This is a genomic window from Streptomyces sp. NPDC090127, from assembly GCF_044746945.1.
Taxonomy (GTDB): domain Bacteria; phylum Actinomycetota; class Actinomycetes; order Streptomycetales; family Streptomycetaceae; genus Streptomyces.
The window spans coordinates 1-45,483 of sequence record NZ_JBIVDE010000001.1; the positions used below are offsets into that span (position 1 = coordinate 1).

General features: G+C 71.5%; 34 protein-coding genes. 16 read left to right on the plus strand and 18 right to left on the minus strand.

Features of this window, described 5'->3' with window-relative positions:
• Positions 1-514: 514 nt before the first annotated feature.
• The 3 genes from ACIPPS_RS00005 to thyX form a co-directional block, all read right to left on the minus strand.
• A complete protein-coding gene (locus ACIPPS_RS00005; RefSeq protein WP_401424878.1) occupies positions 515-2,200 on the minus strand; it encodes a ribonuclease J in 1,686 nt (561 codons plus the stop codon).
• Positions 2,201-2,320: 120 nt separating this feature from the next.
• A complete protein-coding gene (gene dapA, locus ACIPPS_RS00010; protein WP_401424880.1) occupies positions 2,321-3,220 on the minus strand; it encodes a 4-hydroxy-tetrahydrodipicolinate synthase in 900 nt (299 codons plus the stop codon).
• Positions 3,221-3,398: 178 nt separating this feature from the next.
• Positions 3,399-4,157 (minus strand): FAD-dependent thymidylate synthase, encoded by a 759-nt coding sequence (thyX, locus tag ACIPPS_RS00015; RefSeq protein ID WP_401424883.1) that lies wholly within the window; start codon positions 4,155-4,157, stop codon positions 3,399-3,401.
• A 160-nt stretch (positions 4,158-4,317) separates the two neighbouring features.
• Here thyX and ACIPPS_RS00020 point away from each other — a divergent pair, with 160 nt between their 5' ends.
• Positions 4,318-4,557 (plus strand): hypothetical protein, encoded by a 240-nt coding sequence (locus ACIPPS_RS00020; RefSeq protein ID WP_401424885.1) that lies wholly within the window; start codon positions 4,318-4,320, stop codon positions 4,555-4,557.
• A gap of 95 nt (positions 4,558-4,652) precedes the next feature.
• Positions 4,653-5,243 carry a hypothetical protein gene (locus tag ACIPPS_RS00025; protein WP_401424887.1) on the plus strand — a complete coding sequence of 197 codons (591 nt, stop codon included), beginning with the start codon at positions 4,653-4,655 and terminating at the stop codon, positions 5,241-5,243.
• A gap of 4 nt (positions 5,244-5,247) precedes the next feature.
• On the opposite strand, the gene ACIPPS_RS00030 is transcribed toward ACIPPS_RS00025, so the two are convergent.
• The 6 genes from ACIPPS_RS00030 to eccD all read right to left on the minus strand — a co-directional run bounded on the left by ACIPPS_RS00030 (position 5,248) and on the right by eccD (position 12,316).
• On the minus strand, positions 5,248-5,700 hold the full coding sequence (locus ACIPPS_RS00030; protein WP_401424889.1) for a hypothetical protein: 453 nt from the start codon (positions 5,698-5,700) through the stop codon (positions 5,248-5,250).
• Between the two features lie 12 nt (positions 5,701-5,712).
• Entirely contained in the window at positions 5,713-6,465 is a 753-nt protein-coding gene (dapB, locus tag ACIPPS_RS00035; protein ID WP_401424891.1) for a 4-hydroxy-tetrahydrodipicolinate reductase, read from the minus strand.
• A gap of 18 nt (positions 6,466-6,483) precedes the next feature.
• The gene (locus ACIPPS_RS00040) at positions 6,484-7,863 is read right to left on the minus strand and encodes a M16 family metallopeptidase (RefSeq protein WP_401424893.1); all 1,380 of its coding nucleotides are present in this window, start codon (positions 7,861-7,863) and stop codon (positions 6,484-6,486) included.
• Entirely contained in the window at positions 7,860-10,085 is a 2,226-nt protein-coding gene (locus tag ACIPPS_RS00045; RefSeq protein ID WP_401424896.1) for a polyribonucleotide nucleotidyltransferase, read from the minus strand. Before ACIPPS_RS00045 ends, ACIPPS_RS00040 begins: the two co-directional genes overlap by 4 nt.
• Before the next feature lie 280 nt (positions 10,086-10,365).
• Entirely contained in the window at positions 10,366-10,656 is a 291-nt protein-coding gene (gene rpsO / locus ACIPPS_RS00050) for a 30S ribosomal protein S15 (protein ID WP_147979976.1), read from the minus strand.
• A 184-nt stretch (positions 10,657-10,840) separates the two neighbouring features.
• The gene (gene eccD / locus ACIPPS_RS00055; protein WP_401424900.1) at positions 10,841-12,316 is read right to left on the minus strand and encodes a type VII secretion integral membrane protein EccD; all 1,476 of its coding nucleotides are present in this window, start codon (positions 12,314-12,316) and stop codon (positions 10,841-10,843) included.
• A gap of 171 nt (positions 12,317-12,487) precedes the next feature.
• Between eccD and eccCa the strand changes: the two genes are divergently transcribed.
• The 6 genes from eccCa to ACIPPS_RS00085 all read left to right on the plus strand — a co-directional run bounded on the left by eccCa (position 12,488) and on the right by ACIPPS_RS00085 (position 20,951).
• Entirely contained in the window at positions 12,488-16,441 is a 3,954-nt protein-coding gene (eccCa, locus tag ACIPPS_RS00060; protein WP_401424903.1) for a type VII secretion protein EccCa, read from the plus strand.
• Positions 16,442-16,625: 184 nt separating this feature from the next.
• On the plus strand, positions 16,626-17,057 hold the full coding sequence (locus tag ACIPPS_RS00065; protein ID WP_401424905.1) for a hypothetical protein: 432 nt from the start codon (positions 16,626-16,628) through the stop codon (positions 17,055-17,057).
• 11 nt (positions 17,058-17,068) lie between these two features.
• A complete protein-coding gene (locus ACIPPS_RS00070; RefSeq protein WP_401424907.1) occupies positions 17,069-19,249 on the plus strand; it encodes a hypothetical protein in 2,181 nt (726 codons plus the stop codon).
• Positions 19,250-19,283: 34 nt separating this feature from the next.
• On the plus strand, positions 19,284-19,907 hold the full coding sequence (locus ACIPPS_RS00075; protein WP_401424909.1) for a hypothetical protein: 624 nt from the start codon (positions 19,284-19,286) through the stop codon (positions 19,905-19,907).
• Positions 19,907-20,569, plus strand: coding sequence for a hypothetical protein (locus ACIPPS_RS00080; RefSeq protein ID WP_401424912.1), 663 nt, complete (start codon positions 19,907-19,909; stop codon positions 20,567-20,569). The genes ACIPPS_RS00075 and ACIPPS_RS00080 overlap by 1 nt, the downstream gene beginning before the upstream one ends.
• A gap of 148 nt (positions 20,570-20,717) precedes the next feature.
• Complete coding sequence (locus ACIPPS_RS00085) at positions 20,718-20,951, plus strand: DUF397 domain-containing protein (RefSeq protein WP_352191445.1); 234 nt, start codon at positions 20,718-20,720, stop codon at positions 20,949-20,951.
• A gap of 69 nt (positions 20,952-21,020) precedes the next feature.
• Here the strand turns inward: ACIPPS_RS00085 and ACIPPS_RS00090 are convergent, their stop codons facing one another.
• The 7 genes from ACIPPS_RS00090 to eccB form a co-directional block, all read right to left on the minus strand.
• Positions 21,021-21,329, minus strand: coding sequence for a WXG100 family type VII secretion target (locus ACIPPS_RS00090; protein WP_401424914.1), 309 nt, complete (start codon positions 21,327-21,329; stop codon positions 21,021-21,023).
• Positions 21,330-21,345: 16 nt separating this feature from the next.
• Positions 21,346-21,672 (minus strand): WXG100 family type VII secretion target, encoded by a 327-nt coding sequence (locus ACIPPS_RS00095; RefSeq protein ID WP_361603457.1) that lies wholly within the window; start codon positions 21,670-21,672, stop codon positions 21,346-21,348.
• Between the two features lie 47 nt (positions 21,673-21,719).
• Positions 21,720-22,946: a S8 family peptidase gene (locus ACIPPS_RS00100; RefSeq protein WP_401424917.1), complete on the minus strand. Its 1,227-nt coding sequence runs from the start codon at positions 22,944-22,946 to the stop codon at positions 21,720-21,722.
• A 13-nt stretch (positions 22,947-22,959) separates the two neighbouring features.
• Positions 22,960-24,282: a hypothetical protein gene (locus tag ACIPPS_RS00105; protein ID WP_401424919.1), complete on the minus strand. Its 1,323-nt coding sequence runs from the start codon at positions 24,280-24,282 to the stop codon at positions 22,960-22,962.
• Positions 24,283-24,300: 18 nt separating this feature from the next.
• Positions 24,301-24,771, minus strand: a complete 471-nt coding sequence (locus tag ACIPPS_RS00110) for a hypothetical protein (RefSeq protein WP_401424921.1) — start codon at positions 24,769-24,771, stop codon at positions 24,301-24,303.
• A gap of 75 nt (positions 24,772-24,846) precedes the next feature.
• Positions 24,847-26,190: a type VII secretion-associated serine protease mycosin gene (mycP, locus tag ACIPPS_RS00115; RefSeq protein ID WP_401424924.1), complete on the minus strand. Its 1,344-nt coding sequence runs from the start codon at positions 26,188-26,190 to the stop codon at positions 24,847-24,849.
• A gap of 15 nt (positions 26,191-26,205) precedes the next feature.
• The gene (eccB, locus tag ACIPPS_RS00120; RefSeq protein ID WP_401424927.1) at positions 26,206-27,759 is read right to left on the minus strand and encodes a type VII secretion protein EccB; all 1,554 of its coding nucleotides are present in this window, start codon (positions 27,757-27,759) and stop codon (positions 26,206-26,208) included.
• Between the two features lie 192 nt (positions 27,760-27,951).
• Here eccB and eccE point away from each other — a divergent pair, with 192 nt between their 5' ends.
• From eccE to ACIPPS_RS00160, 8 genes are all read left to right on the plus strand, one after another.
• Complete coding sequence (gene eccE, locus ACIPPS_RS00125) at positions 27,952-29,274, plus strand: type VII secretion protein EccE (protein ID WP_401427109.1); 1,323 nt, start codon at positions 27,952-27,954, stop codon at positions 29,272-29,274.
• Complete coding sequence (locus ACIPPS_RS00130) at positions 29,274-30,035, plus strand: hypothetical protein (RefSeq protein WP_401424929.1); 762 nt, start codon at positions 29,274-29,276, stop codon at positions 30,033-30,035. The genes eccE and ACIPPS_RS00130 overlap by 1 nt, the downstream gene beginning before the upstream one ends.
• A gap of 225 nt (positions 30,036-30,260) precedes the next feature.
• Positions 30,261-33,968 (plus strand): SCO5717 family growth-regulating ATPase, encoded by a 3,708-nt coding sequence (locus tag ACIPPS_RS00135; protein WP_401424931.1) that lies wholly within the window; start codon positions 30,261-30,263, stop codon positions 33,966-33,968.
• 178 nt (positions 33,969-34,146) lie between these two features.
• Entirely contained in the window at positions 34,147-36,021 is a 1,875-nt protein-coding gene (locus ACIPPS_RS00140; protein WP_401427112.1) for an ABC transporter substrate-binding protein, read from the plus strand.
• 85 nt (positions 36,022-36,106) lie between these two features.
• Entirely contained in the window at positions 36,107-37,138 is a 1,032-nt protein-coding gene (locus ACIPPS_RS00145) for an ABC transporter permease (protein ID WP_401427114.1), read from the plus strand.
• Positions 37,135-38,034, plus strand: coding sequence for an ABC transporter permease (locus tag ACIPPS_RS00150; RefSeq protein ID WP_401424933.1), 900 nt, complete (start codon positions 37,135-37,137; stop codon positions 38,032-38,034). The genes ACIPPS_RS00145 and ACIPPS_RS00150 overlap by 4 nt, the downstream gene beginning before the upstream one ends.
• Positions 38,031-38,999 (plus strand): ABC transporter ATP-binding protein, encoded by a 969-nt coding sequence (locus tag ACIPPS_RS00155; RefSeq protein ID WP_401424936.1) that lies wholly within the window; start codon positions 38,031-38,033, stop codon positions 38,997-38,999. Before ACIPPS_RS00150 ends, ACIPPS_RS00155 begins: the two co-directional genes overlap by 4 nt.
• Complete coding sequence (locus tag ACIPPS_RS00160; RefSeq protein ID WP_401427117.1) at positions 38,894-40,039, plus strand: oligopeptide/dipeptide ABC transporter ATP-binding protein; 1,146 nt, start codon at positions 38,894-38,896, stop codon at positions 40,037-40,039. The genes ACIPPS_RS00155 and ACIPPS_RS00160 overlap by 106 nt, the downstream gene beginning before the upstream one ends.
• A gap of 205 nt (positions 40,040-40,244) precedes the next feature.
• Here ACIPPS_RS00160 and ACIPPS_RS00165 read toward each other — a convergent pair whose 3' ends face one another.
• Both ACIPPS_RS00165 and ACIPPS_RS00170 read right to left on the minus strand, forming a co-directional pair.
• Positions 40,245-41,201 (minus strand): bifunctional riboflavin kinase/FAD synthetase, encoded by a 957-nt coding sequence (locus ACIPPS_RS00165; RefSeq protein WP_401424938.1) that lies wholly within the window; start codon positions 41,199-41,201, stop codon positions 40,245-40,247.
• 31 nt (positions 41,202-41,232) lie between these two features.
• Entirely contained in the window at positions 41,233-45,231 is a 3,999-nt protein-coding gene (locus ACIPPS_RS00170; protein WP_401424941.1) for a trypsin-like peptidase domain-containing protein, read from the minus strand.
• Between the last annotated feature and the right edge of the window lie 252 nt (positions 45,232-45,483).

Here is a 45,483-nt window from a genome sequence, read left to right on the forward strand (position 1 = left end):
CCGGCTGAACACCACGAGAGCGGAACGACCGGTCGGAATAGGACCAGTCGTTCACAGCGTCCTCGCTGTGTGCCACCCCGGAGGGTGGACTTTTTCAAAGGAACCTCGACCATCCGAAGATGGACGGGGTATCAACTAATCTGGCGTTGATTTTTGGCACGCTGTTGAGTTCTCAAGGAACGGACGCTTCCTTCGTACTCACCCTCTCGGGCTTTCCTCCGGGCTTTTTCCCTTCGGTCTTGCGTTTCCGACTCTATCAGATCTTTCCGATCCGATTTCCTCGGTGCTTTCCGGCTTCTCGGTTTTCCCGATCTGCTTTCCGGCGTTGATCCGACTTTATCAGAAGTTCTGAGTCGAATTCCCCGCCCCATCCGGTCGACCCGTTCAGACACACCAAGGTGCCGGGCTTCCCTTGCTGGCGGAGCCGTAAACGTACTGGAGCGGGGCGCCCCGATGCAAATCGAGGCGCCCCGCTCTCAGTTGGCGCTGGTCAGGCCGTTGGGCCTGCCGGTGCTCAGACCTCCACGACCACCGGGAGGATCATCGGGCGCCGGCGGTAGGTGTCGGAGACCCATTTGCCGATCGAGCGGCGGATCAGCTGCTGGAGCTGGTGGGGCTCGACCACGCCGTCCTGGAACGACTTGTTCAGGGCCTGCTCGACCTTCGGGATCACCGCGTCGAACGCCGAGTCCTCGATGCCGGAGCCGCGGGCGTGGATGTTCGGTCCGCCCACGATCTTGCCGGTCGAGGAGTCCACGACCACGAAGACCGAGATGATGCCCTCGTCGCCCAGGATGCGGCGGTCCTTCAGATGGGCGTCGGTGACGTCGCCGACCGAGAGGCCGTCCACGTACACGTACCCCGCCTGGACCTTGCCCGTGATGCGGGCCTTGCCGTCGATCAGGTCGACGACCACGCCGTCCTCGGCGATGACGATGTGGTCCTTGGGGATACCCGTCATCGCGCCGAGCTCGGCGTTGGCGCGCAGGTGGCGCCATTCGCCGTGGACCGGCATCAGGTTCTTCGGGCGGCAGATGTTGTAGAAGTACAGCAGCTCGCCGGCCGAGGCATGGCCCGAGACGTGGACCTTGGCGTTGCCCTTGTGGACGACGTTGGCGCCCCAGCGGGTCAGGCCGTTGATCACGCGGTAGACCGCGTTCTCGTTGCCCGGGATGAGCGACGACGCCAGGATCACGGTGTCGCCCTGGACGATCCGGATCTGGTGGTCGCGGTTGGCCATCCGGGACAGGGCGGCCATCGGCTCGCCCTGGGAGCCCGTACAGACCAGCACGACCTCGTCGTCCGGGAGGTCGTCGAGGGTCTTCACGTCGACGACCAGGCCGGCCGGGACGCGGAGGTAGCCCAGATCGCGGGCGATGCCCATGTTGCGGACCATCGAGCGGCCGACGAAGGCCACGCGGCGGCCGTACTCGTGCGCCGCGTCGAGGATCTGCTGGATGCGGTGCACGTGGCTGGCGAAGCTGGCCACGATGATGCGCTTCTGGGCGTTCGCGAAGACGTTCCGCAGGACGTTGGAGATGTCCTTCTCCGGCGGGACGAAGCCCGGGACCTCGGCGTTCGTCGAGTCGGACAGCAGGAGGTCGATGCCCTCCTCGCTGAGCCGCGCGAAGGCGTGCAGGTCGGTCAGCCGGCCGTCCAGCGGCAGCTGGTCCATCTTGAAGTCGCCGGTCGCGACGGCCATGCCCGCGGGGGTGCGGATGGCGACCGCGAGCGCGTCCGGGATGGAGTGGTTGACCGCGACGAACTCGCAGTCGAAGGGCCCGAGCGCCTCCCGGTCGCCCTCCTTCACCTCAAGGGTGTAGGGGCGGATCCGGTGCTCCTGGAGCTTCGCCTCGATCAGCGCGAGGGTCAGCTTGGAGCCGATGAGCGGGATGTCCGGCTTCATCCGGAGCAGGTAGGGGACGCCGCCGATGTGGTCCTCGTGGCCGTGCGTCAGCACGATGCCCTCGACCTGGTCGAGGCGGTCCTTGATGGTGGTGAAGTCGGGCAGGATCAGGTCGACGCCCGGCTGCTCCTCCTCGGGGAAGAGGACGCCGCAGTCGACGACGAGCAGACGGCCGTCGAACTCGAAGACCGTCATGTTGCGGCCGATCTCACCGAGGCCACCGAGCGGGGTGACACGCAGGCCGCCCTTGGGCAGCTTCGGCGGGGCGCCGAGTTCAGGATGCGGATGACTCAAAAGACTCTCCTCACCACACGCGCCACGTACCGCTTGGGCACGTGGCGCGCATGACATTCGTGCACTTGCTGTTGTCGGTCGATCGTTTTCCGATCGGATATTCAGTTGTGAAGTCTGTACTTAGATCTCTACCCCGCCTGCGGCGAGATCGATCTTGAGCTGGGCCGTCTCCTCGGACGAGAGCTCCACGAGCGGCAGACGCAGGGGGCCGGCCGGGAGTCCCTGGAGGGCCAGGGCGGCCTTGGTGGTCATGACGCCCTGGGTGCGGAACATACCCGTGTAGATCGGCAGGAGCCGCTGGTGGATCTCGGTCGCCTTCTGGACCTCACCGTTCAGGTGGGCGTCCAGGAGGGCGCGGAGCTCGGGGGTCACGACGTGGCCGACGACGGAGACGAAGCCACAGGCGCCCACGGAGAGCAGCGGCAGGTTGAGCATGTCGTCGCCGGAGTACCACGCGAGGCCCGAGCGGGCGATGGCCCAGCTGGCGCGGCCGAGGTCGCCCTTGGCGTCCTTGTTGGCGACGATCCGGGGGTGCTCGGCGAGCCGGACGATCGTCTCGGTGTCGATCGGGACGCCGCTGCGGCCGGGGATGTCGTAGAGCATCACCGGGAGCTCGGTGTTGTCGGCGATGGCCGAGAAGTGCCGGTACAGGCCCTCTTGCGGGGGCTTGTTGTAGTACGGCGTGACGGCGAGCAGGCCGTGCGCGCCGTCGCGTTCCGCCGTACGGGCCAGTTCGAGGGAGTGGTGGGTGTCGTTGGTGCCGACGCCGGCGACCACGTGGGCGCGGTCGCCGACCGCCTCCAGTACCGCTCGTACCAGCTCCGATTTCTCCGCGTCGCTGGTGGTCGGGGACTCGCCGGTGGTGCCGTTGATGACGAGGCCGTCGTTGCCCGCGTCCACCAGATGGGCGGCGAGTCGCTGGGCACCGTCGAGGTCGAGTGCGCCGTCAGCCGTAAGGGGCGTGACCATGGCGGTGAGGACCCTCCCGAAGGGGGTCTGCGGAGTGGAGATCGGAGCCATGGGTAACACGCTACTCGCTGCTCATCGCCCGGTGTCCCCTCGGGGGACGTGAGAAAGGGAGCCCGGCACTGCCTGCTCGGGGGTTCAAGCAGTGCCGGGTCCGTTTGATCAGCCTAGATGAACTTCGTGAAACGTCGCAATACGGACACTTCGCGTGACACGGTCGTACATCTGTGCTTTATGGGGCCACACGGCCGTTCTTGTTGAACGCGGCGTGGGTCAGCGGCATGAGCGTGGCCCAGTGCTGCTCCATCTTCTCGCCGACCATCTCGATCTCCCGCTGCGGGAACGAGGGCACCTTGGCCAGCTCGTGCTGGGTGCGCAGGCCGAGGAAGTGCATCAGCGAGCGCGCGTTGCACGTGGCGTACATCGACGAGAAGAGCCCGACGGGCAGGACCGAGCGGGCGACCTCGCGGGCAACGCCGGCGGCGAGCATCTCCTGGTACGCCTGGTACGACTGCTCGTACGCAAGCACCATCGCCTCACTAGCCGTCTTGTGCTGCATCACGCTGCCCTCGACGAAGACGTACTTCCCGGGGCGACCTTCCTGGACGAGCTTCCGGTCAGGCCCGGGGACGTAGAAGACCGGCTCCAGCTCCCTGTAGCGGCCCGATTCCTCGTTGTACGACCAGCCGACGCGGTGGCGCATGAACTCACGGAAGACGAAGATCGGGGCGCTGATGAAGAAGGTCATCGAGTTGTGCTCGAAGGGACTGCCGTGCCGGTCCCGCATCAGGTAGTTGATGAGCCCCCTGGACCGCTCGGGGTCCTTCTGCAGCTCGTCGAGCGACTGCTCACCCGCCGTGGAGACGCGGGCCGCCCACAGCACGTCCGAGTCGGCGGCGCTGCTTTTGACCAGCTCAACGGTCACATCGCTCCGGAAACGGGGCGTGGGGCCTTCTGCGGGGGTGTTGCTCACCGGCGGGTGTCCTTCCATCGCTTCGCACGGGCGGCGCCCACTTTACGGGGACCGGGCACGTGCACCCTCCCGTGGGGGTTTCTTTGGTCAATTCGGGGAATTTGGGCACCGAACGACGACTTCGCTCGTCTGTACCTGTGACACCGCACACCCCAGAGTTCCAAGGAGAGTGGCCCCCATGTTTGGCCGGCGAGAGGCTGTCCCGTTCGCGTTCGTCGCAGAGGCCGACCGCTTCCGCAGTAACGTCACTCCGCCGCCGAGGGAGCGCCTCAGTGTCTCCGAGGTGGCGGGCCGTACGCTGGTCGGACTGACCGTCGTGGCCGGTCTCGTCGGCTCGTTGCTCTTCGGGATGCCGTCCATGGAGTCGAGTGGGGCCGAGGGGCACCGGCAGCAGTCCGAAGCCTCGGACGGTCGCTGAGCAGTACGGCCCCCCTGAGGTGGCCCGGGCGCGGCCATCTGGGTAGCCTCACCGGGCACAGCCCCTTCGAGCGTGCTTGTGAGTGAGGATCAGTCGTGCCCCTGCCCTTCCTGACGGCCGACCGCGCTTTTGACGCGACCGACGACGTCGCGCTGCCGTTCGACGACCACGACCAGTGGCGTCGGCCCTACCGTCCCGGCCCCTGGCGCGTGGGCGCGGCGGCGCTCGCGCTGCTGCTCGCGTCGTTCGTCCTGTTCGCCGCGGTGATCATCGCCGCCGCCGGGGCGATGGGCGGTGCGGCCGCCACGTTCACTCTCGCCGCCCTCGTCATCCTGGCCGCGCTGCGGATGCTGCGGGTGGGTGCGTGGGTGAGCCGGCACGGCGTGCGCCGGGTCGGCTTCTTCTCCACCGTCACCGTGGCGTGGGCCCAGGTGGCGCACGCGCGCACGGCGCAGCAGCCGGTGCGGTGGCTGGGGTTGCCCCGGACCGTGCAGGGGCAGGCGCTGATGCTCGTACGGCGGAGCGGTGAGCAGATCACTCTGCTCACCGACCACAACGCCGACTTCCTCTCCCGCGTCGAGGCGTTCGACCGCGCGGCCGACACCGTCGAGGCGTGGAACGCCGAGTACGGCGTCGTCACCCCGGAGCCGGCCACGGCCGGGACCGCGGCCGCCGGCGCCCGCTGAGCCGTCAGGCGTTCACCGTGCGGCCCGCGTGCAGGGCGATCGCGCGCTGCATCGCCTGCCGGGCGCGGGGTGTGTCGCGGGCGTCGTGGTAGGCGACCGCGAGCCGGAACCAGCAGCGCCAGTCCTCGGGTGAGTCCTCGGTCTCGGCGCGTCGCCGCGCGAACACCTCGTCGGCCGAGTCGCGGTCGATCCGACCGCCGGCGGTGCGCTTCAACTCGTCCACCGGCAGGCCGCCTTCGGCCTCCAGCTCACGGGCGAGCCGCTGCGCGTTCCGTGCGAAGGCGGTGTTCTTCCAGAGGAACCAGCCGCCCACGCAGGGCAGCAGGAACGCCACCGCGCCCATGCCCATGGCGGCCGGTTCGCCGGTCAGGATGAGCAGGACGCCCTCCATCGCCACCACGCCGAAGACGAGGACGAGGACGGTGGCGAGGAAGACGTACGTGATCTTTCCACCCATGGCCCGGCCGCCTCAGCCCAGGTCCAGGAAGTGCTCCAGGCCGAAGGTGAGGCCCGGGGTGGTGACGACACGGCGGGCGCCCAGGAGGATGCCCGGCATGAAGCTGGAGTGGTGCAGCGAGTCGTGGCGGACCGTCAGGGTCTCGCCCTCGCCGCCGAGCAGCACCTCCTGGTGGGCCAGCAGGCCCCGCAGGCGGACGGCGTGCACCGGGACGCCGTCGACGTCGGCGCCGCGCGCTCCGTCCAGGCCGGTCGCGGTCGCGTCCGGCTGGGGGCCGAGGCCGGCCTCGGCGCGGGCGGCGGCGATCAGCTGGGCGGTCCGGGTGGCCGTGCCGCTGGGGGCGTCGACCTTGTGCGGGTGGTGCAGCTCGACGACCTCGACGGACTCGAAGTACGGGGCCGCGATCTGGGCGAACTTCATGGTCAGCACGGCGCCGATGGAGAAGTTCGGGGCGATCAGGACACCGGTCTCCGGGGAGGCGGCGAGCCAGGTGTTCAGCTGCGCGAGGCGGTCCTCGGTCCAGCCGGTCGTACCGACGACCGCGTGGATGCCGTGGCGTACGCAGTAGTCGAGGTTGCCCATCACGGAGTCGGGGGTGGTCAGCTCGACCGCGACCTGGGCGCCCGCGTCGGCGAGCGTCTCCAGCTTGTCGCCACGGCCGAGCGCCGCGACCAGTTCCATGTCCTCGGCGGCCTCGACGGCTCGTACCGCCTCGGAGCCGATACGGCCCTGGGCTCCGAGGACCGCCACGCGCAGCTTGCTCATTGCTCTTCAGAACTCTCTCTAGGAGACGGATTCGTGCAGGCGTGCCGCCTGCTTGTCCTTCAGTGGCCCGATGACGGCCAGCGAGGGACGCTGTCCGAGCAGATCACGGGCGACCTCGCGGACCTCGTCCGGGGTGACGGCGGCGATCCGGCCGAGCATGTCGTCGACCGACATCTGGGTGCCCCAGCACAGCTCGCTCTTGCCGATGCGGTTCATCAGCGCGCCGGTGTCCTCCAGGCCGAGGACGGTCGAGCCGGAGAGCTGGCCGACCGCGCGGGCGATCTCGTCGTCGGTCAGGCCGTCCGTGGCCACCTTGTCGAGCTCGTCGCGGCAGATCCTCAGCACGTCGTGGACCTGGTTCGGGCGGCAGCCCGCGTACACCCCGAAGAGGCCGCAGTCGGCGAAGCCCGAGGTGTACGAGTACACGCTGTAGGCCAGGCCGCGCTTCTCGCGGACCTCCTGGAAGAGGCGGGAGGACATGCCGCCGCCGAGGGCCGTGTTCAGCACGCCGAGGGCCCAGCGGCGCTCGTCGGTGCGGGCGAGGCCCGGCATGCCGAGGACGACGTGGGCCTGCTCGGACTTGCGGCCGAGGAGCTCGACGGCGCCCGCGGTGCGGATCACGCGCCGGCCGTCGCGGGGGGCGACAGGGGTGGCGTCCGTACGGGTGAGGGCGCCGGCCCTCTCGAAGGCGCGGCGGACCTGGCGTACGACGGTGGCGTGGTCGATGTTGCCCGCGGCGGCGACGACCAGGTGGGTCGGATCGTAGTGCTTCTTGTAGAAGCGGGCGATCCGGCCCCGGTCGAGGGCGTTGATGGTGTCGACGGTGCCGAGGACCGGGCGGCCCAGCGGGGTGTCGCCGAACATGGTGTGCGCGAACAGGTCGTGCACGACGTCGCTGGGGTCGTCCTCCGTCATCGCGATCTCTTCGAGGATGACACCGCGCTCGGCGTCGACGTCCTCTTCGAGGATCAGCGAGTCGGTGAGCATGTCGCAGACCACGTCGATCGCCAGCGGCAGGTCGGTGTCGAGGACCCGCGCGTAGTAGCAGGTGAACTCCTTCGCCGTGAAGGCGTTCATCTCGCCGCCGACCGCGTCGAGCGCGGCGGAGATGTCCAGGGCGCTGCGTCGCCGGGTGCCCTTGAAGAGGAGGTGCTCCAGGTAGTGCGTGGCGCCGTTGAGCGTGGGGGTCTCGTCGCGGGAGCCGACGTGCGCCCAGATGCCGAAGGTGGCGGAGCGCACGGAGGGCAGCGTCTCGGTGACGATCCGCAGGCCGCCGGGGAGGGTGGTGCGGCGGACCGTGCCGATGCCGTCCCTGCCCGGGAGAAGCGTTTGGGTACGGGCGACGGCCCGCCCCTCCGAGGAGGGGCGGGCCGTCGTCACGGAACTACGGGACGTCACTGGTCGGTGTCGTCCTTCGCGTCCTCGGCGGCGGCAGCGTCCTCGTCCGCCATGACGGGGACGAGGGAGAGCTTGCCGCGCTGGTCGATCTCGGCGATCTCGACCTGGACCTTGGCGCCGACCGCGAGCACGTCCTCGACGTTCTCCACGCGCTTGCCACCGGCGAGCTTGCGGATCTGCGAGATGTGCAGCAGACCGTCCTTGCCGGGCATCAGGGAGACGAAGGCACCGAAGGTGGTGGTCTTGACGACCGTACCCAGGTAGCGCTCGCCGACCTCCGGCATGGTCGGGTTGGCGATGCCGTTGATCGTGGCGCGGGCGGCCTCGGCCTGCGAGCCCTGGGCGGCACCGATGTAGATGGTGCCGTCGTCCTCGATCGTGATGTCGGCGCCGGTGTCCTCCTGGATCTGGTTGATCATCTTGCCCTTGGGGCCGATGACCTCACCGATCTTGTCCACCGGGATCTTGACGGTGATGATGCGCGGCGCGTTCGGGGACATCTCGTCCGGAACGTCGATCGCCTCGTTCATCACGTCGAGGATGTGCAGACGCGCGTCACGGGCCTGCTTCAGCGCGGCGGCCAGGACCGAGGCGGGGATGCCGTCGAGCTTGGTGTCGAGCTGGAGCGCGGTGACGAAGGTCTTCGTGCCGGCGACCTTGAAGTCCATGTCGCCGAAGGCGTCCTCCGCACCGAGGATGTCGGTGAGGGCGACGTAGTGGGTCTTGCCGTCGATCTCCTCGGAGATCAGACCCATGGCGATACCGGCGACGGGGGCCTTCAGCGGCACACCGGCGTTCAGCAGCGACATGGTGGAGGCGCAGACCGAGCCCATGGACGTCGAGCCGTTGGAGCCGAGGGCCTCGGACACCTGACGGATCGCGTACGGGAACTCCTCGCGCGTCGGCAGCACCGGCACGATGGCGCGCTCGGCGAGCGCGCCGTGGCCGATCTCGCGGCGCTTGGGCGAGCCCACGCGGCCGGTCTCACCGACGGAGTACGGCGGGAAGTTGTAGTTGTGCATGTAGCGCTTGCGGGTCACCGGGGAGAGGGTGTCCAGCTGCTGCTCCATGCGGAGCATGTTGAGGGTGGTGACGCCCAGGATCTGGGTCTCGCCACGCTCGAAGAGCGCCGAGCCGTGCACGCGCGGGATGGCCTCGACCTCGGCGGCGAGCGTACGGATGTCCGTGATGCCGCGGCCGTCGATGCGGACCTTGTCCTTGATGATCCGCTCGCGGACCAGCTTCTTGGTCAGCGCGCGGTACGCGCCGGAGATCTCCTTCTCGCGGCCCTCGAAGGCCGGGAGGAGCTTCTCGGCGGCGAGCTCCTTGACACGGTCGAGCTCGGTCTCGCGCTCCTGCTTGCCGGCGATGGTGAGCGCCTGCGCGAGGTCGTTCTTGACGGCGGCGGTGAGCGCCTCCAGGACGTCGTCCTGGTAGTCGAGGTAGACCGGGAACTCGCCGGTGGGCTTGGCGGCCTTGGCGGCGAGGTCCGACTGGGCCTTGCAGAGCGCCTTGATGAAGGGCTTCGCGGCCTCGAGACCGGCGGCGACGACCTCCTCGGTCGGCGCCTCGGCGCCGCCCTTGACGAGCTCGATCGTGCGCTCGGTGGCCTCGGCCTCGACCATCATGATCGCGACGTCGCCGTCCTCCAGGACGCGACCGGCGACGACCATGTCGAAGACGGCGTCCTCGAGCTCGGTGTGCGTCGGGAACGCGACCCACTGGCCGTTGATCAGGGCGACACGGGTGCCGCCGATCGGGCCGGAGAAGGGCAGGCCGGCCAGCTGCGTGGAGCAGGAGGCGGCGTTGATGGCGACCACGTCGTAGAGGTGGTCGGGGTTGAGCGCCATGATCGTCTCGACGATCTGGATCTCGTTGCGCAGGCCCTTCTTGAAGGAGGGGCGCAGCGGGCGGTCGATCAGGCGGCAGGTGAGGATCGCGTCCTCGGAGGGGCGGCCCTCCCGGCGGAAGAAGGAGCCGGGGATCTTGCCGGCCGCGTACATCCGCTCCTCGACGTCCACCGTCAGGGGGAAGAAGTCGAGCTGGTCCTTGGGCTTCTTCGACGCGGTGGTCGCGGAGAGGACCATCGTGTCGTCGTCCAGGTACGCGACGGCGGAGCCGGCGGCCTGCTTGGCCAGGCGGCCCGTCTCGAAGCGGATGGTGCGGGTGCCGAAGGTGCCGTTGTCGATGACGGCCTCGGCGTAGTGGGTCTCGTTCTCCACTAGCGGTTTCTCCTACGTGTTCGTCTTTTCGTCCGTCGGCCCGTGTGGCCGGGGACGGTGGTGGAGGAGAAGCGCGCCTTCGGATGCAGGCCGGTCTTCGATCGAAGCCTCCGGGGATATGGGGTCCGGGGGCCACTACCGAGGACCGGCGGCGTGCCGGCGGCTCCTCGCTCATGAATGTGGCGTTGTGTGACCAGACTAAATGCCGGTCGGTACATCGCGCACGTACAGCAAAGGGAGCGGCCCCCTAAAAGTGGGAACCGCTCCCTTCACGGCGTCTTTACTTGGCACCGCCGGCCGCACCGCGGCGGATGCCGAGGCGGTCGACCAGGGCACGGAAGCGCTGGATGTCCTTCTTGGCCAGGTACTGCAGCAGGCGGCGACGCTGGCCGACCAGGATCAGCAGACCACGACGGGAGTGGTGGTCGTGCTTGTGCTGCTTGAGGTGCTCGGTCAGGTCCGAGATCCGGCGGGAGAGCATCGCGACCTGGACCTCGGGGGAGCCGGTGTCGCCCTCCTTCTGGCCGAACTCGGCGAAGATCTGCTTCTTCGTGGCGGCGTCGAGCGACATGCCTACTCCTCGTAATATGTGTTCGTGCGCCCACGAGTGCCCCTGGTCTCGTTCTCAGGGGAGCTTCCGTGACTCGGAGGCGAAGGTCCGATGAGCGCAGCTCCCAGAGACTCCGGGAGCGCGTACACAAACGGCCGTCACACAGCGTACCAGGTGAGCGGAGTGCCCCTGGCCCGAGCCCCTGCTACTTGCTGGTCAGGGAGCGGGCTGCCATGAACACGTCCAGGACCGCGAGGCAGAGCGGGACGAGGGAGAGCAGGACGAGGCCCTCGGCGAGGTCGAGCAGGCGGCCCCAGAAGGGCGAGAGCCCCTTCCTCGGGATGATCAGCCCGATGGCGGTGACGAGGGCGGCGCCGGCGGCGACGGCCGCGGTGAGCCAGATCGTACGGATGTCCAGGCCGCTGCGGTCGCCGTGGATCAGCAGGTCCTTGACCAGGTCGGTCGGCGGGTTCAGGGAGAGGCCGAGGATCAGCAGCGCGATCGCGGCGATGCCGGCCACCAGGACGCAGGCGACCTGCGAGGTGTAGCGGAAGAGGCGGGCGCGCAGCAGCATCGCGAGGCCGGCGGCGAGGGCGAGGAGCTGGCCCCAGACGTTTCCGGCGAAGCCGAGGACCGCGGCGGAGCCGACGACGACGGCCGCGCAGCCGCCGACCAGGCCGAGGAGCATCTCGTGGCCGCGGCGGGCCTGGAGCGCGATGCGCTCGCCGTCGACGGCCTGGGCCTCCTCGGTGGTCCGGCCGGGCTCGGCGTGGAACTCGTCGTCGGCGGCGCTGCGGGGCGAGGCGTAGCCGATGGGCAGCCGGGCGAAGCGGGCCGAGAGGCCGGGCAGGAAGGCGACCAGTCCGATGGCGACGGGGCCGCAGACGGCGGCGGTCTCGGTGGCGGAGGCCTCGGTGACGATGGCGAGGAAGGTCGCGAGGGTGCCGACGGTGGCCAGGAAGGTGGCCGCCACGAAGGGGGCGTCGCCGCTGGGGGTGAGCGCGACCAGGGCCACGGAGGCGACCAGGACGGTCACGCAGCCGAGCAGGAACTGGAGGCGGCCGGGGCCGTGACCGGCGTCGGGGGCGACGATGCCGGAGCCGGCGATGAGCAGCAGGGGCAGCGCGCCGAGGCCGAGGGCGATGGCGGTGGCCCGGTCGGCGTAGACCCGGGCCCGGACGCCCGCGAAGGCGGTGAGCAGGACGCCCAGGGCGCCGGCGACGACACCGGGGAGGCTGTGCATGTCGTGGCGGACCGGGTCGGCGAACCAGAGCACGAAGCCCAGCAGGACGAGCAGCAGCACGCCGCCGACGAGTCCGGCGCCGCGCAGCAGGTCGTCGCTCCACAGGTGCCGGTCGCGGGTGACGGCCGAGGCGACGGCGTCGGAGACGTCGTCGAAGACGGCCGGCGGCAGCGACTGGCCGAACGGGCGCAGCGAGAGGATCTCGCCGTCGAGGACCTGCTGGGCGACGAGGGTGCGGGCGCCGTCGAGGACCGTGCCGTCGCGGCGCACCAGGTGGTAGCCGGTCGGGGCGCCGGCCGACTGGGTCTGACCGGTGAGCCGCAGGATCTCCGGATAGACGTCGGCGACCGCGATGTCCTCGGGGAGTGCGACGTCGATACGGCTGTCCGGCGCCACGACGGTGACGCGGCAGAAGCCGGTCGCTGCGCTCGTACTCACGTGTCTGGACCCCCTGATTCGCGGTTGCGCACGGTGCGCGCGCCACCCTACCGGGGACGGGCGGGAGTGCCTGCAAGTAGGATCGCGGTCTCGTGGGGGAGGCCGTCGCTCAGGGGCGCCGGTGCGGAACTCCCGCGGGAAGTCCGCCCGTAACGAGGGATTGATGCGCCGGTGAGCCAGATCGTCGTCAAACGCCCGCCGAGGTCCCTTCCTCCTGAAGTACCCAGTGAGGAACTGGTCCTGGAGGCTCCTCCGGAGCTGCCTCGGGGGCAGCAGGAGGGCATGTTGATGCAGCTCCTGCCGATGCTCGGCATGGGTTCGTCGGTGGTCTTCTTCTTCATGCCTGGCGCCCACCCGTTCATGCGCATCATGGGCATCCTGATGCTCGTCTCGACGGTCGGCATGGTCATCGCGCAGCTCGTGCGGTTCCGCAGGGGTACGCAGGGGCAAATGGCGGATGTCCGGCGCGACTACCTCAAATACCTCGCCCAGACCCGGCGTACGGTCCGGCGCACGGCGCGCAGGCAGCGGGACGCGCAGCTGTATCTGCACCCCTCCCCCGAGCAGTTGTGGTCGGTGGTCGCCGAGGGTTCGCGGGTGTGGGAGCGCCGGGTGGGCGACAGCGACTTCGGGCAGGTACGGGTCGGGCTCGGCGCCCAGCAGCTGGCGACGCCGCTCGCGGCGCCGGACACCGCGCCGGTGGACGAGCTGGAGCCGCTGTGCGCGGGCGCGATGCAGCAGTTCCTGGCCGTGCACGCGTCGTTGGACGGGCTGCCGATGGCGGTCTCGATGCGGGCCTTCTACCACGTGACGGTCTCCGGCGAACCGGAGTCGGCGCAGGCGGCGGCGCGCGCCCTGGTCTCCCAGCTGGCGACGCTGCACTCCCCCGACGACCTGATGCTCGCGGTGGTGGCGGCCCGGGGCGCGCAGGAGCGCTGGGACTGGACGAAGTGGCTGCCGCACGCGCAGGTGCCGGGCCAGGTCGACGGGGCGGGCACGCGCCGGCTGTTCGGCGACGACCTGGGTGAGCTGGAGTCGTTGATCCGTGGGCGGCTCGACGGGCGGCCCCGGTTCAGCCGGGACAGCCAGCCGGTCCTGGACCAGCCGCACGTGGTCGTGGTCCTGGACGGCGGGATGGTGCCGCCGGACTCGCTCTTCGCGGCGCCGGAGGGGCTCCAGGGGGTGACCATCGTCGAGGTGGTCCACGGTGAGCTGGACGAGCCGCGCGGCGGCCTTTCGGTGATCGTGCGGCCCGGGCGGCTGCGTCTGGAGTCGGGGGGCGGCTTCGCGTACGAGGGCGCCCCGGACGGGATCTCGCTGCCTGCCGCCGAGGCGCTGGCCCGACAGCTGGCGCCGCTGCGGATGGGCGGCGGGGACAACGACGAACCGCTGCTCGCCAACCTGGACTTCACGGATCTGCTGAACCTGGGCGACGCGGCCTCGGTGGACGTGGCGCGGACCTGGCGGCCGCGGTCGGTGGCCGAGCGGCTGCGGGTGCCGATCGGTGTCGGCGAGGACGGCCAGCCGGTCATGCTCGACCTCAAGGAGGCGGCGCAGGAGGGCATGGGGCCGCACGGCCTGTGCGTGGGCGCGACGGGTTCCGGCAAGTCGGAGCTGCTGCGCACGCTCGTGCTCGGGCTCGCGGTGACGCACTCCTCGGAGACGCTGAACTTCGTCCTCGCGGACTTCAAGGGTGGAGCCACGTTCGCGGGCATGTCCCAGATGCCGCACGTGGCGGCCGTCATCACCAACCTGTCCGACGACCTGACGCTCGTCGACCGCATGGGCGACGCGATCCGCGGCGAGTTGCAGCGCCGCCAGGAGCTGCTGCGTTCGGCCGGCAACTACGCCAACATCCATGACTACGAGAAGGCGCGGGCGGCGGGCGCCCCTCTCGAGCCGCTGGCCTCGCTGGTCCTGGTCATCGACGAGTTCTCCGAACTGCTGACGGCGAAGCCGGACTTCATCGACATGTTCATCCAGATCGGCCGGATCGGCCGTTCGCTGGGCGTGCACCTGCTGCTGGCCTCGCAGCGGCTGGAGGAGGGCAAGCTGCGGGGCCTGGACACGTATCTCTCGTACCGGATCGGTCTGCGGACCTTCTCGGCGGCCGAGTCGCGGACCGCGATCGGTGTGCCGGACGCCTACCACCTGCCGTCGGTGCCGGGTTCGGGCTATCTGAAGTTCGGTACGGACGAGATGACGCGGTTCAAGGCCGCGTACGTCTCGGGGACGTACCGGACGGGCGGGCCGCGGCTCACGGCCGGACAGCTGCCGATCGAGCGGCGGCCTGCGGTCTTCACGGCCACCCCGGTGCCCGTGGTCTACGCGGCGCCGGACCCGGCGTACCTGGCGGCGCGGCGCGAGGAGGAGGACGACGCGCTCGCGGACACCGTCCTCGACGTGATCGTGCGGCGCCTGGAGGGGCAGGGCGTGCCCGCGCACCAGGTGTGGCTGCCGCCGCTGGACCAGGCGCCCTCGCTGGACCAGCTGCTGCCGGGACTCGCGCCGACCGCGCACCGGGGCCTGACGGCGACCGAGTACACCCGCCCCGGCGGCCTGACGGTGCCGCTCGGCCTGATCGACAAGCCCTTCGAGCAGCGGCGCGAGGTGCTGTACCGGGACTTCTCCGGCGCGGCGGGCCACATGATGGTGGTCGGCGGGCCGCAGTCGGGCAAGTCGACGATGATGCGGACGCTGATCTCGTCGTTCGCGCTGACCCACACCCCGGCCGAGGTGCAGTTCTACGGCCTCGACTTCGGTGGCGGCGGTCTGGCGTCGCTCGCCGAGCTGCCGCACGTCGGCGGGATCGCGTCGCGTCTCGACCCCGAGCGGGTGCGCCGTACGGTCGCGGAGGTGCTCGGCGTGCTGAACCGGCGCGAGGAGTTCTTCCGCTCGCACGGGATCGACTCGATCGCCACCTACCGGCGCAAGCGCGCCGCGGGTGAACTGCCGGGGGAGGCCTGGGGCGACGTGTTCCTGGTCATCGACGGCTGGGGCGGCTTCCGCAACGAGTACGACATGCTGGAGGGGATCGTCTCCGACATCGCGGCGCGCGGTCTCGGGTACGGCATCCACGTCGTCATCACCGCCGCCCGTTACATGGAGGTCCGCGCGGCGATCAAGGACCAGATGCTGAGCCGGCTGGAGCTGCGTCTCGGTGACGTGATGGACTCCGAGTTCGACCGCAAGGTGGCGGCGAACGTCCCCACCGGGGTGCCCGGCCGGGGCCAGGTGCCGGAGAAGCTGCACTTCATGACCGCGCTCCCGCGGATCGACGGGTCCGGCTCGGCGGACGACCTCTCGGCGGGGACGGAGAACTTCGTCGCGGCCGTACGGGGTTCGTGGACGGGCCCGGTGGCGCCGGCTGTCCGGCTGCTGCCGCACAAGCTGCCGGCCGACCAGCTGCCGAAGGGCTTCGAGTTCCCGCAGCACGGCATCGCGATCGGCATCGACGAGACGCGCCTGGAGCCCGTCTTCGTCAACTTCGACACCGACCCGTTCTTCCTGATCTTCGGCGAGAGCGAGTCCGGCAAGACGAACCTGCTGCGGCTGATCACCAAACAGATCGCGGAGCGGTACTCCCCCGACGAGGCGAAGCTCGTGGTGGGCGACTACCGGCGGGCGCTGCTCGGCACCCTGCCGGAGGAGCACCTGCTGGAGTACGCGCCGATGGCGAGCTCGATGCAGATGCACATGGAGGCGCTGGCCGGGGTCTTCGCCCGGCGCCAGCCGCCGCAGGACGTGACCCCGCAGCAGCTGCGGGACCGCAGCTGGTGGTCGGGGCCGCAGGTCTTCATCGTCGTCGACGACTACGACCTGGTGGCGACGAGCGGCGGCAACCCGCTGGCCGCGCTCGCGGAGTACCTGCCCTTCGCCCGGGACACGGGCGTCCGCTTCATCATCGCCCGTAACAGCGCGGGGGCCTCCCGTTCCATGTACGAGGCGTTCATGCAGCGCATCAAGGAGCTCGGCGCACAGGGCGTGGTCCTGTCGGGCGACCCGCAGGAGGGCGACCTCCTGGGCAGCGCCCGACCGCGGCCGATGCCGCCGGGGCGTGGCTTCTTCGTGGGGCGCAGGGGCGGCTCGTCGCTGGTGCAGACGGGGCGGATGCCGGAGCGATGAGAACGGGGAGCACCGCGAGAACGGTGAGATCGGCGAGAACGGCGAGAACGGCGAGATCGGTGATGCCGGTGATGCCGGTGATGCCGGAACGACGAGAACCGCAGGACGGCCGGTGACGTCGTCGCCGATGGACGTGGACACTTCAGCACTGCACACATCGCCCTAACCCAGCGAGGGGGAATCAATGTCGTTCAACGACGAGTGGGCCCAGGCCAAGAACGCCGCGATCGAGAATCAGTCGGCGAACACGCGCCTCAACCAGCTCCCCGCGGACGGGGGAGGTGGCGGAGGCACCGGTCCCGACCTGGCGACCACGCCCGCGAAGAAGAAGCAGGCCGCCAACACCATCGAGAACCACATCCAGCCGGACGTGAAGACGGCCGCCGACGCGGCGGACGAGTCCACCAAGAGCGCCGTCACCGCGTTCAAGGGCTGGGAGACCGCCGCCGGCCTGAACAAGGCTCACGAGCACTGGGACAGCCAGGTGAAGCGGCTCAACGCACGGCTGGAATCGGAGAAGGGCGCGCTCCGGGGCGCGTCGACGCTGTTCCAGAGCAACGACATCGTGACGGGGTACGGCTTCGCCCCGGCACAGTCGAAGGTCTCGGGACTGTAGGGGGAAGCGCGATGCCGACGTACGAAGAGATCATCAAGATCGACCTGGGCAGCCTGAGCACCGCCGCCGACGGCTGGAAGACCATGGCGGAGAAGTTCAAGAAGGTCGAGGACCTGTACGAGAAGGAGGTCCAGAAGGTCGCCACGGGCAACCCGCTGTGGACCGGTCAGGCCCAGCAGGTCGGCGCGGTGAACCTCGGTATCACCCGCAACGAGCTCGACGCCGCGCAGAAGGAAGCGAAGGCGATGGAGTCGCTGCTGCGGGACGCCCACAGCACCTTCACCGAGCTCAAGGGCCGGGTGACGTCGGCCGTGAAGGAGGCGGTCGACGCCGGGATGAAGGTCTCCGAGTCCGGTGTCGCGAGCTTCGACTTCAGCAAGGTCTCCGACAAGGAGGCCTACACGATCAAGCACGACCCGGAACTTCACTCGGTGGAGCAGTCGTACACGAAGAAGATCAACGACGCGGTCAAGGCGGTCACGGAGTTCGACCAGGACGTCAAGACCGCCCTGCTCAACGCGTCGGGCGCGGACGGCACGGCCCCGCTGGGCTTCAACTCCAAGCCGGTGGGCGACGTGGAGGCGGTGGAGGCGCTGGCCCTCTCGGAGAAGGTGCGCAACGGCGACGCCTCGAAGAAGGAGCTGGAACAGTACCGCGAGATCCTGGAGAAGAACGCCAAGGACAAGCACTTCAGCGAGGCGTACCTGCACGGTCTGGGGGCTGACGCCGCTCTGGAGATCGCCGACAGGATGAACCTGGCGGCGAACGAGCGGGGCGTCTCGGACGCGGACAAGAAGTTCTACAACTCCATCAACGCGGGTCTCGCGGACACGATCGCATCGGGGACCAAGGACCCGAACAGTTACGCGTACCGGCCGTTCGTGGATGGTCTGAAGGCGCTCGGTGACAAGGACGCCAGGAGCGACACCGATGCCTGGGGCGACAACGTCCCGACCAAGGGCTACCAGATCCTCGTGACCCTCATGAACGAGGGCGATCCGGACGGCTACGGCAAGGAGTTCCTCAACGAGATCGGTCACGACATGATCGCGATCGAGAAGAAGGACCCTGACAACTGGGCGCACTTCCGTGACGTCCTGCGTCCCAACGTCGCCGCCGACCCACTGGACGGCCTGCTCAACATCATGAGCAAGGACCCGGGGGACGCCGAGTACTTCCTCGACCCCAAGGCTCCGGGTAATGAGAACGAGCACCTGAAGTTCCTGCTCACGGAGCGGGAGTGGCCGAAGCAGGGATTGAACAACACTTATGGGCCTCCCCAGTTCATGGACGATCCCTTCAAGGCCACGGGCCTCGGCAACGCCATTCAGGCCGCGGCGACGGGTCACGAGCCGGGCGAGAAGCCGGGCCCGGTCGGCGGACACACAGAGGGGCAGGCGCGGGTGATGCATCACTCTGTCCAATACCTCGAGTCCAAGCTGGAGGAAGGCAAGTTCCCGCCTGACCTGGCGAATCTCCAGAAGCCGATGGCCCACGCTCTCGCGGACTATGTCAATGACACCCATGTGATCCTCAACGGCGAGGACGACAGGTACGGCCTCAGCAAGGGCAAGGAGACCAGCTTCGGGACAGGTGACGACGCGCACATGGCCGTGTCGCAAGGCGACCTGGTCCGCGTCATGCGGGGAGTGGCGGAGGACGGGGATTCCTTCGCCCTTATCTACGAGGCGGAACGCGCCTACTCCGCCAAGCAGCTCGACGAACTTCCCTCGTTCGACGGTGACACGAAGCACGGTTCGAGTTCTGACTGGGACCACCAGGCAAAGCATGTCGGTGGCGCGCTGGGCGCGCTCAACGGAATCGGCGCCGACGTCTATATCGACAAGAAGGACGACAAGATCGAGTGGGCCGAGACGACCGCGGAGTACTCGGCGAACGGCGTCAACAGCGTCGTCGGTGAGATTCCGTTCGCGGGCTCGGCCGCCGGCGCCATTGTCGACACTGCCAAGTACGAGTGGGTCAAGGACATCACCGAGGCGGCCGAGGAAGAAGCGAAGAAGAATTCGAGCGAAAACTATTCGGCAGGCAAGGATGGCACGACCGCCCTGGTGAACGCTTGGGGGAAGCAGGAAGGAATCTATGAGAATGGTCCGCACAAGTCGGCGAGGGACGCTGCGACCGGTGGATACGAGGACGGACGCAGTGCCGCGGCAGCTCACCTGGGGAACTGACCGCGTTCGGGCGCTCTCCCGCACCGCTGCCGCCGTGGCGCTCGCGCTGGTCGCGGTCTCCTGCAGTTCCGGGGACCCCGGCTCACAGGTCGAGGGGCTGTGCGGCCCGCCCGCTGACTCCGCCGCCGGGAAATCGTTGCGCGAGGTCTTCGGAACGGAGGACTTCAGGGCCGAGTCCATCATGTCGGACGAGGTGTTCGCTGAGCACTTCAAGAAGGACCTGAAGGAGTGGCAGGGCGGCCCGAACTCGACTTCGCCTTCCTTCCTGTGCAAGTACCTGACCGACGACAGGGACGAGCGCGTCGTTCTCAGCTTCGCCTGGTCTCCCGCCGATACACCCATGAAGCGGCGGGCTGAGGGCGGCAAGGTCTACGACGTGAGCGGCGCCACCGGCTCGCCCGGGCACCTGAACGCGGAGCTCTTCGCATCGTGCACACTCGGCGGCGAGTTGAGCGGACCGTCGCGCAAGGCCGTTCTCCGCGCCGACGCCACGCTCACGGTCGATCGCGGCAGGAACGTGGACCAGGCCCGGGAGGAAGAGGAGCTCTCCTTCCTCTACTTGATGACACGCGAGGCCACCGAAGTCCTCGGCTGCGAGAACGAGCCGTTGGCCAAGGATCCGGCCCCGAAGCCCCTCACCACCGAAAGCACCCCGTGATGATCCGTACGAAGAAGACCGCTCTGGGCGGCGCCGCGAGCGCCGTCCTCCTCGCCGCCGCACTCGTCGGCTGCGCGAGCGACGAGGGGGCCGGCGTCGGGGCCCTGAGCCTGGAGCGGCTGGCCCTGATCGCCGACGAGCTCGGGAAGGACGGGGCGAAGGAGTGTCCGCTGCCGTACGACGCGGGGAAGGCGGGCGAGGCCGCGGGGCTGGACCAGAGCATCCTGGCGGGCGCGGCGGGCGCCGAGGCGACGGATCCCTCCGCGACCGCCGACGGGGGGACGGTCACGGACCCGCGGTCGGTCTTCGCGGGCAAGACGGGCGCTTTCATCACCTGCTCCTACCAGGTGGGCGGGGAGGACCTGAACATCTACACCGTCGGCACGGAGGAGGGCAACGCCGTCTACGCCATGGCGCCACGCATGCAGTACGACGGCAGCATGGGTCCCGACGAGCTGACGGTCAATATCGAGAAGGGCGCCAAGGCGGAGCTGGGCAAGGCCGTCCAGAGCAAGAGCGGAAACGTGGTGACGGTCCGGCTCGATCCCGACGGCAAGGGCGACATCGCTCTGATGCTCGCGGCCGGCGACTCGGGAGAGACCTCGCTCGAACCCCAGCAGGTTCTGCGCCTGGCCGAGGCGTTCGCCGCTCAGGCGAAGTGACGAGGGGGAAGCCGGCTGCCCAGTCCGCCGGAATCTCTTCGATCCGTCTGACACGGGCCCCCGCCGTCCCGGATCATTGACGTGCGACGACGACCTCGCACGTCCCACCGCCGCACCGCCGCACCGCCGCACGAAGGAGCACAGCCTGATGGGCACTCAGCAGGAGAAGGACGAGCTGTACGCGCTCGACATCAGTGACGTCGAGTGGCAGGGCCCTCCCGGGACGAGCCCCGACGAGGAGCGCGTGGAGATCGCCCACCTGCCGGGCGGAGCCGTGGCGATGCGCTCCTCCCTCGATCGCGACACCGTCCTGCGCTACACCGAGGCCGAGTGGACGGCCTTCGTCCTGGGCGCCAAGGACGGCGAGTTCGACCTGAAGTAGGCCGGATACGAGAAGGGGCCCGTTCCGGGTGGAACGGGCCCCTTCTGCTGTGCGTACCGGAGGCCGGGGTCAGTACCCCTCGGTGAACAGGCGCGAGGCCTTGACGTCCGTGGCGCGGTAGCTGTCCTTGCCCTGCTCGATCTGCTTCGCGACGAGCTCGAGGCGGTTCTTCATGTCCTCGGCACGCTTCTTGTACTTGCCCTGGAGGATCACGTACTCCTGGTGGGCCTCGCCGTCCCAGGTGTCGGTGACGACACGGAGGGCGGCGTTCATCTCTTCGAGGTCCTTGATGATGTTCGAGGAGACGACCCGGAGTCGGGTTGCCATCTCCTGGACGGTCTCGTACCGGACCTTGGTGTTCTGATCGATGCCGGACATCGTGCTCTCCTCGGACTCAGAGGTTGTTCAGCGCGGAGTTGTTGGCCTTGAGGGTCTGGAACACCTCGAAGTCGTTCGCGGTGCTGAGGTTCTTGGTCTCGTTCACCGCGTTGAGCAGGACGTTGAGCAGCCGACGGATCGTGTCGTGGTCCTCGTTGAGGGCCGTCTGCGCCGTCTTGAAGCCCGCAGCACCGGCACCCGTCCAGCCCGCGTGGACCGTTTCGAGGATGTTGGCCATCTCGCGGGCCTGCTTCGAGACCTCTTCACCGGTCTGCATGATCTTGTTCTTGGCCTGGGTTACCGGATCCTCGGCAAGCCCGAACCCACCTGCGGGGCTGGTCATGTGACGCTCCTCGTTGTCGGGAAGGTGCTCGTGCGCGTAGCTCCTGGCTACGCTCTCCTGTTGCGTTTGCCTGCTGCCACGACGACGCCGATGACGGCGACGACCGCGACGGCACTCACGGCGATGCCCCAGAGCGGAAACCCGCCCTCGTCGGGCCGGGCCGCCGATTCAGGCTTCTTCGGTTCCTGGGCCGGCCCGTTGTCGCCGCTTGCCCCCGTGCTGTCAGGAGAGGGGGAAGTCTGAGGTGTGGGCGACTGACTCCGCTGCGCGGCGAGCAGCGGGTTGACGTTCGGGTCGCCGGGGTCGCCCTTGCCCTCCAGGAGGATCTGGGCGGGCCGGATGGACCCGTACCCGATGTACTTGCTCGGCACCTCGCCGACGTGACCTGCGGTCTCCATCATGACGCGGAGCACCTGGTTGGCGGTCCAGTCGGGGTGCGCGGACCAGATCAGGGCGGCGGAGCCGGAGGCTAGGGCGGTGGCTTGGCTTGTGCCCTGCAGCGCGCAGTACTTCGTCTTGTCGTTGGTGCAGCGGCCGGGAATCTCGACCCCCGGCGCAGCGAGGGCGAGGTGGGAACCGTAGTTCGAGAACTTGGCGACCTTGCCCTTGGTGTCGAGGGCGCCGACGGCAACGACCCCGGGGACCGCGGCAGGGTACTGGGGCATCTCAAGGCCGTCGTTCCCCGCTCCTGCGAAGATCAGGACGCCCTTCTGTTGCGCGTAGCTCACAACTTCCTGCCAGTCCCGATCAGTCCCGTGATCAGCAGGGCCGGCAGACGAGATGTTGATGACGCGCGCGCCGCTGTCCACGGCGTACCGAATTCCCTTAAGCGTCGCCGAGTTCCCGAAGACCACGTAGTCGCCGGTCTTCACCGGAAGGATCGTCGCGTCAGGGGCGATCCCCTTCACTCCGCCGTTGGCTCCGTTACCGGCAATGGCAATGGCCATGTTGGTGCCATGGCGGTCGTCGTCCCGACCGTCAATGCGGCCCGGTCCTCCCCCCGAGTCGGAGAAGTTGCGGCCCGGCAGCACCTTTCCGCCTAGTTCCGACACCGTCGAGTCCACTCCGGTGTCGAGCACGGCAACGGTGATCCCCTTGCCCGTGGACACCTTCCACAGCTCGTCCGCCTTCATCGCGTCTAGGTACCACTGGCGCTCGCGCATGTCGTCCGCCTGCGCCGCAGGCGCGGCAACGGTCCACGTCGCGACGACGGCGGCCATGGCGCCGAGCAGTCCGGCCGCGCGGCGGCGAAGGACACGGGCATGCGGGGGCATGTGCGAAGAGCTCCTAGTCGATGACGGGCGGGACGATCTGACGCTGGCCGGGAGCCCACGTCTCCTCGTCCTCGGTCAGATAGTCGGGGCGGGCACGGTTCGTACGGCGCTCGTCCTCGCCGCGCTCCGTCGAGTTCGGACGGACCAGTCCGGTACCGCCAGGGGTGAATGCCCGTCCAGCGGCCCCTGTCGGATTGCCGACGGTTCCGCCCGGCTGCATGGCAAGCCGTCTGCCTGCCGTGCCGCCGGTGTTACCGCCAGGCGCGCCGTGCATGCCGGCGCCCGGCCCGTGCATTCCTGCCCCGCCGCGACCGTACTGGCCGGCGCGTTCCTCGCCGATCACCTGGCCCATGGGCAGTCGGGGCCCCTGGCCTGGCATGCCTGTCCGGCCAGGTACCTGACGGCCGCCAGTGATTCCCTCCGCGCGGGGCGGAGTGCCGAACGGGCTGGGGCCCTTCAGGCCGCCGTTCGCCGGGCCCTGAGGCCCCGGCGTCGCGCGAGGCGGACCAGCCGTTTGGTGGGGGCCGATCGGCGGAGCGAGAGGCGGCAGCGGAGGAGTCGGCGGGCCGACCGTCGTCACCGGGGGCGTGGTGGGCGGCTGGACGATCGGGCGCGTCGGAGTCTCTGGCGTGATGGTCACGGAGTCGAGGTTCGTGTTGACCTCCTTCTCCGAAGGCCGTGTCGGGGCCGGAGGCAGCGTCACGTCCGGGGTGGGACGACCCGGTGTCGCTTCACCAGGCGTCCGCGACGACGAGCCTTCGGCTCGGGTGAGGCCTCCCGAGGATCCCGCGTATGTCGTGCCGCTACCGGTCTCCCCCGTCCCGTACGCACGCTCGCCGTCGCGGACTCGGCCCTCCAGCGGCTTGAACTCCGGCTCCCGCTCCGCCCCCATCCGATTCCGCGTCGCGTCGTAGTACGACGCCAGCCGCTCCATCTGATGGATCGCTTCCTGTAGCTTCGGGCCCGTCTCCGACTCGATGCGGGCCTTCTCCTTCTCCGGGTCCGCGAAGCACATCCCCGCCGGCTTCGGCACCGCGGCCTTCGCCTCGGAGAGGGCCTGGCCCGCGCGTTGCATCTCGTCCGCTACGACCTTGGTGAAGTCGCCCAGGACCAGCGTCTCGGAGACCATGCCCGCGCCCCACGTGCGGAAGGCGTTGCCGCCCTCGCCCTCCCATTGGACGCGGCCGATGTACAGCCGGAGGTCGGCGGCGATCTCCAGGATCTTGGGGACCGCCGCCGCCAGCCCCGAGCCTGTGGTGGTGATCTCCTCCGGCTTGGCGGACGCGATCATCGCGTACAGGGCGTCCAGGGACTTCCCCTCGAACTCTCCTGCCATCTTGTTGCCACTCCCCCGTTAGCTGAATCCGCCGGAATCGCCCGTGTCGCCCGTGTCCTTGGAGGGCTGCTCGGGCTTGCCCTTGCCGCCGTCGGCCCCCTGGCCGCCTTCGCCTTGGCGCTCGCGGTACTCCTGCTGCGTCCGCTTCTGGATCGCCGCGTACCGCTCCCGCTCTTCCTCGTCCACGCCCGTGTAGCCCTTGTCGGCGATGGTGGCCGCGAGGCCCATGCCCTCGATCGTCTCGCCGAAGGTCCTCGTCAGCTCTTCGAGGCGCGTGCGTACCTTTTCGTACGCCGTGTGCAGTTCCGTCGCCGCGGCGAAGCCCGTGCCGTACGACGCGGCCGTGACCTTCTGCTCGCCGATCTTCGTGTGCTCGGCGGGCGAGCCCTTCAGTTCCTCGACGAGCTTCTGCATGCGCGAGTAGAAGCTCTGGAGAGTGACCTCTCCGACTTCCAACCCCTGCTTGCCGCCCCCGGCCGGCTCTCCCACCTCAAGTCCCCCTCGTCAGGCTCTTGAACTCGCACACCACTCTAGCCATTTGGTACGACAGTTCCAATTGCAAAGTCACATCCCCCTCTGCCTTCGCCGGCTGTCGCGGATCACCGTCGCCGTGCCCGCCACCACGGCCACCAGGACGGCGCCGACGCCGAGGGCGTAGGTGCCGATGCGCTCCGCGCGTTCCTGGGACGTCTCCGTCAGCGCCAGGTGGGCCGGTTCCGGAGCCGGTGGCTTCGGGGGGCCCGGGTCGGGGGTGGGTGCCGTCGGTGCCGGGTCCGGGGCGTCGGCCAGTGCCCGTACCGGGTCCACCACGCCCCAGCCGACGTGGTTGTCCCGGCCGTTGATCGACCGTACCGCCGTCTGTTCGATCCGGGCCACGACCTGGGCCGGGCTCCACTTCGGGTGCTTGGCGCGCAGCAGCGCGGCGACACCGGAGACGTACGGGGCGGAGAAGCTGGTGCCGTTGTCGACGCACTGGCCGCCGCCCGGGACGGTGGAGACCATGTCGACGCCCGGGGCCGCGACGCCCACGAAGGTGCCCGACTGGGAGAACTCCGCGCGCTCGTTGTTGCGGTCGGAGGAGGCGACGGCGAGGACCCCGGGGAAGGCCGCGGGGAAGGTGTTCTTCAGCTTGCCGTCCATGCCGTCGTTGCCCGCGGAGGCGACCACGACGATGTTCTCCGCCAGCGCGCGGGCCACCGCCCTGCCCATCGCGGAGTCGGCGCTCAGCGGCTGGGTGGTGTCCTGCGAGATGTTGATGACGTCGGCGTCCTGGTCGACGGCGTGGTCGATCGCCAGGGCCATCGTGTCCGACTTGCCGCTGTTCTTCTCGTCGTTCTGGCGGATCGGGATGATCGTCGCCTCCGGCGCCAGACCGACGAAGCCGGTGCCCGCGCGGGGGCGGGCGGCGATGATGCCCGCCACCTTCGTGCCGTGGCCGACCTCGTCGACCGTGCCGTCGGTCTTGCCGCGCTTGTCGTCGCCCGCGCCCGGGTTGTCCTTGTCGGGCTTGAGGTAGTCCTTGCCCGCCTTGGCGTCCACCGCCGTCCTCAGCTGCGGGTTGGCGTCGTCCACACCCGTGTCGATGACCGCGACCCGGATCCCCTTGCCCTTGGTGTCCTGCCAGAGCTCGTCCAGGAGCACCCGCTGGAGCGACCAGGGGATGCCCTCGATCTGCTTCTTCATCGGGAACGTGCATTCGCCGCTGCCGTTCAGACCGTCCACGCCATCCGTGCCCTCCACGCCATCCGTGCCCTCCACGCCGTCCAAGCCGACGGACACTGCCGGGGCCGCAGCGGCGGCAGCTGTGGAAGGCTCGGTCGGGCGGGTCGCGGCCGCGGTCGGTGCCGTCAGGAGCGCCGTCAGGGTCGCGGCGGTCAGGCAGGCCGCGTACCTCACGTGTGTCGTCACCTCTGCCGCCCTCCCCTACGAACCCTGCGGCTGGCGCGCGCTGTTGGTGTCGAGTCTCGGGCCCTTGGAGAGGAACTCCGACCAGGCGAGGGGGACGAGGACCGGCGTCACCTTCTCGTAGCCGAGTCGCGTCTGCGCCTCGCTCGGTTCCGGGCGGCCGTCCGTCTGCTGGGTGCGGTCGCCGCTGCCGATGTCGGAGCGGGCGGCGTCGCTGTCCCCGTTCGCCTGCACCGCGTACCGCAGTCCGGTGTCGGTGACGAGGAAGAGCGAGCCGTCCGGCTTGGTCTGGTTGCCCTGGACCTGGGTGTAGAGGAGCCCGCTGCCCGGGGTGACGTACGTGCTGGTGCCACCCGCTGTGATCTCGGCCGGGTACGTCGTGCCCGCCCAGGTGGTGAGGGTCGTGGCGCCCTTGTCGTCGACGCTGTTCAGGACGGAGCAGATGGTGTCCCGGGCGGCGGCGCCGGTCACCGTGTTGACCTGCTCCGACTTGCGGGCCGGCCAGCGGTACTGGGTGCCGAAGGTGGCGGAGTCCGGGGTGAAGGAGGCCGCGTCGACGGTGGTGACCCGGCCGTCCATGTCGAGCGGGTCGGTCTGCGGGGAGTTGATGAGCAGCCAGGCCGTGAACGCGGAGACCGGCTGGACCTTGCCCGGCAGGACGACGTAGTGCTGCGGTCCGGAACCGGTCTGGGCGAGCAGGACCATGCCCACCCGGTCCTCGGTCTGGCTGAGGCCGCCGCCGACTCCGGCGGGCGCGCCGACCCGGCCGGGGAGCTGCGGGAACCCGATGGGGCTGCCGGTGTGCAGGGTGTTCAGCCAGTCGTCGGTGACCTGCTGCGGTTCCTTGTTGAGGCCGACGAGCGCGGTGGTGAGTCCGGCGGACTCGTCGGGCGCCCCGGGAATCTCGTACTTCGTGCCCCGGTGGTCGACCAGGTAGCGGGTGCTGCCCTTCTGGCCCTTGACGTACATGATCTGTCCGTCCTTGAGCTGCCCGGGCCCTTCGGTCCGGGTGAAGTCCCGCTGCGCGAAGACGAAGGTGGCCTTCTGGACGCTGCCGCCCTTGCCGCCGCCCGGCTGTTCGCAGACGGCCCACCGCTTGGCGGTGCCGGCCTCGCCCGGTGAGGGGAGCCGGTCCGGCGCGTAGGGGATGCCGAGGATCGGGCCGCGCGGGGGCTTGCCGCCGTCGAGCACCTCGTCGGCGACCTGGATGACCGAGAAGGACTGCGGCGTCAGCAGGAGCCGTGCGGAGGCGAGGTTGAGTACGGGGTGGAGGAGGGTCTTGCTGTCCTTGCCCTTGCCGGTGGTGAGCACCACGTAGCGGGTGGTCGACTGCTTGCCGACGATCACCTTGGTGCCCGGCTTGTCCCAGCCCTTGGGGGCCTTGGGGCTGAACATGCCCCACGCGCCGAAACCGGCCAGGACCAGCGCGCCGACGACGAGCCCGGGCACGACCGCGCGCAGCGGCCTCGGCGCCCCCTCCTCCGTACCGGAGGGAGAAGGTTGGAGGAAGGCGGCCACCGTGCGCTTCTTCGCAAAGGTGTACGCGTTGAGCTCATCCCGCCGTGATGCCATGAGTCCCCATTTTTCGTCAGGCGCAGTCTTCACCGTTGCCTTCGGGGGGCGTGGCACCCGGGCTCCGGCTGTCGGACCGGCCCCCTACTATGCCTGCTGTCCCCCGGCGTCTGGGGGCCGGGTAGGGTGATCGGGCCGCCAAAGACCTGGCGGGCGAGGGTGATCGGGACGAATTTGGGGGGATTCTCCATGATGGCATCCGCGACGCGGACACGGTCCCGCGCGGCCGCACCCTCCCCTCGTTCCGCCACGCCCCCGACCGCCGGTGCGCCGTCCACCGTCTCGCCCCGCCTTCAGGCGCGCCCGGGACACTTCGGATCGTTCCGATTGCAACAACTCGTACTGATTGAGGGAGCGGCCGCTCTGCTCCTGGTGGCGTGGGTCGTCGATCCGATGCTCCTGGTCCCGGCGGCGCTCCTCGCGGTGGTCCTCGTGCTGCTCGCGGTGGTCCGCCGGCACCGCAGGTCGCTGCCGGAGTGGCTCGGCACGTTCCTCACGCTGCGCGCGCGTACGCGCAGGGCAGCCTCGTTCACGGTGCCGGAGGGTACGGAGCCGGGGCTCGCGCCGGTCGTGGAGTGCGATCCGGCGCTGCGGACGTACGCGTACAGCGACCGGGACCGCCGGCCGGTCGGGATGATCGGCGACGGTACGTTCCTCACGGTGGTCGTACGCGTCGACTCGGAGGCCACGGCGCTGCGTCCGGACCGCTCGGCGCGGCCGCTGCCCGTCGCGCTGCTGCGTGACGTCCTGGACGTGGACGGGATCCGGCTCGAGTCCGCGCAGATCGTGCAGCACACGCAGCCGGCGCCCGCCCCGCACCTGCCCGCGCAGTCGATGGCCGCGCGCAACTACGCCCCGCTCCAGGCGCAGACGGGGTCACCGGCGGTCCGGGTCACGTGGGTGGCGCTGAAGCTGGACCCTGAGCTGTGCCCGGAGGCCGTCGCCGCGCGCGGGGGCGGCCTGACCGGCGCGCAGAAGTGCGTGGTGCGGACGGCCGACCAGCTGGCGAGCCGGCTGGCGGGGTCCGGTTTCCGGGCGACCGTGCTCACGGAGCAGGAGCTCGTCGCCGCGCTCGCCACGTCCACCTGCGCGAGCCCGATGGCGATCACGCAGGCCGGGCGCGGACAGGCGCAGGGCCGGCGGACCCAGGAGACCGCGCGGACCTGGCGGGTGGACGACCGCCGGCACACGACGTACTGGGTGGGGCGCTGGCCGCACCTCGGCGGCGCGGCCGGACCGGGTGGTCCCGGCGCGTCGATGCCGCAGCTGGTCGCCCTGCTGACCTCGCTTCCCGCGCTCGCGACGACGTTCAGCCTGACGCTGAGCGGCGGCGACCGCCAGGAGGTGACGGTGGCCGGGCACGTACGGATCACGGGACGCAGTGACGAGGAGCTGGTGGCGGCGCGGCACGAATTGGAGCGCGCGGCGCGCGGGGTGAGGACGGGCCTGGTGCGGCTCGACCGCGAACAGGTGCCGGGGATGCTGGCTTCGCTACCGCTCGGGGGTGCGCGTTGATGTCCTCCGCAGGTCGGTCGTCCACGGGCCGCTCCGGTCGGGGTACGGGTCGGAGCGGGAAGCCCCGGTTCGGCTTCGGGCTCATCGGGCCGCGCCGCGACCGGCACTCCGTACCGCTGGAACAACTCGGCGCGCTGAGCCTGCCCGTCGGCGACGACGGCATGGTCATCGGTGTGGACGCCGGGGGGCGGCCCGCCGTCCTCGGCATCAACAGGCCGACGCCGTACGACGTGACGCTGATCGGCGGTCTGTGGACGGCGCAGGTGATGGCGCTGCGCGCCGCCGCGACGGGTGCGCGGGTCGCCGTGGAGACCGGCCGCGCGCCGGTCTGGACGACGCTCGCGCAGGCCGCGGGCGGGGGGCAGCCGTGCATCACGCTGCACGACGTCGGCCGGGTCCCGCCGCAGGGCGCCTCTGCCGGCAGCCCGGTGGTCGTGGTGCGGGACTGCGGGATGCGTCCCCCGCGAGGGCGGGTCGTGTCCGGGCCCTGGCAGTCGGTCGTGACGCTGCTGCCGTACCTGAGCCCGGTGGCACCTCGCCTCCTCGAGAAGTCCTCCCTGGTAGGGGTCCAGCGTGTCTCCCCGGACGAGGCCGCGCAGCTCGGCCGGATCATGGGGTTGCCGAGCGCGGAGTCGGAGGCGTTGTCGACGCTCGCCGACGGTGTGACCCTGTGGTGCACGCCGGGGGACCGGCAGTTCGTCATGACACAGGCCACGGAGGCCGAGACCGGATTGTTGGGCAACGCCCGCCGGATGGACTGAGCCGGAGGACGCCCACCAAGTCCGTCCGTTTTTGATGGTTTTGGCGCGTCTCGTGGCGCTGTGGATTTCACTCTGCGGCGCGGGCAGGTCACTTGGGGGCGATACGTGACCTACGGGACAGGCGTGCGCGGGCGGTCGGGCCTGCCCGGCGCACACGGTTGGCGATTAGGGTGGGAGGGCCCGCCCACGACAGCACAAGGGTGCGCGACCACACCAGGAGGCAAAGTGAACGGCGATCGGGACGAGATCCACGGGGGTTGGAATCCACCCGCCGATGATCAGTCCGACGCGGATCCCGCCGAGATGACGGGTGAGTTCACCATCGACTACACCCCTCCGGCCTGGTACACGCAGAACGCCGGGGGAACAGGTGGTGCGGGCGGCGTGACCCCACCGCCGCCGAGCGATGCGCCCGTTGCCGTCCCGGGGCTTCCGGCGGGCAGCGGCTACGAACCCAACGTGCCTGGTGCGGCGAGTGCGCCTGGTGCGGCGAGTGCGCCTGGTGCGGCGAGTGCGCCTGGTGTTCCGAGTGTGCCTGGTGCGGGTGGTGTGCCGGGCGCGCCTGGCGTGGCTCCGGTTCCGTCTCCCGTTCCGTCGGCTCCCGTTCCGCCCGTTCCCGTTCCGCCCGTTCCCGTTCCGTCGGCTTCGTCCGCTCCCTTTGCTCAGCCCGGACCGGTGCAGCCCGGTGCGGTTCAGCCGGGTGCCGTGCAGCCCGGTGCGGTTCAGCCGGGTGCCGTGCAGCCCGGTGCGGTTCAGCCGGGTGCCGTGCAGCCGCCCGCGGCTCCTGCTGCGCCCGCCGCTTCCGCCGCGCCTGCCGAGGGCGAGCCCGCCGGGAACGGCGACGTGGAGAGCGGCGCGACGATGCGCTTCTCCTCAGCCGCGCTCCGGCGCGAGATGGCTGAGATCGCCGAGCGCGCCGCCGCCGCTGACACGGCGTCCGCCGACGCGGGCCGGGGCCCTGACCTCGGTGGCGTCGCCGAGGCGTCTTCGGCGGAGACCCCGGGGGATTCCACCCCCGAGGATTCCGCCCCGGCCGCGCGGTCGGCCACGGACGCCGCCGAGTCCGACTCGTCCGACGCTCCCGACAGCGGTTTCGCGCTCGCGCTGCCCACGCCCGACGCGGCTCCCGCGCCCGCCGCCACGCCGACCCCCGCGGGTGAGGCTCCGCAGCCGGCCGAGGACGCGGCGCCTGCCGCACCGGCCGCGCCCGCGAACGAGGACGCCGAGCCGAACGACGCCCCCGCGCCGCCCGCCCCCGCCGAGCCGGAGGACGCTCCCCCGGCGGCTCTGCCGTCGCCCCTCGCGCTGCCGCAGCCCCTCCCGTCGGTGCCCGCGCCGCCCGCGAACCCCGTGGCGCCGCAGGGCGCGGACGGCTTGCCTCCGCTGCCGCCCTCGTTCCAGCCCGCGGCTCCCCCCGCCGTGCCGCACTGGCCCGCCCAGGCGCCCGCCGACGAGCAGCCCGCCCCGGCCCCTGTGGCGCCTCAGCCCCCCGCGTGGCCGGCCCAGCCGGCTCCCGCACCGCCGCAGGGCGGGTACGGCTTCCCGCGGCCGGGCCAGCAGCCCGCGCCGCAGGCAGCCGAGGCCCCGGCGCCGCAGGGTGGTTACGGGTTCCCGCAGCCCGCGTCTCAGGCAGCCGGCACCCCCGCGCCGCAGGGTGGTTACGGCTTCCCGCAGCCCGGCCAGCAGCCCGCGCCGCAGCCCGCACCCGCGCCTCAGGCAGCCGACGCCCCCGCGCCGCAGGGCGGATACGCCTTCCCGCAGCCCGGCCAGCAGCCCGCGCCGCAGCCCGCGCCCGCGCCTCAGGCGACCGACGCCTCCGCGCCGCAGGGCGGGTACGCCTTCCCCCAACCCGGCCAGCCGCAGCCCCAGGCCGCTCCCGTACCGCAGCAGGCGCAGGCAGCTCAGGCGCACGGCGGGTACGGGTTCCCGCAGCCGGGCGAAGCCCCCGCGCCGCAGGCACAGGCACCTGCTCCGGGCGGGTACGGTTTCCCGCAGCCCGGCCAGCAGCCCGTGCCGGCGCCCATGCCGCAGCCCGCGCCTCAGGCGCCGCAGGGCGGTTACGGGTTCCCGCAGCCCGGCCAGTCCGCGCCCGTACCCCCGCAGGCACAGGCCCAAGCACCGGAGCAGGCACCGGCCCAGGGCGGTTACGGCTTCCCCCAGCAGGGCGAAGCCCCCGCGCCGCAGGGTGGCTACGGCTTCCCGCACCCCGGAGCGCAGCCCGCGCCCCAGGCACCCCAGCCCCCGCACGGGGCCGTGCCCGGGCAGCCGCAGCACGAGGGACAGGTGCCGCCGCAGGCGCCGATCGATCCGCGGAGCGGTGCCGGGTGGCCCACGCCCGTCGCGCACGACCAGCGCGAGCGGTCCGTGCCGGGCGCTCCGCTCGGGTACACCGCCGCCGTCGAGCTCTCCTCGGACCGCCTGCTGCGCAACAACAAGCAGAAGGCCAAGTCCAGCCGGAACCCCGGCGCCTCCGCCCGCTTCAAGCTCGGCGGCAAGCGCGAGGAGGCCGAGCGGCAGCGGAAGCTCGACCTGATCCGTACGCCGGTCCTCTCCTGCTACCGGATCGCGGTCATCTCCCTCAAGGGCGGTGTCGGCAAGACCACGACGACCACCGCCCTGGGCGCGACCCTGGCCACCGAGCGGCAGGACAAGATCCTCGCCATCGACGCCAACCCCGACGCCGGCACGCTCGGCCGCCGGGTGCGGCGCGAGACCGGGGCCACCATTCGTGACCTCGTGCAGGCGATCCCGTACCTCCACTCGTACATGGACATCCGCCGCTTCACCTCGCAGGCGCCGTCCGGCCTGGAGATCCTCGCCAACGACGTGGACCCGGCCGTCTCGACGACGTTCAACGACGAGGACTACCGGCGGGCGATCGACGTCCTCGGCAAGCAGTACCCGATCATCCTCACCGACTCCGGCACCGGTCTGCTCTACAGCGCCATGCGCGGTGTGCTCGACCTCGCCGACCAGCTGATCATCATCTCCACGCCGTCCGTCGACGGCGCCTCCAGCGCGTCGACCACCCTCGACTGGCTCTCCGCGCACGGCTACGCGGACCTGGTGCAGCGCTCGATCACGGTCATCTCCGGGGTCCGCGAGACCGGAAAGATGATCAAGGTCGACGACATCGTGCAGCACTTCCAGACGCGTTGCCGGGGTGTGGTGGTCGTACCGTTCGACGAGCACCTGTCCGCAGGCGCCGAGGTCGATCTCGACATGATGCGGCCGAAGACCCGCGAGGCGTACTTCCACCTGTCGGCGATGGTCGCCGAGGACTTCGTCCGGGCCCAGCAGGTCCAGGGCCTGTGGACGGGTGACGGCGGCCAGGGCGCCGGCGTCCCGCCGCACATGGCCCCGCCGGCCCCGGGCCAGCCGATGCCCGGCCAGCAGATCCCGGGCCAGCCGGTGCCCGGCCAGCAGATCCCGGGCCAGCAGATCCCGGGCCAGCCGATGCCCGGCCAGAGCCAGCAGCCGTACGCCCCGCAGCCCACGCCCGGCCAGCAGCCCATGCCCGGTCAGCCCATGCCCGGCCAGCCGATGCCCGGTCAGGTCGCTCCCGGCCAGCAGCCCGTGCCCGGTTACCCCGCCCCGGGTCAGGCCGACCCCGGGCAGCCCATGCCGCTGCCCGGCCAGCCCCAGCCCTACCCCCCGCAGCAGGGACAGGCACAGCCGTACGCGCCCCAGCCCTACCCGCAGCCCTACCCCCAGGGCCAGCAGCCCCAGGCGCCCGGCCTCCCCCAGCCCTACCCGCCGCAGCCGGACCAGGGCTGGCAGCAGCAGCCTCCGGCGCACCCCCAGCCGCAGGCCCAGCCCCAGCCCGCGCCCGTCGATCCGAACGCGCCCGTGCCGCCCCCCGGTTGGCCGCAGCAGCACCAGCAGCAGGCTCCGGAGACGCCGCCGCAGGCTCCGCCAGCCCCTCAGCAGTAAGGCGTCACAGGAGTAGACCAATGAGGCCCCGCACCGGCTCCCCGGTGCGGGGCCTCCTTGCATTCCCGCAGCCCACAAGGGGTTTGAGTCATCGTTGACGACCCTTGTCCACCGCTGATAAACCTTCGCTTCACCAGTTGGCGCCCAAGATCCACGACGCGAGGTACGTCCTATGGTCATGGTCACGAAGGTCCCGCCCCGCCCCGCAGCCCCCCGAAGAGTCGCCGCTCGACTCCCCCGGCTCCTCCTCGCCGCAGGCGTCACCGCCACCACGCTCCTGGCCGTACCCCAGGTCAGCGCCCCCTCCGCGCACGCGGCGGACGGGGACGGGAAGAGCAGCGGCACCACCCTCACGGTCGCCGTCTCGCAGAGCGTCGACTCGCTGAGCCCGTTCCTCGCCCAGAAGCTCGTGTCGACCAGCATCCACCGGTTGGCGTACGAGTACCTGACGAACTACGACGCGAAGGACGCCCGGCCGATCCCGGGCCTGGCGACCGCGTGGACGCCCTCCTCCGACAAGCTGACCTGGACCTACACGATCCGCGCGGACTCGACGTGGTCCGACGGAAAGCCGGCCACCGCCGAGGACGCGGCCTGGACCTTCAACAAGATGATGACGGACCCGAACGCCGCCACCGCCAACGGCAGCTTCACGTCCAACTTCAAGAAGGTCACCGCGCCCGACCCCCGGACGCTCGTCATCGAGCTGAAGAAGCCGCAGGCCACCATGACGGCGCTGGACGTGCCGATCGTGCCCAAGCACGTCTGGGAGAAGGTCGGCGACTTCTCGAAGTTCAACAACGACCAGCGGTTCCCGATCGTCGGCAACGGCCCGTTCGTCATCACGGACTTCAAGGTCGACCAGTACATCAAGATGAAGCCGAACAAGAAGTTCTGGCGCGGCACGCCGAACTTCGACGAGCTCGTGTTCAAGTACTACAAGGACGGTGACGCGGCCGTCGCCGCGCTGCAGAAGGGTGAGGTGTCGTTCGTATCGAACCTGACGCCCGCTCAGGCCGCCGCCCTGAAGACGATGAAGAACATCAAGGTCAACGACGCCCCCGGACGTCGCTTCTTCGCCCTGGCCACCAACCCGGGCGCCCGTTCGAAGGACGGCAAGACCTTCGGCAACGGCCATCCCGCGCTGCTCGACCCGGCCGTCCGCAAGGCGCTCTTCCTCGCCGTCGACCGGACCACCATCGTCGACAAGGTCTTCCAGGGCCACGCCGTCGAGGGCGAGGGCTACGTCCCGCCTCGGTTCTCGTCGTACTTCTGGAAGCCGAGCGCCGAGCAGAAGCTCGGCTACGACCCCGCCAAGGCCGCCCAGCTCCTGGACCAGGCCGGGTACAAGAAGAACGGTGACGGCAAGCGGGTCGGCAAGGACGGCAGGGCGCTGGACTTCCGGATCCTCTGCCACGCCACCGACCCGAACGACAAGGCGGTCGGCAAGTACCTCCAGGAGTGGTGGGGGGAGCTCGGCATCGGGCTGAAGGTCGAGTGCCTCGACAACGTGGGCGACCCGTGGACCAAGGGCGACTACGACCTCGCCTTCGACGGCTGGTCGGTCAACCCCGACCCGGACTACGTCCTGTCGATCCACACCTGCGGCACTCTGCCCGCGACCCCGAAGGACACCGGCGCCACCGACAACTTCATCTGCGACAAGCAGTTCGACACGCTCTACGCGCAGCAGGCGGCGGAGTACGACGCCGCCAAGCGGGCGGATCTGGTCAAGCGGATGCAGTCCAGGCTGTACGACACGGGGTACATGAACATCATGGCCTACCCGAACGCCCTGGAGGCGTACCGCACGGACCAGATCAAGTCCATCACGACCATGCCGGCCGCCGCCGGCAACCTCTGGGGCCAGGACGGCTACTGGAGCTGGTGGTCGGCCGTGCCGGCCGCCTCCGCCGCCGGGTCCGAGTCCTCCACGGACGGCGGATCGTCCACCGGGGTGATCGTCGGCATCGGGGCCGCCGTGGTCGTCGTGGTCGGGTTCGGGATCTTCCTCGGCATGCGGCGCCGCTCCACCGCCGACGACCGCGAGTAGACGAGCCCAGAGCGCACGGCCGAGAGCGAAGGCGAAGAGCGACGACGTGACAACGGCAAGCACGCCCAGCACCCCCGCCGACGTGGTGCGGACCGAACCGGTCCGCACCACGGACGGCGCCTCCCGCACGGGGACGACCCTCCCGTACCTCCGTTACGTGGCCGGCAAGCTGGGCGGCGCCGCCGTCTCGCTCTTCGCTGTGCTGGTCACCAGCTTCTTCCTGTTCCGGATCATCCCGGGCGACCCGGTCAAGGCGATGACCCACGGCGTCCCCACCTCGGCCGAGCAGCTGGCCACCCTGCGACGGCAGTTCGGCCTCGACCTGCCGATGTGGCAGCAGTTCACCGACTACTGCGCCAGGGCGCTGACCGGCGACCTCGGCACCTCGTACCAGTTCCACGCCCCGGTCGGCGAGCTCATCGCGCAGAAGCTGCCGGCGACGCTGCTGCTCACCGGGGTGGCCGTGGTGCTCTACTCCTCGCTCGGGCTCTGGCTCGGCACCCGCTCCGCGTGGCACCACGGCGGCCTCGGCGACAAGGTGAACACCGGCGTCGCGCTGACGCTGTGGTCCGTGCCGTCGTTCTGGCTCGGGCTGCTCCTGATCATCGTCTTCTCGGTCGGCATCGGCCCGATCCCGGGGCTCTTCCCGACCGGCGGCATGGAGTCGGGCACGGGCGAGACCGGCTTCGCGTACGTCCTCGACGTCGCCCACCACATGGTGCTGCCGGTGGTGACCCTGGTGGCGGTGGGGTACGCGCAGACCCTGCTGGTGATGCGCTCCTCGCTCCTCGACGAGATGGGCAGCGACTATCTGACGACCGCGCGGGCCAAGGGGCTGCGCGACGACGTCGTACGGCGCCGGCACGCCGTGCCGAACGCGCTCCTGCCGACGGTGACCATGGTCTTCATCAACCTGGGCCATGTGGCGGCGGGATCGATCCTGGTGGAGACGGTCTTCTCCTGGCCCGGCCTCGGCGGGCTGTTCTACCAGGCGCTGAGCGTGCCCGATCTGCCGCTGGTGCAGGGGCTGTTCGTGGTCTTCGCGGGCGCGATGATCGTGATGAACCTGATCGCCGACCTGCTCTATCCGCTGCTCGACCCCCGGGTGGGCCGATGACCTCCTCGTCACTCTCCTCTCTCGCGTGGGAACGCCGGCGCGGTACGGTGTCCCGCTTCTGGAAGCAGTACCGGACCCACCGCGCCGGGCTCTACGGCCTGGCCGGACTGGCCCTGATCGCGCTGCTCGCGCTCGCCGCACCGCTGATCGTCGGCTCGGACGTGCAGTCGGTGACGAACGCGCCGGGTACGGCGCTGGAGTCGCCGAGCGCCGCGTTCCCGCTCGGGACCGACCAGTTCGGGCGCTCGCTACTGGGCCTGCTGATCTGGGGCGCGCGGATCTCGCTGCTCGTCGGCCTGCTCGCGGCGGCGCTCTCGGTCGCCATCGGCACGCTCGTCGGGATTATCGCCGGGCACTACGGCGGCTGGTTCTCGACGGTCGTCATGCGGATCACCGACTGGTTCCTCGTCATGCCGACGCTCGTCCTCGCGATCGTCCTCGCGACCGTGATGTCCCGCTCGATGTGGACGGTGATCCTCGCGATCGGCGTCACCAGCTGGCCGACCACGGCCCGCCTCGTGCGCGCCCAGACGATCGCGGTGGAGTCCCGCCCGTACATCGAGCGGGCCACGGCGCTCGGCGGCGGCCACGGGCACATCATGAGCCGGCACGTGCTGCCGAACGTGATGCCGCTGGTCCTGGCGCAGACCACGCTCGGCATCTCGACCGCGATCCTCACCGAGGCGACCCTGGCCTTCCTCGGCCTCGGCGATCCGACGGTGGTCTCCTGGGGCGGCATGCTCCAGGACGCGCGGGAGGCCGGCGCGGTCTCGTCCGGCCACTGGTGGTACCTCGCCCCGCCCGGGATCGCGATCGCGCTGGTCGCGCTCGCCTTCACGCTCTGCGGGCGGGCCGTGGAATCGGTGCTGAACCCGAAGCTGGGGGTGGGGCGATGAGCCTGCTGGAGGTACGGAACCTGAGCGTGACGTACGGGTCGGGGGCGAACGCCGTCCCTGCCGTACGGGGCGTCGACCTCACCCTGGCCGCCGGGCAGAAGCTCGGGGTGGCGGGCGAGTCGGGCTGCGGCAAGTCGACGATGGCCCTCGCGCTGCTGCGGCTGCTGCCGCCCTCCGCGCGGCTGGACGGGCAGATCCTGCTCGACGGCGAGGACGTCCTCACCATGAAGTGGGGGCGGCTGCGGGCGGTGCGCTGGGCGGGGGCGTCGATCGTCTTCCAGGGCGCGATGCACTCGCTGAACGCGGTGCGGCGGATCGGCGACCAGATCGCGGAGCCGCTGCTGGTGCACGGGCGTGCGACGCCGGCGGCGGCGCGGAAGCGGGTCGGGGAGCTGCTGGAGCACGTCGGGCTGCCGGCGGCGCGGCGGTCGGCGTACCCGCACGAGCTGTCCGGCGGGCAGCGGCAACGAGTGATGATCGCGATGGCGCTCGCCTGCGATCCCCGGCTGATCGTGGCGGACGAGCCGACGACGGCGCTGGACGTGATGATCCAGGCGCAGATCCTGCGGCTGATCGAGGGCCTGGTGGCGGACGACGACATCAGCCTGCTGATGATCAGTCACGATCTGGCGGTCCTCGCGGACACCTGCGACCGGCTCGCGGTGATGTACGCGGGGCGGGTGGTGGAGGAGGGGCCGGCGCGGGCGGTGTACGACGCGGCGGAGCATCCGTACGGCCGCGCGCTGTCGTCGGCCTTCCCGAGGATCGGCGACCTCACCTCCCGGCGGGCGCCGCGCGGGCTGCCGGGCGATCCGCCGGACCCGGCCGACCTGCCGGGCGGGTGCGCGTTCCATCCGCGCTGTCCGGTGGCGGTGGACGACGTCTGCGGGGTACGGGACCAGGAACTGCGGGACGCGGGCGCGGGGCGCCGGGCGGCCTGCGTACACGTGGGGAGTGGCTCATGAAACCGTTGACACCGGACGGTTCGCCGTCGGGAGCGGGCGGGACGGTGACGGAGGACCCGGCGGCGCCCGTCCCGCTGCTGTCGGCGAGCGGGCTGCGGGTCACCTTCCCCGGCCGGCGGGGAGACCCGGCCGCGCGCGCCGTGGACGGGGTGGACCTGGACATCGGCCCCGGGGAGATCGTGGCGCTGGTCGGCGAGTCGGGGTGCGGCAAGACCACCCTGGCGCGGTCGCTGCTCGGGCTCGTGGAGCCGACGGCCGGCGCGGTCACCTTCGCCGGTGAGCCGCTCGCGTACAACTCCCGCGCCCTCAAGGCGTACCGCAGGCGCGCCCAGCTGGTCCTCCAGGATCCCAGCGGCTCGCTGAACCCCCGGCACACCGTGTACGACGCGGTGGCGGAGGGGCTGCGGATCCACGGGTACGAGGGGGACGAGGGGGACGAGCGGGCGGCGGTCGGGGAGGCGCTGGCGCGGGCGGGTCTGCGGCCGCCGGAGCGTTTCTTCCTGCGGTACCCGCACGAGCTGTCGGGCGGTCAGCGTCAGCGTGTCGTCATCGCGGGCGCGCTGGTCCTCCAGCCGGAGCTGATCGTCGCGGACGAGCCGGTGGCCTCGCTGGACGCGTCGGTACGGGGCGAGATCCTGGCGCTGCTGCTACGGCTCCGGGACGAGCTGGGCCTGTCGGCGCTGGTCGTGACGCACGACCTGGGTCTCGCGTGGAACATCGCGGACCGGGTGGCGGTGATGTATCTGGGGCGGATCGTGGAGACGGGCACGGTGGAGTCCGTGCTGACGGAGCCTCGGCATCCGTACACACGGGCGTTGTTGTCGGTGCTTCCGGAGTCCGAGGGCCCTCCGGTGGTCCTGACGGGCGAGCCCCCGGACCCGTCCCGGATCCCGTCCGGCTGCCGCTTCCACGCCCGCTGCCAGATCCTCGCCTCGGGCGAGGCGGCCCCGGTGGCGGACCGCTGCCGCACGGAGGACCTGCCGGTGCTTCCGGGCGGCGGCACCCGGGACGTGGCCTGCCACTGGGTGCGGGCGGACTGAGGCGCGGGCGGCTCGGCGGGGCGCGCCTGCCGGGGGGCGCTCGACGGGCGGGCCGTCCCGGGGGGGCGGGGGGCCGCCCGGCGGGTGGGCCGTACGACGAGTGGGCCGTACGACGGGTGGGCCGTACGACGGGTGGGCCACCCGGCCGGTGGGCCACCCGGCCGGTGGGCCACCCGGCCGGTGGGCCGCCCGGCCGGTGGGCGCCTCAGCTCTGCCTGTCGTACGCCTCGGTCAGCTCGCGGCAGCGCTTGACGTCCCCGGCCATCGCTTCGAGCAGGTCGTCCAGGGTGTCGAACGTGAGCATGCCGCGTACGTACGCCAGGAAGTCCACGGCCACGTGCAGGCCGTAGAGATCGAGACCCTCGCGGTCGATGGCGTACGCCTCGACGGTCCGCTCCGTGCCGTTGAACTGCGGGTTCGTACCGACCGAGATCGCGGCGGGCATGCGCTCCCCGGCGGCGGTCAGCCAGCCGGCGTACACGCCGTCGGCCGGGATCGCGGTGTGCGGCAGGGTCTCGACGTTGGCCGTCGGGAAGCCGAGCTCGCGGCCGCGCTGCGCGCCCCGGACGACGATGCCCTCGACGCGGTGCGGACGGCCGAGGATCTCGGCGGCGCCCTCCACGTCGCCCTCGGCGACCAGGCGGCGGGTGAGCGTGGAGGAGAAGGGGTCTCCGCCGCCCGCCGTACCGCTCACGAAGAGGTCGATGACCTCGACCTCGTAGTCGTAGGTGGCGCCCAGCTCCGCGAGGAAGCCGACGTTGCCGGCGGCACGGTGGCCGAAGCGGAAGTTCGGGCCCTCGATGACGGCCTTCGCGTGCAGCTTGTCGACGAGGACCTTCACGATGAAGTCCGCCGCGGAGAGCTGCGAGAACTCGGCCGTGAACGGAAGGACGAGGACCGCGTCGACGCCCAGCTCCGCGATCAGTTCGGCGCGGCGGGGGTGCGCGGCGAGCAGCGGCGGGTGGCTGCCGGGCCGCACGACCTCGGAAGGGTGCGGTTCGAAGGTGACGACGACCGAGGGGACGCCGAGGTCACGGGCGCGTTCGACGGCCCGTCCGATGATCAGCTGGTGCCCGCGGTGCACCCCGTCGTAGGAGCCGATGGTGACGACGCTGCGCCCCCAGTCCTGGGGGATGTCCTCCAAGCCACGCCAGCGCTGCACTGTGACCGCTCCTCGTCCGCCTGTTCGCCGATTACGCAGGTCTAAGACTGCCATGCCCACGGCCATCGACTCGCATCGGCATGGAACTGCGCAGCCGCTGGACCGTTCGACGGGTGCTGGGGCCGACGACGACGGCCCACGCGTCGGGGTCGGCGGCGAGCCAGTCGGTCAGGTGGGCGGCGAACGCGGGGACCTCGCGGGCGAGCTCGACGAGCCGTCGGTCGAGGCAGGTCGCGCCCTCGGCGGTACGGACGAGAAGGAGGCCGGCGCGGTGGACGAGCTCGCGGGTGCGGACCTCGGGGCGCCGGGCGCAGCCGAGCGCGGCGGCGCGCAGCAGGGCGTCGAGAACCGCCAGGTCCCGTGCCTCGTACCGCTCGTGGTCGAGGAGTACGTCGAGGAGTTCGGTACGCAGAAGGCGGGAGGCGCCGGTGCCGGGCGCGGCGAGCACCGGGGCGAGGGCGCTGCGGACCTGCACGGGACGGCCCCGGATCAGGGCGGTGACCAGGGGGAAGAGGACGGCCCTGGCGGCGGGGCCGTGTTCGAGGCGGCGGTCGACGAAGGCGGCGGCGTGGCGGGCGCCGTCGGGGTGACGGTCGACGTACTCGCGGACGAGGGCGGCGGCGCGGCGGGCGAGGGCGGGGGTGGTGACCTCGGCGAGCGCGCGCAGGGCCGCGCCGGCGGCCTCCCCGGGGCCGTGCAGCCGGGCCTGGAGAGCGGCGAGCACGGCGTCGGGGTCGGTGGCGAGCGCGGCGGTGAGCGCATCGGCGGGGACGCGGGGGTCCGTCAGGGCGCGGGGCAGATGGCGGGGGCGGGTGTGCGGATCGCGGACGAGGAGACCGAGGGCGGGGCCGTGCAGCGCCGCGTCGGCGGGGCGGGCGAGCAGGGCGAGCGCGGCGTAGCGGAGGAGCTCTCGGTCGGGACCGGTCGTGACGTGGTTAGCGACGAGACCTCCGTACGTGGCGGCGGCGGCGCGGCGGGCGAGCCTGCCGTCGTCGTGGGCCCAGCGGTCGACGGCCCGGCAGACGGCGGACGGTTCGTCCTCGACGAGCGCGGCGAGCAGCCCCTCGGCGAGCGGGTGGGCGGTGGCGACGAGCGCCTCGCACAGGTCGTCGACGGCGAGGTGGCGGTGGGTGTGCAGCAGGGCCTGTGCGGCCGTCCCGACGGTGGCGTGCGGGGCGGCGCGGAGGGCGCGCCCGTCCCCGAACCAGCGGCAGAGCAGGGGCTGCACGCCCCGGGGCTCGGCGACGAGCCGTGCCGCGACGACGTCGAGAAACCGGGGCGTGGCATGGCCCCCGGCCGGCGGATCGGCGGGCACGAGCCGCCGCAGAAGATCGACCCGCTCCCCTTCCCCCACCCGCAGGCCCACCCAGAACGCGGGCCCGAAGAGCGCGGGAGACACGGCGGCGAGGACGGGGGCCGCCGGGCGGGTGGCGGGGGCGGGAGGGGCGGCGGGGGCAAGGGGGGTGGCGGGGGCCGGGTTCGGGGCTGGGGGCGCGGCCGGGGCCGAGGGCTGGGCCGGCGCCGAGGGCTGGGCCGGGGCGGGAGGCGCGGCCGGGGCTGGACGCGCGGCTGGGACCGAGGGCCGGGCCGCGGTCGAGGCAGGATCCGAGGCCGAGGGCTGGGCCGGGGCGGACGCGGCCGGGACCGAGGGCTGGGCGGCGGTCGAGGCAGGCTCCGAGGCCGAGGGCTGGGCCGGGGCGGACGCGGCCGGGACCGAGGGCTGGGCCGCGGTCGACGCGGGAGGGGCGGCGGAGGGCTGGGCCGCGGTCGACGCGGGCTCCGCGGTCGAGGCAAGCCACGAGGCGGCCGTCGGGGCCAGGCGGCCTCCTGGCGGTGCTTCCGGGGCCGGGCGTGGTGCGGGGACGGTCTCACGGGGCCCGGGGGCGGGGCTCGGGGGTGGGTCGCCGGGGCCCGGGGCCGTCGGGTGGGCGCCCAGGTGGTCGGCCAGGCGGCGGAGGGTCGGCAGGTAGGGGCGGGGGTCGGGAAGGCCGCGCAGGGTCCGGTCGAGCAGACGGGACGCCCACCAGGCCGCGTCCGCCGTCGCCCGGCCGTCCGCGCGGAGCCGCTCCAGGGCCTCGACAAGGCCGGTCAGCCGGCGCCCGAGCTCCTCGGCCCCGTGCTCGCGGTCCATCAGGAGAAGCGCCTGGACGACGGGCCCGATCCGGTGCCGCGGTACGGGGAGGGGGCCCTGTGCCATGGCCGTGTGCGGGGCGCCGGGGCGGGCGGGGAGGCGGCCCTGGGCGCCCTCGACCCCCTCGCCCCGCCGGTGGACAAGGCCGCTCAGGGCCCCGTCGACGTCCAGGTGGGCGCCCTGGATCCAGTCGGCGAGCTCCTCGTGGCCGAAGCGGTAGCCGGAGCCGGCCGGGACGACGAGCCCCTCCGTCAGCACGGCGGAGGCCCAGCCCGTCCGCCACGGGAAGATCTCCTCGAAGGAGCCCCGGTCCAGCTCCCCCTGTCCCGGCCCCAGGCACCGGCGGGCCGCCTCGTGGACCTGCCCGGCGACCCGCGCGGCCAGCCGCCGCACGGCGGCACCGCGCGGGACCGGGCGGGACCCGGCGGCGATCCGCACCGCGACCCGCAGGCACATCAGGTCGAGGTAGGCCCCGAACACCTCCTCCCGCCCGGGCCGTCCCGGCGCGCCCCCGGGCACGGCGGCCCGGACCTCGGCGAGCAGCCGCAGCACGAGCGGGTGCCGGGCGTCGTCGGAGGCGACGTCGCCCGCCGCGAGGCCGTACCCCGCCCGGGCGAGCGCCGCCTCTGCCTCGGTCAGATCGCCGAGCGGGACGGAGCCATGCGCCCCGGGCCCTCGGTGCAGGGACTCCGGCGCGTGGAGGCGGGTCGCCCGCTCCCAGAACTCGGGGCGGCAGCCGAGCATCAGGCGCGTCCGGTGGCGGCCGAGCCAGGCCTCGGTGCCCGTCGTCCAGTCGGGGAGGCGGTGCGCCAGGGCGGGCGGCATCTCCTCCGGGCCGTCGAGGACGACCAGCAGGGGGCGGCCCGCCTCGTGGGCGAGCGCGGCGACCCGTTCGGGGGTGGCGGTCGACAGGTCGCCCCCTGTGCCCGACGCGGTGACGATCCGGCCCGCCTGACGCAGCACGCGGGCCACGGCATCGGCGACCGAGGTGTCGTACGCCCGCAGGTCCGCCCCGCGCAGCCAGACCGTGGGGGCCGGTTCGGCGCCCCGGGCCCGCTCGGCGCAGTGCGCGGCGAGGGCGGTGGTCCGTCCGCTGCCGGGCGCGCCGACGAGGGCGAGGACGCGGGCGCCCGAGACGGCGAAGTCCGCGAACTCAGTTACGCAGGCGGCCCGTTCGACCGGAGCGGGCCAGCCCCCCGACCGCCCGCTCGCGCAGGCGGACCCCGCGGCAGACCCGGTCGCGGACGCCATGGAGGTCGCGGTGAGTCCGAGGACGGCCGCCAGATTGAGTTCCCGCCCGTAGCACGGCGCGGTCGTCGCGTTCCGCCTCAGCAGCTCCGCGAGCGGGCCCACCGGCGTGAGGGGCAGGGCGTATCCGGCGGCCCGGTGGTCGCCGTACAGCGGGGTGCCGAGGACGCCGAGGACGGCCCCGGTCTCCGGGTCGACGACGGGCCCGCCGGTGGCCTGCCCGCCCAGCCGCAGCGCCTCCGCGCCCTCAGTGCCGATGGCCAGCTCCCAGGCCGGCCAGGAAGCCCCGGTCCCGTAGGTGACGGCTGCCGGGCCCAGGACCCGCGCCTCGCGCCAGCCGTGCGCCGCGATCCTCACGTACGTCCCCGCCTCGACCTCGGTCCGCACCGCGACCGGCAGCGGGCGGACGCCGAGCCCCTCGGCCCGGACGAGCGCGAGGCCGGTCCCGGGCAGCAGGGTGACGTCATCGGCCTCGGCGACGTGATCGCGCGTGCCCTCGCCGACAGCGCGCAGCAGAATCCGTACGAGACCGTCGACGGCCTCGTGACTCGTGACGACCGTCCCCCGGTCGTCGGCCGCGAAGCCCGTTCCGCGCGGCCGGCCCGCCGGATCGCAGATCCGTACCAGCGCTCCGAGGTCCCCGCGTCCCATGGATCGACGGTAGGTCGGCGGTGATCACTCCGAGAACCACACAGGCCGAACGCGCCCCCCAGCGCTCCCCCGTTTCACTCCGAGCGCCTGCCCGAAGGGGTGAATCGGCGGACCGGAGTGGAGAGACACTTCCCGGGGGGAGGGGATCGTGGGGGGGGGGGGGGGGGGGGGCCCCGCCCCCCCCCGGGGGGGGGGGGGGGCCCCCCCCCCCCACCACCCCCGCCCGAGGCCGTGACCGAAAGTGGGCGACAA

Bases quoted from the DNA above. Each gene is read 5' to 3' on its own strand.
- dapA (WP_401424880.1), bottom strand. From the start codon at position 3,220: ATGGCTCCGATCTCCACTCCGCAGACCCCCTTCGGGAGGGTCCTCACC.
- thyX (WP_401424883.1), bottom strand. From the start codon at position 4,157: ATGGAAGGACACCCGCCGGTGAGCAACACCCCCGCAGAAGGCCCCACG.
- ACIPPS_RS00020 (WP_401424885.1), top strand. From the start codon at position 4,318: ATGTTTGGCCGGCGAGAGGCTGTCCCGTTCGCGTTCGTCGCAGAGGCC.
- ACIPPS_RS00030 (WP_401424889.1), bottom strand. From the start codon at position 5,700: ATGGGTGGAAAGATCACGTACGTCTTCCTCGCCACCGTCCTCGTCCTC.
- dapB (WP_401424891.1), bottom strand. From the start codon at position 6,465: ATGAGCAAGCTGCGCGTGGCGGTCCTCGGAGCCCAGGGCCGTATCGGC.
- rpsO (WP_147979976.1), bottom strand. From the start codon at position 10,656: ATGTCGCTCGACGCCGCCACGAAGAAGCAGATCTTCGCCGAGTTCGGC.
- ACIPPS_RS00065 (WP_401424905.1), top strand. From the start codon at position 16,626: ATGTCGTTCAACGACGAGTGGGCCCAGGCCAAGAACGCCGCGATCGAG.
- ACIPPS_RS00070 (WP_401424907.1), top strand. From the start codon at position 17,069: ATGCCGACGTACGAAGAGATCATCAAGATCGACCTGGGCAGCCTGAGC.
- ACIPPS_RS00080 (WP_401424912.1), top strand. From the start codon at position 19,907: ATGATCCGTACGAAGAAGACCGCTCTGGGCGGCGCCGCGAGCGCCGTC.
- ACIPPS_RS00085 (WP_352191445.1), top strand. From the start codon at position 20,718: ATGGGCACTCAGCAGGAGAAGGACGAGCTGTACGCGCTCGACATCAGT.
- ACIPPS_RS00090 (WP_401424914.1), bottom strand. From the start codon at position 21,329: ATGTCCGGCATCGATCAGAACACCAAGGTCCGGTACGAGACCGTCCAG.
- ACIPPS_RS00095 (WP_361603457.1), bottom strand. From the start codon at position 21,672: ATGACCAGCCCCGCAGGTGGGTTCGGGCTTGCCGAGGATCCGGTAACC.
- ACIPPS_RS00100 (WP_401424917.1), bottom strand. From the start codon at position 22,946: ATGCCCCCGCATGCCCGTGTCCTTCGCCGCCGCGCGGCCGGACTGCTC.
- ACIPPS_RS00105 (WP_401424919.1), bottom strand. From the start codon at position 24,282: ATGGCAGGAGAGTTCGAGGGGAAGTCCCTGGACGCCCTGTACGCGATG.
- eccB (WP_401424927.1), bottom strand. From the start codon at position 27,759: ATGGCATCACGGCGGGATGAGCTCAACGCGTACACCTTTGCGAAGAAG.
- eccE (WP_401427109.1), top strand. From the start codon at position 27,952: ATGGCATCCGCGACGCGGACACGGTCCCGCGCGGCCGCACCCTCCCCT.
- ACIPPS_RS00130 (WP_401424929.1), top strand. From the start codon at position 29,274: ATGTCCTCCGCAGGTCGGTCGTCCACGGGCCGCTCCGGTCGGGGTACG.
- ACIPPS_RS00140 (WP_401427112.1), top strand. From the start codon at position 34,147: ATGGTCACGAAGGTCCCGCCCCGCCCCGCAGCCCCCCGAAGAGTCGCC.
- ACIPPS_RS00150 (WP_401424933.1), top strand. From the start codon at position 37,135: ATGACCTCCTCGTCACTCTCCTCTCTCGCGTGGGAACGCCGGCGCGGT.
- ACIPPS_RS00155 (WP_401424936.1), top strand. From the start codon at position 38,031: ATGAGCCTGCTGGAGGTACGGAACCTGAGCGTGACGTACGGGTCGGGG.
- ACIPPS_RS00170 (WP_401424941.1), bottom strand. From the start codon at position 45,231: ATGGGACGCGGGGACCTCGGAGCGCTGGTACGGATCTGCGATCCGGCG.